Here is a 57103-nt window from a genome sequence, read left to right on the forward strand (position 1 = left end):
TCCCCCGAAAGGATCTTTGGCAGAAAATAAGCACGCTGTTGGTCAGATCCGAATTTCTGCAAAACAGGCGCCAACATGGTCAGCCCAAAGGGGACGATACGTGGCGCATGAGCGCGGCAGCATTCTTCATCAAAGATATGACGCTGGACTGCATTCCAACCGCAGCCTCCGTATTCCTCTGGCCAGGTTGGCGCCAGCCAGCCCTGCTCATTCAGAATACTGTGCCAGCGATCATGCCCTTCCTTGCCCAGCCCGCGCCCCAGACGCACGGCATCCGATAGATCCTGGGGCAGTTTGGCCTCCAGAAACGCGCGGACCTCTGCGCGGAAAGCAAGGTCCTCGGTCGAATAGTTCAAATCCATATGCCACGCACCTCCCCGTGCTGATTGGCCGTTGTGCTTGATTTACCCGTCCTGCTCTCCTGATCATGGCAAACAGCGCGGCCAGAAAACCGCGCGTAGTTGCGATCAGTAAATCTCAAACAGGCCCGCCGCGCCCATGCCGCCGCCTATACACATGGTCACCACCCCGAGTTTGGCGCCGCGTCGGTGACCTTCGCGCAGGAGGTGCCCCACCATCCGCGCACCAGTCATGCCGAACGGGTGGCCGATCGCAATTGAGCCGCCGTTCACGTTGCAGATCTCATCCGGAATGCCGAGTTTGTCCCGGCAGTAAAGCGCCTGACTTGCGAAGGCTTCGTTCAATTCCCAAAGGTCAATATCCGCCGCCGTCAACCCGTGTCGCTCCAGCAGGCGCGGCACGGCATGCACGGGGCCGATGCCCATTTCATCGGGCGCGCAGCCTGCCACACAAAACCCTCGAAACGCACCCATAGGATCAAGGCCGCGGCGGCTGGCTTCGTCGGCCTCCATCATCACGACCGCAGCTGCACCATCCGAGAGCTGGCTCGCATTCCCTGCGGTGATGTACTTGCCCGCGTCACGCACCGGCTCCAATCCCGCCAGCCCGTCCAACGTCGTCTGGGGACGGTTGCATTCATCCCGATTTACTGTGACCTCGCGATGGCTGATCTCTCCTGTGTCCCTGTCCTTTACGGCCATAACCGTTTGCATGGGCACGATTTCATCGTCGAAGATACCCGCATTCTGCGCTGCTGCGATTTTCTGTTGACTGCGCAGGCCATAGGCATCCTGCGCCTCCCGGCTGATGCCATAACGCTCAGCCACGACATCTGCCGTGTCAATCATCGCCATGTATACGTCCGGGTTACGCTCCTGCAGCCAGGGATCCTGCACCTGTGTCACATTGGGTTGCACCATGGAGATACTCTCCACCCCACCCGCAACCATCGGTCCGGCCCCTTCGGCGGTGATCTGCTGCGCCGCCAGCGCGATGGTCTGAAGGCCCGACGCGCAAAACCGGTTCACCGTCATACCAGCGGCAGTCTGCGGCATGCCAGAACGTAAAGCGATCTGGCGCCCGATATTGTGCCCTGTCGCCCCTTCGGGAAAGCCACAGCCAATAATGCAATCCTCAATTACGCCCCCTTCCAGACTGGCCCGCTCAACAGCGGCAGCGACAGCATGCCCCCCCAAGGTGGCACCATGCGTCTGATTGAAAGACCCACGGAAGGATTTTGCCAGCCCGGTGCGGGCAGCAGAAACGATAACAGCCTGTTTCATATCAGCGGGCCTCCTTGTTGAGGTCATCAAAGCTGCGCCCTTCGGCGACCATCTGCTCCAACAGCGGAGCCGGTTGCCAGAAGAAGGCATCTTCCTTGGCGTAGCGACGAATATCCTTGAGAATGCTGTCCGGCCCCTGCAGATCCGCCCATTTCAGCGGGCCACCCCAGAACCGGGGAAAACCGTAGCCAAACAGCAGCACCATATCGACATCCAGGGGGCGGCGGGCGATACCCTCGCCGACGACCTTTGCCGCTTCGTTGACCATCGCGCACATGTAGCGGCGCAGAACCTCGTCATTGGCAAAAATCTGCGGTGTCACGCCCTGATCACGCTGATCGCGCTCAATGTACTCGGCTACCTGTGGATTCGGCGTCCCGCCACGCTTGCCCTCTTCATAAACGTAGAAGCCCCGACCGGTTTTCTGCCCGAAATCGCCGCCTTCACAAAGCATATCAGAGAAATGCACCACCCGTTCGCGTGGATCGAGTGTCGGCGCACGACGCTTGCGCGCGGCCCAGCCAATGTCCAGCCCCGCCAGGTCAGCGACCGCAAACGGTCCCATGGCGAAACCAAACCCCGTCATCACCTTGTCGATCTGATACGGGGATGCACCGTCCAGAACCATATAGTCAGCCGCCTTGCGATAGCTGTTCATGATCCGATTGCCTATAAAGCCATCGCAGACGCCGGAACGTACGGAGGTCTTCTTCAGCCTTTTGCCCAAGGCGAATCCGGTGGCCACAACATCAGGGGCTGTCTGATCAGCGACCACCACTTCCAGCAGTTTCATCACATGCGCGGGAGAGAAAAAATGCAGTCCGATCACGTCAGATGGCCGACTGGTGGCGGCAGCAATGTCGTTGATATCCAGATATGACGTATTGCTGGCGAGAATGGCGCCCGGTTTGCAATGCTCATCCAGCGCTGCAAATACGTCGCGTTTTACATCCATGTCCTCAAAAACCGCTTCAACCACCAGATCGACCTGCGACAAAGCCGCATAATCCGTCGCCAGTTTGAGCGTCTCATTAAGGATAGCATCGAATTGCGACTGGCTGATCTTGCCCCGCTTCAGCGCCCCCCTGAGATTTCCTTCAATGCGCTCCCGGGCCGCAACTGAGGCCGCCTCGTCCCGTTCAATCAGCACCACTGACAGTCCTGCCAGCAGCGCGGCTGTTGCAATACCAGCACCCATGGTGCCGCCGCCGATGACGCCCATCGCAGCGACATCGCGGGGGGAGACATCAACAAGCTCAGGCAGTTTACTGACCGCCCGTTCCGAGAAGAAGGCGTGGATCAATCCCTGCCGCTGATCGCTTTCCATCAGCTTCATAAACAATTCGCGTTCTTGCCGCACACCATCAAGAAAACTTGGTGCTTCGCAGGCGGCCTGCACTGCCCGCACCGCAATCGCCGGGGAGAGCTGGCCGCGCCCACGGGCCAGAACACGTTCGTATGTAGCATCAAAATCGATGGGCTCCGGTGCAGGCATGTCACAGACCGGACGACGCGGTGCATTCTGTTCGAGGAGTTCACGGGTATAGGCCAGTCCGACCTCGCGCGGGTTGCCCTCAGCAATGCGATCGATGACGCCCTTGTCGAAAACCTCGGCAGCGGCCACGTGACGGCCAGTTGTGATCATCTCCAACGCAGCCTCTGTACCTGCGACGCGGGGTAGTCGCTGGGTCCCACCGGCGCCTGGGATGATCCCCAGATGGACCTCCGGCAACCCCATCTTAGCGCCTGGTACGGCAATCCTGTAGTGCGAGGAGAGTGCGACCTCCAACCCACCGCCCAGCGCTGTGCCGTGCAGGGCCGATACAACGATCAGCTTTGCGGCCTCGATATGGTTGCAGAGATCCGGCAGGCCCGGTTCTTCCATGGGTTTGCCAAACTCACGTATATCAGCGCCTGCAAAATACGTCCGCCCCTCGCCATAGATCAGTACGGCACGCGCGCCTTCCTTCTCGGCGCGCTCAATACCAGCCAGCAAGCCACGGCGCACATTTATTCCAAGTGCATTCACCGGCGGGTTCTGTGCAGCGAGAACTGCGATATCGCCAATCCGTTCATAAACAATGGCTTCGGTCATGGATCTTTCCTCTTCTTGCGGGCGATATCGATCAGGATTGCGACGAGGCTCAGGGCACGGAAGCCGATCTGCCACGTGACTATCCTTGATCGAAACACAGGCATCAGCCCTATCAATTTCGCAATGCGGAATATTATTCCGCAGATTTGCATTTGACCCTAGATCCGGATCCACAAGCTGACAAGATCCATCATGCCGCGCGTCAACGCAGCTTGCCAAGCGTCGCCCAGCATCTGCTGCATATGACGGTACGTCTCTTCGAACGCGAGAACTGCGATCAGCTCGTGGGTTACGGGATCGGTCGACGGTAGGCCTCAGTCAAGGTATCATCCACCTCGGATGGCTCATAGACGCCCAAGAGGATACCCTTCCGGGCCGACTTTCCCCGCCGCGTGGCGATCTGTGTGTCCGATAACGTGATGCGCTGCGACATCCGCAACCCCCACTCCAGTAAGCGATCATACATCAGATCGATCACCTCCTGGTGCGCGCCGCTCTTAGCAAGATCTACCAACTCATCAGGATCTTCCTGAAGATCAAACAGCATTGGGCGCAGACCGCCTTCCGCGTGCATGAATTTCCACCGTTTATCGACCACCATAAACAGGCGGGCATCTTTGGGAGACAGCCCAAGCTTTTCGCACAATGGCAGCGTCGCATAGTCAAACTCTGCTACGGCATAGTCGCGCCATTCGGGCACTTCCCCGCGTAGCCATGGCATCAGAGAGCGCCCCTCAAGGATATGTGGGGCAGGCTCCCCTCCAGCAGCCTCCAGAAAAGTCGGCAACAGATCAATCGCCTCAACCACCTTATCACAAGTGGTTCCGCGCGTGGCATCTGCCTCACCTCGCGGGTCATAGATAATCAATGGCACCTTGATCGACGGCTCGTGGAACAGGTTCTTCTCGCCCATCCAGTGATCGCCAAGATAATCCCCATGGTCTGACGTCAGCACGATTATCGTATCCTGCATGCGTCCCGTCGCCTCCAACCAAGCAAACAGATGACCCATCTGATCGTCGGCCTGCTTAATCAATCCCATATAGGCCGGGATCACCTTCTGGCGCACCTCATCGCGGGAAAAGGCCTGGCCAATCTGGTTGTTCATCATCCCCTCGAACACGGGATGAGCATCCTGCCGCTCGGCCGCACTACGCACAGCCGGAAGCACATGCTCAGCATCATACATATCATGATAGGGGGCCGGCACGATGTAGGGCCAGTGCGGTTTGATATAGCTCAGATGCGCGCACCAAGGCTGATCACCGTTTTGTTCTGCTATCTCAATAAACCGCATTGCCTCACGGGTAAGCCAGGGTGTCTCGCTGTCTTCCTCTGCAATATTGGCTGGCTTGTCCGCATTGACCATAAACCAGCCGGACGCGACATCCTGCCCCTCCGTCCCGGCATTGGCGAAATCACTCCACGGATTTTCGCCCGGATAGCCCTTCGATTTGAGATACTCATTATATGGGCTACGCTTATCGTCATAAAAACCATCCGGCCCTTCGGCCCAAAGCCCATCGTCACGAACAAAGGGATCGAAACCACATTCCGTCTGGCGCACGCCGATAAGGCTGTCCGGAGCAAGACCAAGGCGCTGCAGCCCTTCGGCATCAGCAACCATATGGGTCTTACCAATCAGATGGCAGCTCATCCCGGCTTTGCGCAGATGGTCGCCCATCGTCCACTCGCCGACGCGCAGAGGGTAGCCGTTGAATTGCACGCCGTGGCTTGATGGGTAGCGTCCTGTATAGCTGGACATACGCGAGGACCCACAGGTCGGCGATTGCACATAGGCACGAGTGAATCGCACCCCACGCTTTGCCAAACCGTCAATATGCGGCGTCTGCAAGTGCGGGTGTCCAGCACAGCTGAGATAATCGAACCTCAGTTGGTCAAACATGATGTAGAGAATATTCATCAAGCCCTCCTCTGTCTGTGACCGTCTCTGCCTGTGACTGACACGCTGATCAAAAATGCAGGCCAAGGCCAAGGCCAATCAGAGTGCAGGCGCAAAATTAGTCAACATGTAAACTATTCCACTTCTCATCGCGCAACGAAACAGGCTTCTCGATGGGAACATCCACACAGTTTTGCGCGATCACCCGACCAGTGGCAGATTATTGATATGTTACAGATATTGCAAAAATAGATATATATAGTTACATATCTCTTGCCGAGAATCACTTCTAAGCTTATTACCGACTATATGGTCGGCTTATAACTTGCCGCGATTTGGAGACCCGTAGACCCATGGATGCTTTCATCTGCGATGCCACCCGCACCCCGATCGGCCGCTACGGCGGCGCGCTGAGCCAGGTGCGGACCGATGACCTTGCCGCCCTGCCGATTGCTGCCCTGGCGGCGCGGAACCCGGATGCGGACTGGGGCGCCTTGGATGACGTGATCCTGGGCGATGCCAATCAGGCCGGCGAAAGCAACCGCAATGTCGCCCGCATGGCCGCCCTGCTGGCAGGCCTGCCTGCCACCGTGCCCGGCACCACCATCAACCGCCTCTGCGCCTCCGGCATGGACGCGGTCGGCATGGCATCGCGCGGTATCAAGGCGGGTGATTATGACATGGCCATCGCCGGCGGTGTTGAGAGCATGTCGCGCGCACCCTTTGTGATGCCCAAGGCAACCTCCGCCTTCACCCGCGCCAATGCGGTCTATGACACCACCATCGGCTGGCGTTTCGTGAACAAGAAAATGCACGAGATGTACGGCACCGATTCCATGCCGCAGACTGCCGACAACGTCGCGGCGGATTACGGCATCTCCCGCGCGGATCAGGACGCCTTTGCTGCCCGCAGCCAGGCCCGCTGGGCCGCAGCGCATGAGGCGGGCCTCTTCAACGACGAAATCACCCCGGTCACCATCCCGCAGCGCAAGGGTGAAGCCCTGGTGGTGGACACCGACGAACACCCGCGCCCCGGCACCTCGGCTGAAAAGCTGTCAGGCCTGAGAGGTGTGAATGGCCCGGACAAGACCGTCACCGCAGGCAATGCCTCCGGCGTCAATGACGGTGCTGCGGCGATCCTGATGGCAAATGAAGCCGCGGCCGCGAAAAACGGGTTGAAACCGATGGCCCGCATCGTCGGCATGGCCGCCGCCGGGGTTGAGCCGCGCATCATGGGCATTGGCCCGGTGCCTGCGACCCGCAAGGTGTTGGCCCGCACCGGTCTGACCATCGACCAGATGGACGTGATCGAACTGAACGAGGCCTTCGCTGCGCAGGGCCTCGCCACCCTGCGCGAACTTGGCATTGCCGACGATGCGCCCCATGTTAATCCCAACGGCGGTGCAATTGCACTGGGCCACCCGCTTGGCATGTCCGGCGCCCGGCTGGTGCTGACTGCCGCCTATCAATTGCAACGCACCGGCGGGCGTTATGCGCTCTGCACCATGTGCGTCGGCGTCGGACAGGGCACCGCCCTGATCCTCGAACGCGTGTAACAAACCCAAGGGAGGTCCCAGACATGTATGCTCAGATGGTAAAATCCGAAGCGACCCAGGACGATCCGGAACAGCTGGCGGCCTTTCAGGCGCGCATCGACGCGGGCGAGAAGATCGAGCCCAAAGACTGGATGCCCGAAGGCTACCGCAAGACGCTGATCCGCCAGATCGGCCAACACGCCCATTCCGAAATCGTCGGCCAGCTGCCAGAGGGCAACTGGATCACCCGCGCACCGACGCTGGAGCGCAAGGCGATCCTGCTTGCCAAGGTTCAGGATGAGGCAGGCCACGGTCTGTACCTTTACTGCGCGGCGGAAACGCTGGGCGTGTCCCGCGACGAGATGACTGAAATGCTTCTGGACGGGCGCATGAAGTATTCGTCGATCTTCAACTATCCGACGCTGAACTGGGCCGACATCGGCGCGGTCGGCTGGCTGGTTGACGGTGCGGCGATCATGAACCAGGTACCGCTGCAGCGGACCTCCTTCGGCCCCTATTCGCGAGCGATGATCCGGGTGTGCAAGGAAGAAAGCTTTCACCAGCGACAGGGCTATGACGCCATCCGCAAGATGGCCGAGGGCACGCCCGAGCAGAAGAAGATGGCCCAGGATGCGCTGAACCGCCTGTGGTATCCGTCGCTGATGATGTTCGGCCCGTCCGACAAGGACTCGGTCCATTCCGCCCAGTCGATGGCCTGGAAGATCAAGATGAACACCAACGACGAGCTGCGCCAGAAGTTTGTCGACCAGACCGTGCCGCAGGCCGAATACCTGGGCCTCACCGTTCCCGACCCGGACCTGAAATGGAACGAGGAGCGCGGCCATTATGACTACACCGACCCGGACTGGAACGAATTCTTTGACGTGATCAAGGGCAACGGCCCCTGCAACGTGGACCGCCTCGCGGCACGCAACAAGGCCTGGGACGACGGCGAATGGGTCCGCGACGGGCTGTTGGCGCATGCCAAAAAGAAGGCCGCGCAAAAGCACGCTGCCGAGTAACCCCAAGCATTCCGGCGCTCTGCCCGTTTTCAGACACTGCGGCGGCGCCCCCTCAGCCAGGAGGATTTAAGACATGAAAAACGAATGGCCCCTCTGGGAAGTCTTCATCCGCGGCCAGCACGGGATGAGCCACCGCCACGTCGGCTCCCTGCACGCGCCGGACGCCGAGATGGCGATCAAGAACGCCCGCGACGTCTATACCCGCCGCAACGAAGGCGTTTCGATCTGGGTGGTCGAGGCGAACCACATCGCCGCGTCCTCGCCCAGCGACAAGGGCCCGCTTTATGAGCCGTCCGAGTCCAAGGTCTACCGCCACCCGACCTTCTTCGACATCCCCGAAGAAGTGGGGGCAATGTAATGACCCGCCCGCTTAACAAAGATGAGGCATTCACCCAGTTCCTGCTGCGGATGGGGGACAACACCCTGATCCTCGGCCACCGGGTCAGCGAATGGTGCGGCCATGCGCCGGTGCTGGAAGAGGACATCGCACTGGCCAACACCGCGCTGGACATGATCGGCCAGACCCAGATGTGGCTCGGCCTCGCGGCTGAGGTGCAGGGAGACGGCAAATCCGCCGACGATCTGGCTTTCCTGCGCGATGCTTGGGATTTCCGCAACGTGCTGCTGGTGGAGGTGCCGAACGGCGACTTTGGCCGCACCCTGATGCGCCAGTTCCTGTTCGACGCCTGGCATTCCATCCAGCTGGGCCGGCTGATGAAATCCTCGGACGAACGCGTCGCCGCGATTGCCGAAAAGGCCTCGAAAGAAGTGGCCTATCACTTGGAACGTTCCGCCGATACCGTAGTGGGCCTGGGCGACGGTACCGAAGAAAGCCATCGCCGGATGCAGGAGGCACTGGACTATCTCTGGCCCTACGCGGGTGAGATGTTCCAGTCCGACGGCGTGGACGCGGAAATGGTCAAAGCGGGCATCGCACCCGACCCGGCCTCCCTGCGTGAGGAATACGACGCACTGGTCTCCCGCATCCTGGGCGACGCAACGCTGACCATCCCGGAGAGCCGTTTCGCCCATAAGGGCGGCCGCACCGGCGCGATGCATACCGAGCACCTGGGCCATCTGCTGACCCAGATGCAATGGCTGCAGCGCGCCTATCCCGGCGCCAAGTGGTAAGGCCACGGCCAAAGAACTGAGGGCGGCCCCCGGCCTCGGGTGGGGGTGAAGCCCCCTCCCGTGGGGGAGGTAGGGGGCTGCCCGGCCTATCGTCCGGGCGGTGCATAGCAAGGATAAACCGCATGAGCCAAGTGACAACTCACCCAAGCATCAACCAGATCTGGGAGTGGCTCGACGCTGTGCCGGATCCGGAAATCCCGGTGATCTCGCTGGTGGATCTGGGCATCATCCGCGATGTGGCCTGGGAAGGGGAAACCCTCGTGATCAGCGTCACCCCGACCTACTCCGGCTGCCCGGCAACTGCAGTGATTGCCCTGGATATCGAAACCGCTCTGCGCGGCCACGGCGTTACGGATCTGAGACTGAAGACCCAGATCTCCCCTGCCTGGACCACCGACTGGCTGTCCGACAAGGGCCGCGCCAAGCTGGAGGACTACGGCATCGCCCCGCCCCAAGCCGCAGGCGGCCCGGAAAAATGCCCCAACTGCGGCAGTACAGAAGTCACCAAGGTCAGCCAGTTCGGCTCGACCCCCTGCAAGGCCCACTGGCGCTGCCAGGACTGCCTCGAACCCTTTGATTATTTCAAGTGCATCTGAGGAGACCCTGATGGCGCGCTTTCACGACCTAGTAGTCACCGACGTCCGCAAGACCATCCGCGATGCGGTGGTTGTCACCCTGAAACCCGTGGGCGGCGCGGCAGAAGAATTCGATTTCACCCAAGGCCAGTACCTGACCTTCCGCCGTGACTTCGACGGCGAGGAACTGCGCCGCAGCTATTCTATCTGCGCAGGCAAGGATGAAGGCATCCTGCAGGTCGGCATCAAGCGCGTCGACGGCGGGGCGTTCTCGACCTGGGCAAATACTGAACTGAAGGCGGGCGACACCCTGCAGGCGATGGCGCCGATGGGCAGTTTCTTCACCCCGCTTAATGAGGCTGCCGAGAAGCACTACCTGGGCTTTGCCGGCGGCTCCGGCATCACCCCGGTACTGTCGATCCTAAAGACCACGCTGGCGGCAGAGCCGAACGCCTCCTTCACACTGGTCTACGCCAACAAGGGCGTGAACACGATCATGTTCCGCGAGGAGCTGGAGGATCTGAAGAACCTCTACATGGGCCGCTTCAACGTGATCCATGTGCTGGAATCGGACGCGCAGGAAATCGACCTGTTCACCGGTCTGGTGACCGAGGAGAAATGCGCCCAGCTGTTTGAGCGTTGGATAGATATCAAATCGGTCGGCACCGCCTTCATCTGCGGCCCGGAGCCGATGATGCTGGGCATCGCCAGTGCCCTACGCACGGCGGGCCTCAATAATAGCCAGATCAAGTTTGAGCTGTTCGCCTCTGCCCAGCCGGGCCGCGCCAAACGCAAGGCCGCCGCAAGTGATGCTGCCAGAAGCGCCAATCAGACCAAGGCTGCGATCACCTTGGACGGCGCCACCCAGACCATCGAGATGGGCAAGGATATGACATTGCTGGATGCAGCGTTGGAAAACGCAATGGATGCGCCCTATGCCTGCAAGGCCGGCGTCTGCTCCACCTGCCGCTGCAAAGTACTGGAGGGCGAGGTCGAGATGATCGCCAACCATGCGTTGGAGGATTACGAGGTCGAAAAGGGCTATGTCTTGTCCTGTCAGGCCTATCCGCTCAGTGACAAAGTGGTGGTGGACTACGATCAATAGCCCATTAGGTTAGGACGCAGGCGGCGACAGCTGCGCATCAGCAGATCCGAGGAGAGCATGGCATGAATGATGAGATGAGCATCGAGAGCTATCTGGCGGCCGGTGGCGTCCTCAGCAACCCTTCCAATGTTCCGCCACGCTACCGCGCAGAGTTGATGACAATCATGGCCAGCTTTGTCGACAGCGCGCTTGCAGGCGCCGCGGGGTTTGTCGATATCATCAACGAAGGTCCGGGTATCAAATCCCGCATGGCTGCGGCCAGGATCGTTTTGGAAAAAACCGCCAACGCTGATCGTGTTCTGCAGGTAATGGGTGATTTTGGCGCCGATACTGAACGCTATGTGGATCATCACCCCTGGACTGCGCGCCTAGATCGCGATGCAGGACTTGATCAGAGCCGATCAAAACACGACCGGCGCCTTGCGGTGTTCAACTACCCGCTGGAAGGTTGGGCCGATGCGGTGGTTATGAACCTTTTGATGGGCCGCGCGGTCGCTGTGCAGCTGGCAGAGCTGTCGATGATTTCCTACCAACCGTTGGCTGAGGCCTTCCGCTCAATTCAGCCTGTCGAGGCACATCATGCGCGCCTTGCCCACGAAGGGCTGGCGCGATTGGTGCAGGAAGGCGACATCAGCATGTTGACGGAATCCATTCACTATTGGTGGCCCCGGGTTGCCATCAGCTTTGGAACTGATGCCTCTGACAAGTTCGAGACCCTTTCTGCACTTGGCCTGCGCCACCGCAGCAATTCAGACCTGCGCACCAGGTGGCAAAGCGAGATGCGCGGCGTTCTGCGGGAGCTGGGGTTAGATGCGCCAGAACCTGCCTGATCAAGACGTATTCGCCGCCCAGATCTGGCAATACGCCCAAGCGCAGACAGCAGGAAAGGTCTGGACGACTGACCCATTGCGCCCTAGGGTCACCCCACTCCAGCACCTACAGGACGAGGCCCGGCATGGCGATCAGCAAGACCATTCGCACCTATTTCAACGGCAGCTGGCACGACGGTGATGTCGCGATCATGAAGGCTGCAGACCATGCCGCGTGGCTCGGGTCCTCCGTATTTGATGGGGCCCGTCTGTTTGATGGGGTCACCCCTGATCTTGATCTGCACTGCGCGCGCGCCAACGCTTCAGCTGAAGCGCTTATGATGGCACCGACTGTCAGTGTCGCAGACATGGTCGCCATTGCCAAAGAAGGGCTGTCTCTCTTTGCCCCCGGCGCAGCCGTCTATATCCGGCCCATGTACTGGGCGACAGACGGCGATTCCACACTGATCGCACCAGGGCCAGAAAGCACCCAATTCGCGCTCTGTCTGGAAGAGATCCCGATGGCGCCCGCGACCGCCTCCGCCACACTGACCCGCACCTCTTTTCGGCGGCCCATCCTTGAAAGCGCCGTGGTGAATGCAAAGGCGGGCTGCCTCTATCCCAACAACGCCCGCATGCTGCGCGAAGCCCGCGCCAAAGGCTTCAGCAACGCCTTGGCACTAGATGCGATGGGCAATGTTGCCGAAACCGCGACGGCAAATATCTTCATGGTGCGTGATGGCGAGGTCTTCACCCCGATTGCCAACGGCACCTTTCTTGCCGGGATCACCCGCGCCCGCCACATTGCAAACCTACGCGCCGATGGCATCATGGTTCACGAGAGCGTGCTGGGCTACACGGATTTTGAACAGGCCGATGAGATCTTCATGTCGGGCAACATGAGCAAAGTCACCCCGGTCACCGCTTTCGACGACCATCAGTACCAGATCGGCCCCCTCGCCAAACGAACCCGCGAACTCTACTGGGACTGGGCAACAAGCAACCCCAGTTGATCCCGTCGATGTGACGCCGCGTGCTCGTCTATTGCACCATGGGATCGCTTACGCCATGATCCAATCGGAACAACCAGAGGATCAATATGCGCAAATTTCTTGTCGTATTGGATGACAGTCGCGAATGTCTGAACGCGATGCGGTTCGCCGCCATGCGCGCTGCCAAAACCGGCGGCGGGGTTGAGATCCTTTCAGTGATTCCCCCGGATGAATTCAACCACTGGATCGGCGTTGGCGAAGTGATGAGGGAAGAAGCCCGTGAACGCATACACGCGCATTTTGAAGTTTTTGCAAAATGGATGCGGGACCGTCAGGGGATTGAACCTAAACTTGTGATCCGTGAAGGCGAAGCTGTGCCTGAGATCATCGCCCAGATCGAGTCCGACACCGAAATTGGTGTTCTGGTACTGGGCGCAGGGGACGATCGCAAAGGTCCCGGCCCGCTTGTCACCCAACTTAGCCGCTCATCCGGCAGCCTGCCGGTGCCGATCACAATCGTGCCCGGCGATCTGTCCAAGGAAAAACTGGAAGCGATCACCTGACCGCTTCTGACCTGCCAGCACAGTTGTCGCTCTCCTCCTGAGGGGATTCGACCAGGACACGCCAGCACGGCCCGATAGGGCTTTCGAATTTAGAATTGTTCCAAATCTTGACTTAAGCGGGTCGGAGGCGCATATCTCTGCCACGCTTTAAGGAGGCCCGACATGTTCATTCAGACCGAATCCACGCCCAACCCGGCGACGCTGAAATTCCTGCCGGGCCAGACTGTTCTGGAGATGGGCACCGCCGATTTTCCAACCGCCGATGCCGCGGGCAGCTCGCCTCTAGCGCAGCGAATCTTTGCCGTTTCCGGGGTCACAGGCGTATTCTTTGGCAATGACTTTGTCACAGTAACCAAAGCTGATACCGTTGAATGGGACCACATCAAGCCCGCAATCCTGGGCGCCGTGATGGAGCATTTCCAGTCCGGTCAGCCGGTCATCTCTGAGGGCGGAGAACAGACCTCGGGGCATGCTGAACACACTGGTGAAGACGGCGAAATCGTCAACCAGATCAAGGAATTGCTTGACAGCCGCGTGCGCCCAGCGGTGGCCCAGGATGGCGGCGACATCACGTTCCATGGATTTGATCGCGGCGTTGTTTATCTGCACATGCAAGGGGCTTGTGCCGGTTGCCCGTCCTCAACCCTGACCCTGAAGATGGGCATCGAAAACCTGCTGCGTCACTACATTCCGGAAGTAACCGAGGTGCGCCCCGTTGCCGTCTGACGTTCTCGTCCTCGGATTTGATACATCGGCCGCGCATTGCGCGGCCGCTTTGTTGCAGGGGGACGTCATCCTCGCACAAACTTGTGAAGAGATGACACGCGGACAGGCCGAACGGCTGATGCCGCTGCTGGAGGAAGTACTCGCTAAAGGTGGAGCAACCTGGGCCGATCTTGATGCGCTGGGAGTTGGCATAGGTCCGGGCAACTTCACCGGAATTCGCATTGCCGTCTCAGCTGCGAGAGGCCTGGCATTGGGGTTGGAAATACCCGCCGTCGGCGTCAACGGGTTTGAGGCGCGCGAGCATACCGGTACATTCGCTGCGGTGCCAGCGCCACGTGATCAGGTATACGCGCATCCGCCAGGAGAAGACCCCCGACTGATGCCGCTCGCCGAAGCGCACGCCATCGCAACAGCGCTGAGGCTGGAGCTGATTGCTGAGGCGACGCCACCGCACATTGCCGAAACGATCGCACGACGGGCTGCAGAGCGCTACAAAGATGCCACATCCGCACCGGCTCCCCTGTACCTGCGGGCTGCTGATGCCGCCCCTGCCAAAAACGCACCGCCAACACTGATTGACGGTTAAGATCTGCCTGCTGACCATGACGACACCCGCGCACAACCAGCCAACGCCCCCAACGCCGGAGGACATGGCCCGTACCCATCAGGCCGCTTTTCTGCAGGGTCGTCCTTGGTCCGCACGCGAATTTGCCGCCCTCTTGGACAGCCCGTTCAGCTATGCGGTCGGAGATGCGCGCAGTTTTGCCCTTGGCCGCGTCGTCGCCGGGGAAGCGGAACTCCTGACCATTGCCACCCACCCCAGTCATCAGCGGCAAGGGCTGGCACGAGCCATCCTGGAGAGATGGCGGGAGGTTGCCCTGACGCGCGATGCAACCGATGGGTTTCTGGAGGTTGCAGCAGACAACCAGTCGGCCCGTACCCTGTACAAGGCCTATGGATTCGCAGAAAGCGGTCGACGGGTCGGTTACTACCCCCGCAAAGGCGCGGCAGCAGTGGACGCAGTGCTCATGAGTGTCAGCTTACGCAAGGCCGAAAGCCCAGAATAACACCAAAAGGTCAAAAAACGGTTGACCCTCTCCGCAGCCTACGGCCTAAATTGTCGCACCTTTTTAAAAACACATGGGTTGGGGCGGTCAGACTGGCCGCATCAAGAACAACAAATTGGGAGTACCCCTATGACCCTGATGAAATCCCTGATGAGCGCAGCGGCAGCCGTGGCGCTGACAGCCGGTGCTGCGATGGCAGAACCCGCGCTGATCTTCGATCTGGGCGGCAAGTTCGACAAGTCCTTCAACGAAGCAGCCTTCGCCGGCGCGCAGCGTTGGGCTGAAGAGACCGGCGAAAGCTTCCGTGAAATCGAACTGCAGTCAGAAGCTCAGCGAGAGCAGGCGCTGCGCCGCTTTGCCGAAGCTGGCGCAAACCCGATCGTGATGGCAGGCTTTGCCTTCGCCGACGCTCTGGGTCAGGTCGCTGCAGACTACCCGGACACCAAATTCGTGATCATCGACATGGTTGTGGACGCGCCCAATGTCCGCTCCGTTGTCTTCAATGAGCATGAAGGCTCCTACCTCGTGGGTATGCTGGCGGCCAAAGCCTCCAAATCGGGCACTGTTGGTTTCATCGGCGGCATGGATATCCCTTTGATCCGCAAATTCGCCTGTGGCTATGCCGAGGGCGTGAAAGCGGCCAATCCGGACGCAACCGTGATCGCCAATATGACCGGCACCACCCCGGCGGCGTGGAATGACCCGGTCAAGGGCTCCGAGCTGACCAAAGCGCAGATCAGCCAGGGCGCTGACGTTGTTTATGCTGCAGCAGGCGGCACTGGCGTTGGCGTACTGCAGACCGCAGCCGACGAAGGCATCCTGTCGATCGGCGTGGACAGCAATCAGAACCACCTGCACCCGGGTAAGGTCCTGACCTCCATGATGAAGCGCGTCGACAACGCTGTGTTTGAGGCCTTCTCCGACGGTACTGAGCTGGAAACAGGTTTCTCCGTCATGGGCCTGTCCAATGGTGGTGTGGGCTTCGCGGTTGACGACAACAACGCGTCGCTGATTACCGAGGAGATGACGGCCGCGACTGATGACGCCGCTGCCAAGATCGCCACCGGTGAGATCACTGTGCATGACTATATGTCGGATGACAGCTGCCCGGCTCTGTCTTTTTAAGCACTGAACTGCCCCCCGGCCCACCGTGACCCTGTTACGATCATGGTGGTGACCGGGGGTTTCATATTGCCCGGAGGCTGCGCCTTTGCCGCCTCCGGGTTTGGTTTTTCCTAGGTTAGCTAAAATGCACATGTTAACCGCCCGTCGCTGTGACGCGGATCTGTGCCAACTGATCCAGGATGAATAAGGGGAGCCCGAATGACGGCACCAGCAATTGAACTAAAAGGCATCTCCAAAGCCTTTGGCCCGGTCCAGGCCAATAAGGATATCTCAATCCGTGTTGCCCCGGGCACGATCCACGGGATCATCGGCGAAAACGGAGCGGGCAAATCAACGCTGATGAGCATCCTCTACGGGTTCTACAAGGCCGATAAAGGCGAGGTTTGGATTCACGGGAAACGGACCGAAATCCCCGACAGCCAAGCCGCCATCTCAGCCGGTATCGGCATGGTGTTCCAACACTTTAAACTGGTGGAGAATTTCACCGTATTGGAGAATATCATCCTAGGCGCCGAAGATGGTGGGCTGCTGAAGCCATCGCTGAGTAAGGCACGAAAGTCGCTGAAGGATCTGGCAGCAGAATATGAGCTGAACGTTGACCCCGATGCGCGCATCGACGAGATCGGTGTGGGTATGCAACAGCGCGTCGAGATCCTGAAGGCACTCTATCGTCAGGCCGACATCTTGATTCTGGATGAACCCACCGGTGTGTTGACCCCGGCAGAAGCGGATCAACTGTTCCGTATTCTGGACCGGCTGCGCGCAGAGGGAAAAACAATCATCCTGATTACCCACAAGCTGCGCGAAATCATGGAATACACCGACACGGTATCGGTGATGCGCCGTGGCGAGATGACCGCCACCGTGAAGACCGCCGAAACCAGCCCCGAGCATCTGGCCGAGCTGATGGTCGGTCGCAAGGTGCTGCTGCGCGTCGACAAGGTCCCCGCGACCCCTGGCAAACCGATCCTTGAGATTGAGAACCTCAGTGTTGTTGATGAGGCCGGTGTCGCGCGTGTTAAGAACATTGATCTGACCGTCCGAGCCGGAGAAATCCTGGGGATCGCCGGTGTTGCCGGCAATGGCCAGTCCGAACTGATGGAAGTGCTGGGTGGCATGCGTGAGGGTCAGGGCAGCATTCGCCTCAATGGCGCGCCCCTGCCTTTGTCAGGTGCCGGTTCCGACGCCCGCGCCCGTCGCGCAGCCCATGTGGCCCACGTTCCCGAAGACCGTCAGCGCGAAGGTCTGATCATGGACTTTCACGCTTGGGAAAACGTGGCGTTCGGCTATCATCACGCCCCCGAATACCAGCGCGGCCTGCTGATGAACAACGCTGCCCTGCGCGCAGATACAGAGGCCAAGATGGCCAAATTTGACGTCCGCCCACCGGATCCATGGCTCGCCGCCAAGAACTTCTCCGGAGGCAATCAGCAGAAAATCGTTGTCGCCCGCGAAATCGAACGCAATCCAGAGCTGCTGCTGATCGGCCAGCCGACACGGGGCGTCGATATCGGTGCCATCGAGTTTATTCACAAGCAGATCGTCGAGCTGCGCGATCAGGGGAAGGCTATCCTGCTGGTCTCTGTTGAGTTGGAAGAAATCCTGTCGCTTGCCGACCGTGTTGCTGTGATGTTTGACGGGATGATCATGGGCGAACGCCCTGCTGATCAGACCGATGAGAAAGAGCTGGGCCTGTTGATGGCCGGCGTCGCGGGGGAGGCCGCGTAAATGGATAAGATGCCTAAATGGGCCGATGTCGTGCTGATCCCACTGATCAGCCTCATATTGGCCGCTATTCTGTCTGCCTTGGTGATCCTCGGCATTGGCGAAGACCCAATTGCTGCCGTGAACCTGATGGTGTCCGGAGCGTTGGGGTCGACCTATGGCTGGGGCTACACGCTCTACTACGCCACCAACTTCCTGTTCACGGGTCTTGCCGTATCCGTGGCCTTCCACGCGCGACTGTTCAACATCGGCGGCGAGGGTCAGGCCATGCTCGGCGGTCTGGGCGTCGCCCTTGTCTGCCTGTACATCCCGTGGCCCCATTGGTCACTTGCGTTGATCTTTGCCAGCCTCGGTGCTGCGGTGTTTGGAGCGGCCTGGGCGGCCATCCCGGCCTATCTTCAGGCAAAACGCGGCAGCCACATCGTGATCACCACCATCATGTTCAACTTCATCGCTGCTGCGGTGCTGAACTATGTGTTGGTGAACCTGCTGCGCCCCGAAGGCTCGATGGATCCGGCCACAGCCCGCTTTCCTGAGGCCGTTCACCTGCCGTCGCTGCATGAAATTCTGGCGCCTATCGGCATTGAGTTTTCCAAGGCAGCTCCCGCGAATGTCAGCTTCCTTGTAGCGGTTGCGGCCTGCATCGCGGTCTGGCTGCTGATCTGGCGCACCAAGCTTGGCTATGAAATTCGGGCCTATGGCAATTCCGAATATGGTGCGCTCTATGCCGGGATTTCGCCGGTGAAGATCACCATGGTTGCCATGCTGATCTCTGGCGGCCTGGCAGGCATGATGGCCACCAACAATGTGATGGGTGAGGCAGAGCGTCTGGTTCTGAATTCTACCGAAGGCGCTGGTTTCATCGGCATTGCCGTGGCTCTTATGGGGCGCAGCCATCCCTTTGGTGTGTTCCTGGCCGCTATCCTGTTCGGCTTCCTCTATCAGGGCGGCGCTGAACTGGCGCTCTGGACCAGCATTCCTCGCGAATTGATCGTGGTCATTCAGGCGCTGGTGATCCTATTCACAGGCGCATTGGACAATATGGTGAGAGGCCCGCTAGAGCGGATCTTCCTTGCTCTGCGCCGGGGGAAAGTATGATGGATTTTCTGACTCTGATCCAAGTGCTCGACAGCACCGTTCGTCTTGCTACGCCGCTGCTGCTGGCCTGTCTGGCAGGCCTGTTCTCTGAACGCGCCGGCATTTTTGATATTGGGCTTGAAGGCAAAATGCTGATGGCTGCCTTCTTCTCCGCTGCGGTTGCCGCAACCACGGGGAATGTCTGGCTGGGCCTTTTGGCTGGTATCGCGTCTTCGCTGGTCCTTAGCGGGCTGCACGGGCTCGCCTCGATCACCTTCCGCGGCAACCAGCTGATCTCAGGTGTGGCGATCAACTTCCTCGCTGCCGGGATGACGGTGCTGATTGCGCAGGACTGGTTTCAGCAAGGCGGCCGCACCCCGTCCCTCTTCTCAGGCGGTCGTTTTGAGCCAATCAATCTGCCGTTTGCGGATGCACTGGCGGATGTGCCGGTACTGGGCCCGATCTATAGTGAGCTGCTGTCTGGCCACTCCGTGCTGGTTTATCTGGCCTTCCTCGCGGTGCCCGCGACCGCATGGATCCTGTTTGGCACCCGCTTCGGCCTGCGCCTCCGCGCCGTTGGGGAGAACCCGGCAGCTGTTGATACCGCCGGTGTATCTGTTGTCGGGCTGCGCTACGCAGCCGTGATGATCTGTGGCCTGCTTTGCGGGATCGCGGGTGCGTATCTTGCGACCGCCCTTCAGGCTGGGTTCGTGAAGGATATGACTGCGGGTCGTGGCTTTATCGCCTTGGCAGCCCTGATCTTTGCCAAGTGGCGGCCCTGGCATGCGCTTGGAGCCTGCCTTCTGTTCGGCCTCCTACAGGCGGTTGCCCTGCGGTTCCAGAATATTGAAATCGGGACCTTTGTGATCCCGGTTCAGATGATGGACGCGTTGCCCTACATTCTGACAGTCGTGATCTTGGCTGGGTTTGTTGGCAAAGCCGTACCGCCCAAGGCCGGTGGTGAGCCCTACGTCAAGGAACGCTAATATCCAGCTCCATTCCGCATAGCCACTTGGATCTGTGCGGAAACATCTTCAAGCGCCCGGCTATGGCCGGGCGTTTTGCGTCTCACGGTACCTACGCCACCGAACAGCAATCACCAATAAACGGACTGCCCTGCCGAAAATCGTAGGTCCAGTTTTCCCACAACTTCAGTCCTGTTTTCTGCACAGCGGCATCGACAGTTGATTTTACGCAAGTGCTGCGGTCTAACACTGATATGCAGATTTATCTTCCCATCGCCGAGGTGTCGGTCAACGCATTCCTGCTTCTGGGGCTCGGCGGTATGGTCGGCATCCTGTCCGGCATGTTCGGTGTTGGCGGCGGCTTTTTGATGACGCCGCTTTTGTTTTTCATCGGCATCCCTCCTGCGGTTGCCGTGGCGACCGAAGCCAATCAGATCGTCGCCTCCTCTTTCTCCGGCGTTCTTGCCCATTTCAGGCGGCGAACCGTAGACATCAAGATGGGCCTTGTCCTGCAAGCCGGAGGTCTGCTTGGCGCCGCCCTCGGGGTTGTGGTCTTCAACTACCTCAAGGCCCTTGGCCAGGTCGATCTGCTGGTCAAACTCTGCTATGTCGTCTTCCTTGGCGTGGTTGGCGGACTAATGTTTGTCGAAAGCCTGAACGCGATCCGAAAATCCAAGGCCTCAGCTGGCGCCGCGCCAGCGCCCCGCAGGCAGCGTGGCTGGGTCCATGCACTCCCGTTCAAGATGCGGTTCCGCACCTCAGGTCTTTATATCTCTGTCATTCCACCACTGCTGGTCGGCGTCGTCGTCGGTATCCTTGCCGCAATCATGGGGGTTGGTGGCGGTTTCATCATGGTGCCTGCGATGATCTACATTCTGGGCATGCCAACCAAGGTGGTTGTGGGCACATCGCTGTTCCAGATCATACTGGTGACAGCCTTCACCACCATGTTGCACGCCACGACAAACTACACAGTGGACATCGTCTTGGCGGTTCTGCTGCTGGTCGGCGGCGTCATCGGCGCGCAGATTGGCACCCGCATTGGGGTCTATCTGAAAGCAGAGCAGTTGCGTATCCTGCTCGCCCTCATGGTGATCGTGGTCTGTGTCAAGCTCGGTCTGGATCTCTTGCTCATGCCCTCCGAGCTCTATTCGCTCGGCAGCGACGGGGGCCATTGAGATGCTCGGTTGCGCTATCCATCGTAAGGGCCGTGTCGAGTCGCGCTCGGGCTTGCACCACGCCAGTCAGCGCCTTTGTGCGGCACTCTTGCTGATCCTGCCGCTCGCGTCACTCGCACCGGCACCAACAGCAGCCCAAACCGCAGCCACCCTGATTGACAGTGAACCCGCAACCGGGCCGCGCGAAGAGGTCGTGCTGGGCCTCAGTCAGGACCGTGTTGCCATCACAGCCAACTTTGATGGTTCGGAGATCCTGATCTTCGGCGCCGTGAAACGCGAAGCACCGATCCCGCAGGATGACCCGCTTGAGGTGATTGTCGCCGTGTCCGGCCCGTCGTCGCCGGTGATGGTCCGGCGCAAGGAAAAAAAGCTTGGTATTTGGGTGAATACAGACAGCGTTCTGGTGGACTCTGCGCCCAGCTTCTATGCCGTCGCAACCAGCGCGCCCCTCTCGCAGGTGCTGAGCGATACCGAAGATCTGCGGTATCGGGTATCCGTGGGTCGTGCGATCCGCTCGGTTGGGGCCGGGATGCACATACGCGGCGCCCAGCGATTTGCCGAAGCCGTGATCCGCATTCGCTCCGACAATGATCTCTACTCGCTACGGGAAAATACCGTCGCTGTAGATCAGCAAACCTTGTTTCGCACAGCGATTGACATGCCCGCCGACCTTACGGAAGGAGCCTATCGCACGCGCATCCTGCTGACCCGAGGGGGAACGGTGGTAGCGCAGTACGAAACCAACATCGACGTGCGCAAGGTGGGGCTGGAACGTTTTCTCTACGCGATGTCGCGGGAGCAGCCGTTTCTCTACGGTTTGATGTCACTGGCCATTGCGATTGCCGCAGGCTGGGGAGCCTCGGCCGCCTTCCGCCTCTTGCGCAGAAGCTGAAAGCAGCCCCGCCGTGCAAAGCGCGGCGCCACGCCCAACGAATGCGCTGCCAGCTTGGTGGTATCGTACCCGGGCGGGAGCCTCCCCCGTCCCGCCTAACCACGCCCGATGTAGGGCATGGTCGTCGCCATGATCGTCATGAACTGAACATTCGCCTCAAGTGGCAGATCTGCCATATGCAGCACCGATTGCGCGGCGTCTTCCACCGCAAAGGTCTGCATCGGTACGGCAGACGGATCAGCTGAGACCTGCCGCGCACTCAGGTCTTCCACCATGGGCGTGCGCGCGTTGCCGATATCGATTTGCCCGCAGGCGATCTGAAAGGGGCGCCCATCCAAGGACAGGCTACGGGTCAGCCCGGTGATCGCCGATTTTGTCGCAGCATAGGGGGCTGATCCGGGGCGCGGAACATGAGCCGCGATGGATCCGTTGTTGATGATCCGGCCACCCTGCGGCGATTGCTGGCGCATCTGGCGAAAGGCCGCGCGCGCTGCCAAAAACATACCGTTTAAGTTCACATTGACCGCAGCAAACCAATCTTCCAGCTCAATCTCGTCGATGGTGCCCGAAGGGGTGAAAATACCAGCATTGTTGAACAGCACATCCAACCGCCCTACCCGTTTTGCAAAGCAATCAAAGGCGTGGTCGACAGCGCCGGGGTCCGTCACATCGGCGGGCAGAACATGAGCTGTGTCACGATCCTGCGCGACCTCTTCCAACTGTTCTGCACGACGCGCCAACAGGCCAACCTGCCAGCCCTCCTCCAGAAACAACTCAGCCACGGCACGACCGATACCCGAGCTTGCCCCGGTGATCAGGATCGTACGTTTGGAGACTTGATCCTCTGCGCTCATACCGGGCTGTCCTCCTGCATTTCCAAGGTCAGGGCACTAGCTGGTGCTGCGCGCAGGTCATCCACCTGCAGGGGCCCGGTTGGCTTTGCGAGACGATTACGCACCACCCAGATCAGCCGTTCCTGAGCCCGCGTGATTGCGACATAGGCCAGCCGCTTCCATAGGGGCTGGCCAGCCTCAATCCGGCCCATCCGCGCAGCTGCGTAAATGTCAGGCGCAAAAACCTGTGCCGTTGGCCACTGTGATCCTTGGGCCTTGTGAATAGTGACCGCTGCCCCATGCAGAAAAGCCGCCCCCATCCGCGCAGCAAACGGAATGAAAGGCTCTTCTTCCTCAGGCTTTTCAATCTTCACGATTGATGCGGCGGACACCTGCGGGTCTTCTGCCCCCATCACATGAAGACGCGAAAACCCCGGTTTCCGGCCAGGCCCGAGATAGATCACCTGCGCGCCCTTAATCAGACCGCGGGCCTCAAGATCCAGCCGTTTCTTGCGGTGTTTCATCGGCAATTCAATGCCATCACAGATTAGCGGTTCGCCCGCCAGCAGGCTGTCCTCCGGCGCGCCATGCACATTTCGGAAGGCATTGATCAGCCGGATGCGGGTGTTGTTGCGCCAGACCAGAACCGGGGAGCGCGCCATCAGATCCACCTCCACCCGCTGGCCCCAGACCACGCGCTCGTCCTGGCGGGAGAGATCTTCAACCATACGCTCAAAATCCTCAAAGCCGACGTCTGGATCGGCCAGCGCATGGGCGAGATCCAGAATAGGGTTGCCGGCCTCCTGACGGTGAATGCGATTGAGGATCAGCTTTCGCTCTTCCGGCAGCGTTTCAAAGACCATCGCACCAGATTGGTTCACTGGCGCAAGCTGTGCGGGGTCTCCGAACAGCAACAGCGTCGGAAAAATCTCCTTGAGATCCTGAAACTGGCGATCATCCAGCATCGAGGCCTCATCGATAAATCCGATGTCCAGCGGTTCCTCTCGGCGTTTCCAGCCGGTAATGAAATCGGACCCTCGCAGCCCCGCAGCCGCCAAGGCGCCGGGGATCGATTTATTACGCTCGTAAAAGGCTTTGGCACGGGCCAACGCCTCCTCGGTCACCCCCTCAATTTCGGGCTCGTCGCCACTACCGGCCAGCCATTCGGCAATCCGCTCGTATTCAGGGTCATAGACCGGTGTATAGAGAATTCGGTGGATCGTGGTTGCCGGCACTCCGCGCAGGCGCAATACACTGGCCGCTTTGTTTGTCGGCGCCAGTATCGCAAGCGTGCGGCGATCCTCATTTTTCTTCCGGCTTTCATAGTCGCCCGACACGACCTCGACCCCGGCTTTCTCCAGTGCTTTGTATAGCTCCGCCAGCAACAGCGTTTTGCCGGATCCTGCCTTGCCGATAACAGCCATTGCGCCGCCGTCACCGCGCGGCGGGTGGAGCAGATCGTCTTCCAGATCGACCCCCGCGTCGTGGAGAAGACTGCTAACGCGATCAAAGGCAACCGCCTGATCATCGGAGAATTTTATGGGTGCTGCGCTCATGCCGCGACCCTACAGGCGCCGGGCCGGCTGCACCAGAGCAGACGGCCCGGCGTGGCCCGGTTTTGGCAGAGGGCAGGTCTGACTGTCACATCCTCTTCAGCGTTGCCATCAGCCTGTCAGGGCAACGGATCCCGGCTCTACGGCCCCACCGAACGAACGATCAAACCACAATGTCGAGAGCTCCGGCTGGATACCCGCCTTCTGTGCGACGCGGTGATAGGCCTCCACCGAATAATCCCAGAGACCAAGGCAAATCCGGTCCCGCCCTTCGCCCATGGTGCCAATGACGTCCGGACTAAAACCGAGCGATCGGTAGATTCTTACCATCCGGCGATCAAACACGCCTGCAAAGTGAGCAATGTTGAAATTCCGCATGATCTCCAGCCCAGCCAAGGTAAGCGCCCCGGCGACATTACCACTCACATCACGTGAGAGGCAGAACCGCGTGCATTCCCAGATCAGCGGGCTGCTGATGGCGTCACCTCCGGTCAGCTCAGGAAAGACATCATTAACCATGATCGGGCCTGTGGAGGGCAGGAACCGCATTGAGCCGCCGTGACGGCCATCGGCCTGCTCCCAAATCACATAGAGCGGATCAAGCGCGTCATACTCGTCGCGCTCTTCTCCTTGGGCATCTACCGTGACATCCCACCCAAGCCGCGTCTTGAACTGATCCGCGCGGTCCACGAACATCGAATGAGCCAATTCACGGTGCTGGTGCAAGTCGTGTGCATATACATAGCGAAGCATAACTTAGTCCCCTTTAGATAGAAAAGTAGGACCAGATTACGACCAGAAGAGATTCTCAACTATAAGGTTAATGAATGCCTGTAGCTTCAACGTGTTAAATGATGATCAGCCCGAGACTCAGGGCACGCGCGATGGCATGGGTGGTGTTGATGGCCCCCAATTTGAATCGCGCGCTCTCGATATAAACACGCAAAGTATGTTCCGAGATCGTTAGCGTCTTCGCCACCTGAGCACGGCTATATCCCATCGCAAGCAGGGTCAGCGCGTCAATCTCGCGGGGGGACAGCGGTTGCACATGCTCCGGGCTGCGATCCGGTTCGAACTCCAGTGCCTTGCGATTAAAGTAGTGCCCGATCAAGATCAGATCACGGCTGTGCTTGTCGGTGAACCGGGTCCAAGTGTCATCATCGCAGTTGTGACTGACTGTAAATAGTGCAAATTGCCCGTTCGGACCCCGGATCGGGATTGAGTACCCCTGGTTGCCGACATCATGCGCCAACGCATCTTGCAAAAACTCACGTGCGGGTTTGGAGGACCAGTCAAGCCGCCGCCAGTCGACCGGGTGGAACCGCTGATAGCACCCAATAATAACCGGGTCGACGCGCACATAGGCTTTTTCCTGATAGCGCTCTACCCAGCCCTGCGAATAGGTGCCAAAGTGATAGTGATCACCGGCACTATCCACCCAATGATACATGGCATGATCAACGTCAAAGGTATCGCAGACCCGCTGGATGATCTCCTGCAGACCATCGACTGAGGTTGTCGCATCCAATACCTCAAGGATCAGATCAAGATTAACTTTGGTTGCCATAAATTGCCTGAATCTCACTTAGTCTTGGCACAGGTCTCCTGCACCGTTGCGGCTGCCTGCATGAATTACAAACCGCGCTCTTGGTCTTTGTGCCGCGATCGTCGCAGCAGCGTCAACGGCATGCCTGCATATTGATCGAGTTTTTATTTCATAAGGGATTATCTAGCGCGCTGCCACAGAATGTCTGCACCATCAGCACCAAGCCGCCTGCTCATCTAGCGTCACAACCCACTGCACGACAGCATGCAGAACACACGAAAAACCCCGCCAGTCCTATCTGTGACTGGCGGGGCAAACTCATAGAAATCAGCCGGAGGTTCTACCCGGCCAGCACATCTTCCAAGGTACGCAGTCCGGTACGCGGCGCCTGAACAAGAACGGACATATTGCCGGGCTTATGTTCATTGCGCAGCATTTTCATATGGGCCTCCGGCAAGTCAGACCACGAGAAAACTTCAGACATGCAGGGGTCAAGGCGACGCTCTACCATCAGTTTATTCGCTGCAGCTGCCTGTTTCAGATGTGCGAAATGCGAACCTTGCAGGCGCTTCTGGTGCATCCACATATAGCGCACATCGAAGGTCAGATTGTAGCCGGTGGTGCCGGCGCAGATCACGACCATGCCGCCCTTTTTGCAAACAAAGGTCGAGACCGGGAACGTGCTTTCGCCAGGGTGCTCGAACACCATGTCAACATTGTTGCCCTTACCGGTAATGTCCCAGATCGCCTTGCCGAATTTGCGCGCTTCCTTGAACCAATTGGCATATTCAGGGGTGTTCACTGTCGGCAGCTGGCCCCAGCAGTTGAAATCTTTGCGATTGATAACGCCCTTGGCGCCCAACCCCATGACAAAGTCGCGTTTGCTCTCGTCGGAGATCACGCCGATCGCGTTGGCCCCGGCGGTGTTGATCAGCTGGATCGCATAAGAGCCGAGGCCACCCGATGCGCCCCAGACCAGTACGTTCTGGCCCGGCTTCAGATCATGTGGTTCATGGCCGAACAGCATCCGGTAAGCGGTGGCCAGTGTCAGCGTATAGCAAGCGCTCTCTTCCCACGTCAGATGTTTGGGGCGCGGCATCAGCTGCTGCGACTGAACATTGGTGAACTGAGCAAAGGATCCGTCAGGGGTCTCATAACCCCAAATCCGCTGGCTGGGGGAGTACATTGGATCGCCGCCGTTGCATTCCTCATCATCGCCGTCGTCCTGATTGCAGTGGATCACCACCTCGTCGCCGACCTTCCAGCGCTTCACCTTGTCGCCTACCGCCCACACGATGCCAGAGGCATCGGAACCTGCGATGTGAAACGGGGCACCATGCCCGTCAAACGGGCTAATGGGTGTGCCAAGTGCGGCCCACACACCGTTGTAGTTCACCCCGGCTGCCATCACGAGAACGAGCACATCGTGGCTGTCCAGCTTAGGGACATCAACAACCTCCTGCACCATGGCAGTGTCGGGGTTGCCGTGGCGCTCCTTGCGGATTGTCCAAGCATACATTTTTTGCGGCACATACCCCATCGGAGGCAGTTCACCGATCTCGTAAAGCTCTTTTTCAGGGGCCTCGTAGGAGAGGGCGCCGTTCTGCGTATCCAAAGCCATGCTGGCCTCCTTTTTTCCGCTGTTCGCCGCAATGCAGAATCGCAGCTGCTACCTAGGGAATAAGATTCGCCAAGCAACAATGCAACACTATTTATTCAATTTGGGTAATTTTATGACCCTGCGGATGCAGAATAATATTTCGCATCCGCAGAAAATACGCCTAGGCAGACGTCGCCACTGTCGGCTCAGGGATGAGATGGCGGATGGAGTTTGCATAGTAGACAAGTAGATCCCCGCGCTCTGCGTCCAGCTGATAGCGGTTCTGGTGCTCTTGCAAGATGCCTCGGGCTGTCAGTTGACGCAGCCCGACCTCAGCCGCGTCACCAAGGCTGTCACGCGGCGTGTGAATATGGGCAAAGGGAATCTGTGCAAGTAGTCCATCCATCGCCTGTTCGATATCTGACCGGCTCCACGGATTGGAACCCGACTGCGAGCGCACCAGCGTTGCTGCTACCAGAGCCACCGGCAGGACTGGAACACATTCACCAATCCGGCCCATCAGCTCCTGTGCCAGAACCGTCGGCGCATCCTCCTCCCCCTCTCGTAACATAAACGCGCGCAGGCTGAGCGGACGCCCGAAGCTGACCGCCGCATATCCAAATCGTTGATAGCGCCCTGTGAGCCAGAGCATCAGTTGACGCAACATCCGGATAGCAACCACATGAATCCGCGGGCGAAACCGCCGCTCTCCGGATTGAGCCGCAGATGTAAGAATCTTGTCTTCAAGGACCCGGTCATAATTCAGAGCAACCGGCACAAAAACCACATCCCGCCCCCCGTCACCCTGGGCCAACTGTCCGTCGACGATATATTTGAGCAGCCCCACCTTGGGCTCGGCCAAGGCACCGTCCAGACTTAACCCGCCTTCCGGAAACATGGCCTGTGTCACACCGCCTTGCGTCGCCAAGCGTACATAGGTCGCAAGAACACGCCGATAGAGATCGTTTCGTGATTTCCGACGGATAAAATAAGCGCCCATTGCCCGGATCAATCGCGACAAGGGCCAAACCCGTGCCCACTCCCCCACCGCATAGGAGAGCGCCGACCGATTTGCTGCGAGGTAAGTGATCAGCACGTAGTCCATATTTGATCGGTGGTTCATCACAAACACCACTGTCGCTTCCGGATCAATGGCCTTGAGCGCGGCTTCGTCGACGTGGCCGAGGCGCACTCGGTAGACTGCGTTGGACAGAAACCGAGCCAATCGGATCGCAACGCTGAAATAAGCAACGGCAGAAAAGGAGGGTACAATTTCGCGCGCATAGCGGCGGGCCTCCTCAAAGGCGACGTTTTCTGGAATACCCTTGCCGCGCGCATGATCCGCGATCGCCTGAGCGACCTGCGGGTCGTAAATCAGCCGCTGAATCATGTCGTAGCGCCGCGCCAGTTTGAACGGCTGAATAGGACGCTCAAGCCGCCGATTGAGCCGCGCCACCGCTCGCTCAAGCCGCCGGCGAAAGAACCACCGCACTGAAGGGAATAGAAAATGCGACGCAAAGGTGATCGCAGCAAACAGCAGGATCAGCACAAAGAGCCAAAGCGGGAGTTCCACGGTCTGCGTCATCCCGCCAAGCCTTGCCCAAACCTGTCCGGTTTACAAGCCTTTGCCGCCTCACCCCCCAGCCACCGATCGACCATTGTGGCCCCGCGCACTACTACGGGCCATCAGCGTGCGAACCACAGTTTGAGAAGGCACCTCAACCAGTCGAAAAATGGCCATCGACAGGATTATAATGCCCCCCAAGACAACGGCTGCGGCCAGCACGTAGATCTCGGCCGACAGCCCGGCAGGCAGCAGTGTAAGCAGGGTCACGCCGATGTAATTGTGCAGCAGATAAACCGGATAGCTGATCAACCCCAGCCCAGCCAGCGGTCGCCAAGCCAGAACCTGAGCCACCCTCAATCGCAAGGCACAGGCCGCAACTGCGAGAAAGATCAGGACTAGAAATGCTACTTCCCAGTTATCTTCAGCGCGGTAAAATGCCACTGAAAAGGCCCAGAAGACCAGTGCACCCTGTCGCTTGCCGCGCGCTCCGGAATAGATTGCAGCAAAGGTGATGCCTGCGGCGAAGAGATGCGCATAGGCTAAAAAGAGCGTCTCAATCAACACCTGCGGCACCAGCCCAGCAACCGCAAACTCAACCAACTGCGAATATCGACTGCATGATCAGCAAGACCAATGGCGCCACCCTTCCAAAACGTCCCTTGGGTACCAACCAGCAAATCACAGCCGCTAACAGGTAGAACCGAACCTCTATGGCGAGTGTCCAATATACAACGTCAACGTAGCCATCGAACCCAAAGACGCTGTGCCAGAAGCGCTGCGATGTGAACGTCCAGGAGGCCGCAACGCCACTCAGATCTCCACGTATGTCTTGGGTGAAATCGCTGCCAACGCTGTGCACAAAAACAAACGTGATGAGGGAACAAACCACCAGTGCCGGCCAAAGCCGCGCCAGGCGTTTTAGCGCAAACCGCAGGGGCCCGGGCCGTTCGGTAAGCGACAGCGTAATGACGAATCCAGAGATGACGAAGAACAGCTCGACACCCAAGTCTCCGTATTTTGCCAGGGGCAACAGTGCCGCACCGTAGGGGGAGTACTGGGGATAGGCCTGAAAATAGTGGTACAGCACGACTGCCAGCACAGCAACAGCGCGCAAGCCATCAACCTCGGCGAGGCGCCGCCCAGTGATAGTGTTCTTCAAATCAGTGCTCTTCTATACTCAGATCAACCTATAAGGTCTTAGAGCAAACGCAAAACCACCTCAATAGCCTGCAAGCGACCTGAAAGCGCGAGAGCCGCTGTCTGCCCTGAAAATGCCGCAACGCAGCGAATTGACAAGGGTCTATAATTACTATTTAGATCCACAAGAAGAAATAAAGTTACCTCATTCCTGATGGGAGGCTGATGATGCCGCAGATGCAAAAAGACCGTCCTTGGCTGATCCGCACCTATGCGGGCCATTCTACTGCCAGCGCATCCAACGCGCTTTACCGCGCCAACCTAGCCAAGGGGCAAACCGGCCTTTCCGTCGCCTTCGATCTGCCAACTCAGACCGGCTATGACAGCGACCACGTGTTGGCCCGCGGCGAAGTCGGCAAGGTTGGCGTGCCGGTCTGCCACCTTGGCGATATGCGGTCTCTGTTCGACCAGATCCCGCTGGAACAGATGAATACCTCCATGACCATCAACGCCACTGCCCCGTGGCTGCTGTCTCTCTATATCGCGGTGGCAGAGGAGCAGGGCGCGGATGTGTCGAAACTGCAAGGCACCGTACAAAACGACCTGATCAAGGAATATCTGAGCCGGGGCACCTATGTCTGCCCTCCCAAACCCAGCCTCAAGATGATCGCGGATGTGGCCGAGTATTGCTACACTAACGCGCCTAAATGGAACCCGATGAACGTCTGTTCCTATCACTTACAGGAGGCAGGCGCGACGCCGGAGCAGGAACTGGCCTTTGCGCTCGCGACCGCGCAGGCCGTGCTGGACGAGCTGAAGCCACGCATCACACCAGAGGACTTTCCGGCTATGGTCGGGCGCATTTCTTTCTTCGTAAACGCGGGCATCCGGTTCGTGACCGAGATGTGCAAGATGCGCGCCTTTGTCGATCTTTGGGATGAAATCTGTCGCGACCGCTACGGCGTCGAAGATCCCAAGTTCCGCCGCTTCCGCTATGGTGTGCAGGTAAATTCTCTTGGCCTGACCGAACAGCAACCAGAGAATAACGTTTATCGTATTCTGATAGAGATGCTGGCTGTGACCTTGTCGAAAAAGGCGCGTGCTCGCGCCGTGCAGCTGCCCGCCTGGAACGAAGCGCTTGGCCTGCCCCGCCCCTGGGATCAGCAGTGGTCCATGCGGATGCAACAGATTCTCGCCTATGAGACCGATCTTCTGGAATATGGCGATCTGTTTGATGGCAACCCCGCAGTGGATGCAAAGGTCGAAGACCTGAAGACAGGCGCACGTGCTGAGTTGGCAAATCTGGAATCCATGGGCGGCGCGGTGGCCTCCATTGAATACATGAAGGGCCGGTTGGTCGATTCCAACGCCGAACGCCTGAACCGGATCGAAAAGCACGAGACCATCGTGGTGGGTGTCAACAAATGGACCGAGGGTGAACCGTCTCCACTACAGACCGAGGACGGCGGCATCATGGTAGTCGACCCAGCGGTCGAGCAGGAGCAAATCAGCCGCCTGGATGACTGGCGCAGTCGGCGTGACGATGACGCAGTGCAATCGGCGCTCGCGGCCCTGCGCGCCGCAGCGCAAAACGGGGACAACATCATGCCCCCCTCCATCGCCGCAGCCAAAGCGGGGGTCACCACCGGTGAATGGGCGGAGGAAATGCGCAAGGTCTATGGCACCTACCGCGGCCCGACAGGCGTTTCAGGGTCGGTGTCCAACAAGACTGAAGGTCTGGATGAGTTGCGCGATAAGGTAAATGCAGTAAGCGACCAACTTGGTCGCCGCCTGAAATTTCTGGTCGGGAAACCTGGACTCGACGGCCATTCCAATGGTGCTGAGCAGATCGCCTTTCGTGCCCGCGACTGCGGCATGGATATTACTTACGACGGTATTCGCATGACCCCGGAGGAGCTGGTGGCATCAGCAATCGCGGATGACGCCCATGTTGTTGGCATGTCGATCCTCTCCGGCAGTCACCTGCCCCTGATCGAAGAGCTGATGGGCAGGATGACAGAAGCCGGTCTTTCGCATGTTCCGGTTATTGTCGGAGGAATCATTCCGGACGATGACGCTGACCGCTTGAAAAAGATGGGGGTGGCCCGCGTCTACACTCCCAAGGATTTTGAGCTGAACGCAATCATGGGAGACATTGTCGAACTCGCAAAACAACCAGAAACGGCTACGCATTAGCGGATTTTCGCAAATAAAAATAATCGAAACAATTTTCTTGGTGAAATCGCCACGAATATGAGGCCATAAATGAATGCACCTCGACCTATCACGTCGTGCATTCATTCATGGAGAGAAAAAATGGCCGTTGACCTCACATCGATGTCGCGAAAAGAACTTTTGGAATTGCAGGCGAACGTCGAAAAGGCATTGAAAGACGCTGAGCAGCGTGAGCGCATCGAAGCATTGAAAGCCGCGGAAGAAGCTGCCGCAAAATTCGGTTTCTCGCTGGATGAGATTGCAGGCAATGGCCGTAGCACTGCCAAGAAAACCAAGGCGGCCCCGAAATATCGCAACCCTCAAAACCCGGAAGAAACCTGGACCGGCCGTGGCCGCAAACCACATTGGGTTCATGCAGCGCTGACATCCGGCGTTGATATTTCCGATCTGGAAATCTGATTTTCCAAAACTGAGGATAAAAAATGACTGTTCATATTGGGGCCGCCAAGGGCGAAATTGCCGAAACCGTTTTGTTGCCAGGTGACCCCTACCGCGCGAAATGGGCAGCCGAGACATTTCTGAAAGATGTGCGCCTTGTAAATGAAGTGCGCGGAATGTTGGGGTTCACTGGCACATGGAATGGTCACCCGGTTACGATTCAGGGTAGCGGGATGGGCATGCCATCCCTGTCCATCTACGTGAATGAACTGATCCGTGACTATGATGCCAAGACCCTAATCCGCATCGGTTCCTGTGGTGGCATGCAGGACAAGGTGAAGATCCGCGACGTAATCCTCGCCATGACAGCGACAACCACCGGCTCCCCCTCACGCGGGATTTTCAAGGAGGTCAATTTCGCCCCCTGCGCCGATTGGTCCCTCCTTCAGGCGGCGGTAAAGGCCGCTGAGACCCATGAGCTGACCCCGCATATTGGCGGCATCTATTCGTCGGATGTGTTCTATGATGAACGCCCGGATCTGAACGAGCAAATGGTGCGCCACGGCATTCTGGGAGTAGAGATGGAGGCAGCTGAGCTTTATACGCTTGCAGCGCGCTACGGATGCCGCGCCTTGGCAGTGCTGACCGTGTCCGATCACCTTGGCACGGGCGAGGCGCTGCCCTCCGATCAGCGCGAACGCAGCTTTGGAGATATGGTGGAAATCGCACTCGAGGCGGCTTTCGCCTGAGCTGGTGGGCCTCTTTAATCCGAACAAAAAGGCAGCGCCTCAGGCGCTGCCTTTTTTCCTATTGGCAAAATCTCAGATCAACTGCGCCCGTGACTGCCATCGTAGCCATTGCGCGCAGGCGACTGCCAGCCATCCAACACAGTGTCGTCGGGCGTAAAGACCTCCACCAGCAGCGGGTGGCAGGCGGCGCTGTCACTGGTATGTTCCGCCCCACAGTCGCCCCCGGGACACGCGCTTAACGCTCCCAACAGGTCGATTTCGGCGAAAAACTCCAGATAATCACCAGGGCGTACCGGACTTGCCTTCATGAAATACTGCCCGGTATCGCGGGTAAACCCGGTACACATGAAAACGTTCAGAACGTCGTGTACATGCCGTTCCGCTTCTGCCAGCGAAGTGCCCAGTTCATCAGCCAGTGCGCGAGTCAGGTTGGAGTGACAGCAATGGTGATAGTGGCCACCGGCGATCAAATTTCCGGTATAGGGATCGCAGCGCGTTCCGATCACATCATGCACCGAGCCACCGTAGCTGTCGATCCCGTACCAGCCCAGACTATCGGCAACAATGGTTGCCATGGGGCGCAAATGCGGCAGGTTACTCCATAGCCTCTCCCCAGCAGTCACATGGGTTCCGTGCAATGCCCGCGTTTTGCCGGAGAAAAATCGCTCACTCAGATCAGCGCTGTTCCAGAGGTTCAGGTCACCCACTTGCGGCCCCTCGACCGACGTAATCCGGAAAAAGCTGCCTGCAGCCACGCGGAAGCAAGCCGCATGGCGCGGCGCGACCAGCACCTCATCAGTTTTTTGCGCTGTCTCACGGGCCGAAAGGTATTGCGGTAAATCCGGCTTTGGCAGCGTTTCATTCGGATAGCAGATCACTGGCGGGATCGCCCGCCGCTCCGCAGCATCAGACGGCGGCCCTATCTCGGTGTTTGGAAATTCAACGTTGGACATGGCGCAAACCTCTTTACTGTTTGCGCCATGAAAGCCAAACGGACCGCCCGAGACAAGCGGTGATTGCGACCGCATTCACCAGCCCCTGAGGTCAGATCACCACTACATCCAGCGGCGGGAAGCCATTGAACCCGACCGATGCATAGGTGGTCGTATAGGCGCCACAGGCATGGATCACGACGCGGTCTCCGGCTTTCAGCTCCAGCGGCATTTGATAAAGCTGCTTTTCATAGAGCACATCGGCGCTATCACACGATGGGCCCGCCAGAATGCAGGGACCGGTCTGCCCATCACCATGATCCGTGGTGATGCGATAGCGGATCGCTTCGTCCATGGTTTCGGCCAGACCGGAGAATTTCCCGATATCCAGATAGACCCAGCGGTGCATATCACCCGCATCCTTGCGCGACACCAGTAGAACTTCTGCCGCGATTGCGCCTGCCTCTGCCACCAGCCCGCGGCCCGGTTCCGCCATGATTTCGCAGGCGTCCGGAAAACGCGCGTTCACCAGCGCCATTACTTCCTGCGCGTAGCGGTTCGGCGCCATCACCTCAGTGCCATAGCTGGCGGGAAAACCGCCGCCAATGTTCAGAAGGGTCAGCTCATGTCCGGCGCTCTTGGCTGCGCGCCAGACCTGCGCCACCTGATCAAGCGTGTCGGCCCACATCTGCGGATCACGGGTCTGCGATCCGACATGGAAGGAGAGACCAGATACGCATAGACCAAGGTCGCGGGCACGGTCCATCAGGGTCAGCGCCATCGCAGGGGTACAGCCGAACTTACGGCTCAACGGCCAATCAGCGCCGGTCGCCTCAACCAGCAGACGGATACAAACCCGCGCACCCGGCGCGTGCTCAGCCAGTTTCTCCATCTCTGCCAAGGCATCAACGGCGAAATGCGTGATACCGATCTCATGCGCGAAAGCGATATCAGCCGGGCGCTTGATGGTGTTGCCAAAGGTAATTTGGCTCGGCTTTGCGCCAGCGGCCAGACACATCTCAATCTCAGCACGGCTGGCAGCATCGAAATTCGCCCCCATGCGGGTCAGGCGACGCAGGATCTGCGGCTCCGGATTGGCTTTAACAGCGTAGTGAATACGGGCGCGGCCCAGACCCTGCGCGAGGGCGGCGTATTGCCGGGCAACAGCCTGACTGTCGATCACCAGTGTCGGTCGGTCAAACGCGTTCTGTGCAATGTAAGACAGGTGGCGAGAAACGGGGACAATAGCATCTTGACGGGCAAGTTGCCCGGTTACGTTTGCGTTCATGGTCATCTCCAAAAGACCCGGCCATCTATGACCGCTCACTTCAATCAGAGACGTTACCGTCGCTACGTAACCATGGGGGATAACCCTTGGGACAGAGGCGCGTGCGTTGGCGTCTGTGCGCCATATCCACCAAAGCAATGAGTCGATCAAGCATTTTTTTCGCCTTATCCCTCAACTTATACGGGATATTTACGTATGCTATGTGTCAAGGGTCTCACCAGCCGTGCCACATGGTGGTTTTGGGCGTATCCCCTGCCTACCCCGCCTGACGCAGGCACAGTTTCGGCGCTGCAGAGCCGGGTTGTACGGCCCCGCAAGCGGCACATCTCCATTGGTCAGCGGCACGCTCCTGCCGCCAACGACAATGTCGGCTAAGACTGGACGTCTTGTGTCGCCATAGGAAATATCCAAAAACGCCGAGCAACAGAAAGATGATCAACACGGGCATGCGGCCTGTCTATCTACCGTTTTATTCAGCCGCAACTGTCGCCAACGCCTATGCGCTCCTACCGATCAGGCCGCAGCGTAGTAGTCGACGACACCCTCAGTGATCGCGGGATCTGCGGCAGGCACGTATGGTTCCGGCACATAGTAAGCCCAGGCCTGTTCCAGATGTGCCAGTGCGTCGGCAGCTCGCTCTGCCTTCGGTGACGTCGAAGAGTTTGCAGCGGTCTGGTGAAATTGCTTCGCGGCTTGATCGGTCATGTGATCGCTCCTGCTCAAGAAAATACCTCTTCCCTGCTCAGGAATTTATGCCTGTGAGCGTGGCAACACACCCTCCGTTTCAACAAGATCGCCATGCGTGCAGCGCAACCCCTTCTGAGAGTGATTACTGACAAGACAGAGTCTGGCGATACAAAGAAAAACGCCGCCCGGAGTTCCTGAGCGGCGTTTGGTCATGCGTACGCTGTGTCAGATCAGACCGCGCGTTCCACCATCATCTGTTTGATGTGCGAAATCGCCTTGGCCGGGTTCAGCCCCTTCGGGCAGGTTTTGGCACAGTTCATGATCGTGTGGCAGCGGTAGAGCTTAAACGGATCTTCCAGTTCGTCCAGACGCTCCGGTGTCGCCTCATCCCGGCTGTCGATGATCCAGCGATATGCGTGCAGCAACGCAGCTGGCCCAAGATAGCGATCGCCGTTCCACCAGTAGCTGGGGCAGGACGTCGAACAGGAGGCGCACATCACACATTCATAAAGACCGTCGAGTTTCTTGCGGTCCTCGATAGACTGCTTCCACTCTTTTGCAGGGCGGTTGGTCTTGGTTTCCAGCCATGGCATGATTGAGGCATGCTGCGCATAGAAATGCGTCAAATCGGGGATCAGATCCTTCACCACCGGCATATGCGGCAGCGGATAGACCTTCACGTCGCCCTTAATTTCATCCAGCCCGTAAATACAAGCCAGCGTATTGATGCCGTCGATGTTCATCGCGCAGGAGCCGCAGATCCCTTCGCGACAAGACCGGCGGAATGTCAGGGTTGGATCAATCTCATTCTTGATCTTGATGAGCGCGTCCAGAACCATCGGACCGCATTTATCCATATCGACAAAATAGGTATCCACCTGCGGGTTCTTGCCGTCATCCGGGTTCCAGCGATAGATGCTGAACTTGCGCACATTGGTTGCGCCTTCGGGCTTGGGCCAGGTTTTACCCGTGGTGATCTTGGAATTTTTCGGAAGTGCGAATTCGACCATAGATCGTTCTCCTTGCTTAGCTGCCCACCAACCGCAGGCGCGAGGCACTGCGGAGGCAGGAGATCGGTGTCAGCGGCCCGGACAGACCGGATCGCTGATCTTTGGGTGTCGCGGCCATGCCTGCCGCAATTTCGTAGACGCAGGACGGCATCAGAACAGCCCTCCCGCCGTAAAAGGGGGGTGCTCTGCCAGTTGTGAAAGCCGGGCCGCATCATCGGGATAGTGCCGCGTCAAAGCCGCCAACAGCGCCTCATCACGGGCCGCAAGGTGCAGGATCGCCTGATATTCGGCATCCCCCACCATCTGTCGGCAGCGCTGATCCGTCTTCAGATCAAAATCGGCGTCACCTTGATCCTTGTCGAAGGAGGACCCACCGCCGTAGGTTTGCATCTTACCGAGCGTGTTGTCCGCAACTGGCAAGTCCAGACGGTCCAGCAGATCCTTCCGATAGTTGGCACTGCGCATCCAATGGTCGTAATCAACCACCACCAGCGCCAGCTCATTCGCCTGAGAGGCCAGCTCCAGCATTCTCCGATAGCTGTCGATCGCCCGCAGAATGACGGCATTGCGCTGAACCAGAGAAAAAGCAGGGTTGCCCTGAAGCTTCTTCAACAACGACGCGGACCAGTTCAGAAACCCACGCAATAGCAGGACATCGCCACTCAGCAGCCCCTCATCCAGATCACCGGAAACAGGCCGATCAAACCCGTAGTCGGAGGGAACCGTATCCTCATAGGAGATCAGCAACAGGCCACCCGGAGCCATAGACGCACCTAGGCTGGTCAAATCTCCAATTTCATGGCGGGACAGCCGCAGAGCATTGCGCTCCCCCCCCTGATGGTGCGTCAACGGCGCCCGTCCGGGCTTGCAATTATTGAAGAACAGAGCCTGCTGACCCGGCGCATTGCGCTGTAGCCAATTGGCAACCGCATGATTGCCTGAACGGCGCATCCCGAACAGGCGCAGTGCCACATCCGGCTGCCAACCAAGATCCGGCCAACCGCAGTGTCGCTCTGCACCAGAGGCCAGGGATGGTGTCGAGACGTCTTGTTCGACCGTCATCATAGCTGCCCCCAACCATGTACACTCAGCTCCCGCAAACGGGCGCTGAGTGTCATGTGATATGCAGGGGCTGGGTACATCAAGGTCTTAGAACGTCCGTGCCTTGGGTGCGATCTTCGCCTCGCTGATACCGCCTTCGGCCTCGGTCGTGAGGGGATCCACGATCACCGGACGATAGGACAGATCCACCTTGTTGCCGTCGACACGGCTGACAGTATGGACCCGCCACTTCTCATCGTTACGGCTGGTGAAATCCTCATGAGCATGGGCACCACGGCTTTCCTGACGTGCCTCTGCCCCGACAATTGTCGCAAGGGCGTTTGGCATCAGGTTGGTCAGCTCAAGCGTTTCCATCAGGTCCGAGTTCCAGACCAGCGACCGGTCCGTCACAGCCAGATCATCGATCTTCGCCGCGATGGCGGTCATCTTCGTCACACCTTCCGCCATGGTCTCCGACGTGCGGAACACCGCAGCGTCGCTCTGCATGGTGCGCTGCATCTCCAGACGCAGGTCCGCAGTTGGGATGCTGCCCTTGGCATGGCGCAGACCGTCAAACCGGTCGAAGGCTTTGTCCACCTGCGCCTGATTAAGCACAGGGTTGGGCGCCTCTGCATCAACGACCTTGCCTGCGCGAATTGCTGCAGCTCGGCCAAAGACCACGAGATCGATCAGCGAGTTCGAACCCAGACGGTTGGCACCATGCACCGAAGCACAGCCCGCCTCACCCACGGCCATGAGGCCTGGCACCACAGCGGTTGGATCATCCGCGGTTGGGTTCAGCACCTCCCCCCAGTAGTTGGTGGGGATACCGCCCATGTTGTAGTGGACGGTCGGCAGAACCGGGATCGGCTCTTTGGTCACGTCCACGCCGGCGAAGATCTTCGCGCTTTCCGAAATCCCCGGCAGGCGCTCAGCCAACGCTTCGGCTGGCAGGTGCGAGAGGTTCAGGTGAATGTGATCACCATGTTCCCCAACGCCGCGACCTTCGCGGATTTCCATGGTCATCGAACGCGAAACATAGTCACGCGGCGCCAGATCCTTATACTGGGGGGCATAACGCTCCATGAACCGCTCGCCTTCGGAGTTGGTCAGATAACCGCCTTCACCGCGCGCACCTTCAGTGATCAGACAGCCGGAGCCATAGATGCCCGTGGGGTGGAATTGCACGAATTCCATATCCTGCAATGCCAGGCCAGCACGGGCCACCATACCACCGCCATCGCCGGTGCAGGTATGCGCAGATGTCGCGGAGAAATACGCCCGGCCGTAGCCGCCAGTCGCCAGCACAACCATCTTGGCGTTGAAGACATGCATGGTGCCGTCGTCCAGCTTCCAGCAGACAACGCCCTGACACTGCCCATCCTCGGACATGATCAGATCGATCGCGAAATACTCGACATAGAACTCAGCATTGTTCTTCAGCGATTGACCATAGAGTGTGTGCAGGATCGCGTGACCAGTCCGGTCCGCAGCGGCACAGGTCCGCTGCACTGCGGGGCCTTCGCCAAACTCTGTGGTGTGACCACCAAAGGGGCGTTGGTAGATCTTGCCTTCCTCGGTACGTGAGAACGGCACGCCATAGTGCTCCAGCTCATAAACCGCCTTAGGCGCCTCGCGCGCCAGATACTCCATCGCATCGGTGTCGCCGAGCCAGTCAGACCCCTTGACCGTGTCATACATATGCCACTGCCAATGATCAGGCCCCATATTGGACAGCGACGCCGCGATGCCGCCCTGAGCCGCCACTGTATGCGAGCGTGTCGGGAAGACCTTCGTCACGCAAGCCGTGCGCAGCCCCTGCTCCGCCATGCCGAGGGTGGCGCGCAATCCGGCACCACCGGCGCCAACCACGACCACGTCATAATCATGTGTTTCGTATTCGTAAGCAGCCATTGAAAACCTCGGAATTTACAGCGCCAGGCGGATCAGCGCATAGGCGCTGACCGCGGCCACGGCATAAGACAGACAGGTGACCAGAATGATCGTCAGACGACCGGCAAAGCCATGGACATAGTCTTCGATCATGATCTGCGCACCGGATTTGAAGTGCATCATGCCGACCCAGATGGTCAGCAGTGCAACAAGTGCAGGAAACGGGCGCGCGTAATAGGCGGTGATCTCTTCGTAGGATCCGCCCAGCGCCGAGCCAAAGGTAAAGACGAACAGGGGCACCAGGATCAGCAACCCGATGGAGCTGACCTGCATCGACCAGTGATGTGCTGTACCGGATTTCGCAGCACCCATGCCAACGGCACGCTTGCGATCTGTCAAATAACGCATTGCGATTGCTCCTTCAGATCAGACGATAACAAGGGTGAGGACGGTCAGCACAACCGATCCGATAATGACGAACCAACCCAATTTCTGCGCGGGTTCCAGATCCAACATCTTGCCGTTGTCCCAGATCAGGTGACGCACACCGGCCAGCGTGTGATACCAGAGGCCAAGCACCGACAGGCTCATCACGATGTCGCCGAACCAGCTGGTCATTACAGCATTGGCAGTGCGGAAGTAGTCTTCAGAGGTTGCCGCCGCCAGGAACCACCAGGCGATCAGCAACGCGCTCACGATAAGGGCATTGCCCGTAATCCGCGTCAGGATCGAGGTGATCGAAGTGATCTGCGGGCGATAGACCTGCAAATGTGGCGAAAGCGGGCGGTTGCCCCGATTTACATCGGCCATGTTGGCTCCTTTCCGGTTAGCTGACGACGTTTTAGCGGTTTTTTACGTCCTGTCACGCAAACGAGCGGTAAAAATGCGCAGTTATTTTTAGGAATGCCGCGAAAACAACAATATGTGATCACACGCTTCCGGTAAGTGATCACAAAACAGGATACACGGGAATCCTTACAGAATCACATGGTGTTCGCGAATTTATGGGATCGCCGGGTGAAAGCTGCTCAATCCGGCATTCTGCTGCGCCACTTCGCGTAACAGCTTTTTACGGATTGCTTGCGGATAGTCCTCAAACCCTGCCGCCGTCTGCACAAAGGCACCCGCTCCATGAATGACCTGCTCGAAGAAATAGGCCGTTAGATCAGGCTCGCTCTCCTCAATGGCCAACGCATTCACCGTGATGCCAGCCGCGCTGAGCGCGCCTCGGATGGCGGTTGGCTCCACCCCTTCGTTGGACGGCCCGTCTCCAGAGACATCAATCACGCGTCGGCGGCATCCGGGTACGGTTTGAAACTGCTCAATGGCCAGCTGCAGCGCCTCTCCTATACCGGTTGCATAGTTGCGCCAGGGCCGCGGCGCCGCCGCGATATCAGCCGCCAGTTGGTCCAAGGCTTGGAAGTCCGAAGCGTGCCGCCAGCTGAGCGTCAGCTCCTGACGACCACTGCCCGACCACTGAATCAATGCCACACGCGCCTGCGCACGCACCAAGGCCTCCGCCACGACCCCATCCTGCAATGCTGCGGCCAGACCTTCCATCTGTGTTCGGTATTCTTCGACATCGACGCTACCCGAGACGTCCACTGCAAGCACCAATGCCAGATCACAGGCGCGCGCCGGTATTGGCACCTGGACAACAAGCATGAAAACCAACAGTCGAAAAATCCGCATAAGGCCAGCTTAACTAAAACCGAACCGCTGCCCTATTGTTTTTCTCGTGATTGGTTTTGATCCACAAACAATGTCTCTATCGGTGCCCAGTGGGACAGCGGACGACGGCTAAGACGATCGTAGGCAAACCAATTTCCGCCTCCGGGCGGTTGGTCCCACCGTCGGTCAATTTCCAGCCCCGCCAGCGCACAATAGAGCAGCGTACCAACAGCGCCATGACCACAGATGATTAACGCACGCCTTTCGTGATCTGCCTCTGCGGCGAGCACCTCGCGTAGAATGCGGACCTGTGCCGCTTGCGCTGTCTCCCAACCCCGGACTGATCGCGTAGGGCTGGCAAAAAACGCGTCCGCTTGCCGCTCAAACGCGTCCGGCGGCATAAACCCGGTGCTGCTGCGATCATTCTCATGGGTGTGGGGGCGCTGCTCAAGATCCACACCCAGCGCATCGGCCAGCGGTGTGGCCGTCTCGATCGCTTTGCGCTCTGCACTACAAACCATTGCAACAGGACAAGTCGACAACAGACCCGCAACACGTTTCGCCAACCAATCAACGCGTTCCGCCCCCAATGGGGACAACTGCCACTCAGTCACCTGAACCTGCGAGTCCACGATAACCTGAGGATGGGTGATATAGATCGCCGTCTGTGGCGTCAGTTGCATGGCGCGACCTCTCTGCCCCTGCGTTAGAGCGGCATGAGCGCCCAATAATCGAGATCCAGCAAGACCTCTGAGCGATATTTTCCATCCTCGCCCTTCAGCTGGAAGGGCGCCCCACCGCTGGTCGCCACCAGCCGCAACCGGATAGCGCCAACACCGGGCGCACTGGTCTCAGCCTTGTCCAACACTTCGGACCAGGCACGGATCGTCATGCCGGCCGTACATGGGTTAGCATGCGCGCCGCCATTCAGCCCGACAATCATCTGTGCATTGGCAAGACCATTAAACGACAAAGCCCGCGCCATAGAGATCACATGACCACCATAGATCAGCCGCGATCCATCTGGGCGCGCAGTGGTATCAAAATGGACCTTCGCCGTGTTCTGCCACAGCCGGGTTGCGAGCATATGCTCGGCCTCTTCGACCGTGACCCCGTCGATGTGGTCGATCTGCTCCCCCACCTCGTAATCACCCCAGCGATGCGCCTCCCCCGCCAGAGCAAAATCATAACCGGAGAAATCCAGCCCTTTGGGAATGACCAGATCCTCAGCCGGCATCACCCTAGTGAGTTCGGGAATACAGGTTTCGGGCGCGGGCAACTCCAGATTGCCTTTGCGCACCATAACCCAGCGCACATAGTCCAACACGCAGTCATCACGCTGGTTCAGGCCGCGTGTGCGGACATAAACTACCCCGGATTTGCCGTTGGAATTCTGTTTGACCCCGATCACTTCACTCTCAGCGCGCAGGGTATCACCAGCGTAGACCGGCAGATGCCAGCGTCCTTCGGCATAGCCAAGGTTTGCCACCGCATTCAACGAGACATCCGGAACGGTCTTTCCAAAGACCATGTGGAACGCCGCCAGATCCTCAAGCGGCGCTCCCAATAGACCACATCCACGCGCAAATTCATCCGAGGAGTAGAGCGCATGCCGCGCCGGGTAGAGCGCGTGATACAATGCACGCTCCCCGCCCGAGACGGTGCGCGGTACCGCATGATGCAGCACATCGCCAACAGCATAATCCTCAAAGAAGCGGCCCGGAGTGGTCTTGGCCATTAGTGTTCTCCCAGTTTGGTGTCAGGGGTGTAGGTGCCGGGCACCTCTTTCACCACGGATTGGCCGCAGCGCATGATCCCCTTCACGGGGTCGAAAGTTTGGGTCGGACTGCCGTAGAGCTCCCACCCTTTGTTCAGCGCGTCAGTCACCTTGTGGCAGAAGGCTGACGTGTCGTCCTCAGACAGAAATCGATAAAGTTTCATCAGTGATCACCCCGGAAAAGGCGAGGGGCCGACAAGCCCGTGGACATAGCCGATCACACCGAGAAGCACGATCGACGCAACGAAGAACATGCCGTCCTTGGCAAGACGGCCCTTTGGGTTTGCTGTCCAGACTGGCTCAGCACGGTTGATCACAATCATTTCTGCCAGCGCCCAGATCAGCATGCTCCCAAAGAGCACAAAGGACGCAGGATCCCAGTTAACCAGCAGATGTGCGACCGCCCACATCGCAACACCCAGCAACATCGGGTGGCGGAGTTTGTAAAACAGTGCGCCTTTGCTGGGGCCAGGGCTGGTGAAATAAAGTGCCAGCAGCATCAATGTGTTATTGATATGCGTAAAGAACGGCGGCGGCAGGGCCAGATCGAAGGACTCGGCACTGCGGTACCCGATAACCATCAGAACCACACTCGCCAACAGAATAAGCGCAATCAGCCCCTTGCCACGATCACCAAGAGCAGCGCGTGCATCAGGCGCCAAACGTTTGAAAAAATGGGCGCCCCACCAAATCAGGATGCCTAGAAGCAACAATGCCATGTCAGTCTCCCAAAGAATTATGACTGACCCAACGCCTAGGCTGAAACCGCTGCGATTGCATCCGCTTTTGCAAGAATTTCACGGGCGGTCGCCACGTGCAAATTCTCGACAATCTTGCCATCGACCACGGCCACACCCTGCCCCTCGGCCTCCGCGGCATCAAAGGCAGCGATCTGACGTCGTGCGAGGTCAATCTCGTCCTCGGAGGGAGCGAAGGCGGAATTTGCCACATCCACCTGCGCCGGGTGGATCAATGTCTTGCCATCAAACCCCATGTCGCGGCCCTGATCGCACTCGGCTTCCAACCCTTCGGCATCCTTGAAGGCGTTGTAGACCCCGTCGACAATTATGATGCCTTTCGCCTTGGCCGCCAGCAGGCACTGGCCCAGCCCCGCCATCAGCGGCAACCGGTCCGGGCGGAAGCGGGTCTGCAACTCTTTCGCAAGATCATTCGTCCCCATGACCATGCCTTGCAATAGCGGATGCGCGGCGATGGCCGCGGCATTCAACATGCCGCGCGGTGTTTCCATCATCGCCCACAACGGCTTATCCCCCGTGATCACTGCCAGGGCATCCAGATCTTCTGGAGAGGATACTTTGGGCAGCAAAATCGCATCGCAGTCCATCCTGGCCGCCGCCGCAGCATCAGCGCGCCCCCACACGGTATCCAACCCATTGATCCGAACGATCTTCATCCGCGCGCCATAGCCACCTGCGCGCAGCGCCTCTTCCAACGTCTGGCGGGCGTTCACTTTCTCTTCAGCTGAGACCGCATCCTCCAAGTCAAAGATGATTGCATCAACCGGGAGGCTGCGCGCCTTTTCCAGAGCACGCAGCTTGGATCCAGGGATATAGAGGACGGACCTATAAGGACGTATGCGCGGATCCATGAGTGACCTCCCGAGTCATTTTGTTGCGCAAACGGCTACATAATTGAAAGTAAGCTTTCAAGTGAAATGATGCCGCACCGCAGAATACGCAACGTCGACGCAGTAGATGAAAAATGCCCAAACCAACACAGAATACTGATAAATAACGTAATTATTGAGGTTACCCTCCAAGAACGGGCCGTTAAGAGGATATCAGCATCTTTTTGCCACTCTGTTTGCACCGGATGAGGATCGAACCAAAACGGCATCACACATCCGGGAGCGGGCACAGCAGCCCGTGCAGACGATGACGCGATACCGGTACGGCGCACAACCTGTCCGGGTCTGATCTCATGACCCGAAGGGCTAGCCCGCCGCCGGATCTTCCGGAAAGGGTAAAACCCATGTTGAAGAAGACGTTTGAAATTGCAGTCCTCAATAGCGCCGCTTTGGCAATACTCACACTGATGGCACTGCCCGCTGTCGCACAGACCAGCAACAACTGCGCACCCCGCGATCAGGTTGTAAAGCGCCTTGCCGAACGCTACGGCGAAAGTCGTCAGAGCATCGGCATCGGCCAGCGCGGAGTGGTGATGGAAACATTCGCCTCGGCGGATACAGGCAGTTGGACCATCACGATTACCACCCCCGGCGGCGTTACCTGCCTTGTGGCCTCTGGACAATCATTTGAATTCCTGGCGGAGGCCTTACCAGTGGTCGACAGTGACGCCTGAGCAGGCGTCGTTGCAAAGTAAGCCACCGAGGTGAGGCGCCCCGCCTGATCAGCGGGCGGAGGGGAAGCGTGGAGACGGGCCCTCTGCCAGCGGCGCAAGCCGCGTCCTCGTGATCCGCTCAAGCGTCAATGGGGCTTATATGGGGCTTATTCAGTGCATATCCGAGGTTCAACAGTGGGCTGAAACATGCAGAAACTCAGCAACACCGCGCCCCTCGCGGGCCTCCCCCTCAGGTCAGCCCGTCCCAAATCAGCTTTGTCCCGGTGGTAACCAGCAGCACATAGGTCAGGCCAAAAAACACAGGCTCAGATACGCGGTGATGCAAACGGACCCCGATCCAGGCCCCCAGCAGGGCGAAGGGCGCCAGCATCAGATCCAGCGTCAACGACGCAGGCGTCACCATCCCAAGCATCGCATAGGGAACAAACTTTGCGGCATTCAGAATACCGAACACTAATACGGTTGAAGCCTGGTACTCAGTTTTGCTCATACTGCGGCCAAGCAAATAAACAGCTGCTGGCGGCCCACCAGCGTGGCTCACGAAACTTGTGAACCCGGCAACCACACCAGCCACAACTCCTGTGACATCCGCCTTTTCGCGTGGCTTGACCAGTCGCACCCGGAGCCGCCCGGACAGCTGCCAGGCAACAAACGCGACCGAGATCGCACCAATCAATACCCGCATCGCGTCGGCATCAACGGATTTGTAAAACGCTGCCCCCAGTGCCACGCCTGGTAAACCGCCGAGGATCAGTAACAGAGACTCCCGCAGCCGCCAGCGTCCCCAATAGGGCCGCAGCGAGACCGCATCGATCAACATCAGCAATGGCAACATAAAGGCAAGCGCCACTCCGGGTTCCACAATCAGAGCGAGAATCGAAGATGACGCAAAAGCTGCGCCCGATCCGAAACCGGCCTTGGAAACACCGGCAAATGTAATTGCCAAAACCGCTATCAGAAAAAACATCACTGTGATCTCAGGCATCTGAGAAATCCCTCTAAGTGCCTTATATGTCGGTTTTTTAAACGCATCTGTCTGATTTGAACAGTCTGCGGCACATCGGCCTTCCCGGCGCAGGGATCTTGCGCCACGCCACGGAACGGCTTAGTCCTCCCCGCAATCACAACCGGACCGGAGATAAATTCCAATGGCTCGACCCAAAATCGCCCTGATTGGCGCAGGTCAGATCGGTGGCACACTTGCCCACCTCGCAGCACTGAAAGAACTCGGCGACGTCGTCCTGTTCGACATTGCCGAAGGCACCCCCGAAGGCAAGGCGCTCGACATCGCCGAATCCGGTCCTTCCGAAGGCTTCGACGCCAAGCTGAAGGGCACCCAATCCTATGAGGACATCGCTGGCGCAGACGTCTGCATCGTGACGGCTGGTGTGCCGCGCAAGCCTGGTATGAGCCGCGATGACCTGCTGGGCATCAACCTCAAGGTCATGAAATCCGTAGGTGAAGGCATCCGTGATCACGCGCCAGATGCGTTTGTGATCTGCATCACCAACCCTCTGGATGCGATGGTCTGGGCTCTGCGCGAATTCTCCGGCCTGCCCCACGAGAAAGTCTGCGGCATGGCCGGTGTGCTGGACAGCGCCCGCTTCCGCCACTTCCTGGCAGAAGAATTCAACGTCTCCATGAAAGACGTCACCGCATTTGTTCTGGGTGGCCACGGTGACACCATGGTGCCGCTGACACGCTACTCGACCGTTGCTGGTATCCCGCTGCCTGATCTGGTCAAGATGGGCTGGACCAGCCAGGAGAAACTGGATGCAATTGTTCAGCGCACCCGCGATGGTGGCGCAGAGATCGTCGGTCTGCTGAAAACCGGCTCCGCCTTCTACGCACCAGCAACCTCCGCCATCGAGATGGCCGAAGCCTACCTCAAGGATCAGAAACGCGTCCTGCCCTGCGCGGCCTATGTTGACGGCGCTCTCGGCCTCAAAGGCATGTATGTCGGCGTGCCGACAGTGATCGGCGCTGGCGGCATCGAACGTGTCATCGACATCAAGATGACCTCGGACGAGCAAACCATGTTCGACAACTCTGTCAACGCGGTCAAAGGCCTGGTCGAAGCGTGCAAAGGTATCGATGGTTCGCTGGCCTAAGGTCCAACCAGAACATCGTGAATTCATTGGAAGGCCCGCCCAATTGGCGGGCCTTTTTCTTTGCCTTCCCGTAAGTGGGCGTCCTGAGCGCCGCTTCGTACCCGCTCACGCGCAGCCAAGGCCCGCCACAATGAAATCCGCACGAGCCGCAACGTCGGTCTTCGGCAATACGACGATATCATATCCCAGCATCAGATAACCCGCCCGCAGCCGTGTGTATTCGTCAATCGCCTGCGCGTAGCTGTGCCGTCGCTCCGTATTCTGCCGATAGATTTCCGGCCAGGGTGGCGTGAGAAAGACCACGTCATGATAGCGCTCGGAAGGATCAAGAGTGGTCGCAACCGAGGCCCCGCACGCGTGTTCCAGTGCAAGGGCCGCGTCCACCAACCCACGATCAAAGAACACCCACCCCTCTACGGTTGCAACCTGTTGCCGGTCGGTGCGCGCCAGTTCCATTGCGCGCCGGGCGAAGATCTCCATATTTACCCAAGGAAGGGCAGCCCCCACGCCGTCCATCTCTTGTGCGACGATCCGGCGCCCTGGCTCCGGCACCGTCGCAAACCCCCGCCGCGACAGCTCTGCCAGCAGCGTTGATTTCCCCCCGCCGGAACATCCGGACAGGATCACATGCCGTGTCTTGATGTCCGCAGTCATATTGGTACTCCAACCCTCCATGGCAATTGGCACCCCCCTATTTTCAACCCCATCATGCGGCCCCGGACCAAGCTGCAACACTGCAGCCCAATCAGTTACGTCTTAACGTGATGAATGCCGCATCAGTCTAACGTAGGGTCGGAGTTGATCAAAACCGCTCCTATCGAATCAACCACGTTCACCTCTTGTAAATTTGTGATCACACGTCGGAAAGCCGTGATCACAAAATCGATAAATCTTCGGGATTTTTTTACCAGCCGTAAGAAAACCCTTTAAACATTGGCGCTATGACGGCGTATTAGATCAAGATAATTGCAGCCAGACGGGACAGTTTCAGATGAACATCCACGAATATCAGGCCAAGGCCCTCCTCCGCAGCTACGGCGCGCCGGTTTCGGACGGGCGTGTGGTGCTCAAGGCAGAAGATGCCAAAACCGCAGCAGGTGAGCTGGACGGCCCGCTCTGGGTGGTCAAAGCTCAGATCCACGCTGGGGGTCGCGGCAAAGGCTCCTTCAAGGAAGCCGACGCAGGCGAAAAAGGCGGCGTGCGCCTGACCAAATCGGTCGAAGAAGCCGCTGACGAAGCCAAGAAAATGCTGGGCCGCACGCTTGTGACCCACCAGACCGGCCCGGCCGGCAAACAGGTGAACCGCATTTACATCGAGGCCGGCTCCGGCATTCAGACCGAACTCTACCTCGCGCTGCTGGTGGACCGCCAGACCTCGCGCATTTCTTTTGTCTGCTCCACCGAGGGCGGCATGGACATCGAGGAAGTGGCAGAAGCCACCCCCGAGAAAATCCTGTCCTTCTCCGTTGATCCGGCAACTGGCTACCAGCCGTTCCACGGCCGCCGCATCGCCTTCTCTCTGGGTCTTGAGGGCCAGCAGATCAAGCAATGCGTCAAACTGATGGGCCAGCTTTACAAGGCATTTGTCGAAAAAGACATGGAAATGCTGGAGATCAACCCGCTGATCGTCTCCGACAGCGGCGATCTGAAGGTGCTGGACGCCAAGGTCGGCTTTGACGGCAACGCGGTTTATCGCCACGCCGATATCTCCGAACTGCGCGACACCACCGAGGAAGACCCCAAGGAGCTGGAAGCGTCCAAATATGACCTGAACTACATCGCTCTGGACGGTGAGATCGGCTGCATGGTGAACGGTGCGGGTCTGGCGATGGCCACCATGGACATCATCAAGCTCTACGGTGCTGAGCCTGCGAACTTCCTCGATGTTGGCGGCGGCGCCACCAAGGAGAAAGTGACCGAGGCGTTCAAGATCATCACCTCTGACCCGAACGTCAAAGGCATCCTGGTCAACATCTTCGGCGGTATCATGCGCTGCGACGTCATCGCCGAGGGCGTGGTCGCCGCGGTGAAGGAAGTCGGCCTGAAGGTACCGCTGGTTGTTCGCCTCGAAGGCACCAACGTGGAAGCCGGCAAAGACATCATCAACACCTCCGGTCTTGATGTCATCGCAGCCGACAACCTGTCCGACGGCGCCGAGAAAATCGTGAAGGCGGTTAAGGGTTAATCCGTATGCGATCCTCCCTCGCTTGCCTTGTAATGCTGATGTTGGCCGCTTGCCAGACGACAACGTCTGGATCATCAACGGCTTCGGCTCCAAGCAACGTTGTTGCAACAAAGCCGGGTGCACGTCCCCTGGACGCGATGGCATCAACGTCTTTGTTTCGTTCGATTTGCGTGGCTACCTACCCCAACCTGCCAAAAGCCAAGCAAGTTCTGGCAGAGCTGGGGTTTGCGCAAAATCCTACGACGGGAACGTATTATGACGGAAAGCGTGACGTTTCTTTCAAACTTGGAAGTGGTCAGAGCGGGAAAAGTTGTTCGATGGTCTTCTCATCGAAGGAAGAGCCATCAGAGCTGGCAATTGCCTTCTCGGTAGCAAGTACTGTTGGCGACAAGAACGGCAGTGCGAATGTACTTGTTCACCCACAAGGCAAGTTCGCTGAGACCAAATCAGTGGGCGGCAGCTCCATGCGTTTCCAGCATCGAGGGCGGATCAACAACAAATCGTATTTTAACGCGTCTCTCGTAGGCGTGAAATAGACAAGGAGACTCCACCAATGGCAGTCCTTATCGACGAAAACACCAAGGTCATCTGTCAGGGCTTCACCGGCTCGCAGGGCACCTTTCACTCTGAACAGGCCATCGCTTATGGCACCAAGATGGTCGGCGGCGTGACACCGGGCAAAGGTGGCCAGACCCACCTGAACCTACCGGTGTTCAACTCCGTACACGAAGCCAAGCACGTGACCGAGGCGAATGCCTCTGTGATCTATGTGCCGCCCCCCTTTGCGGCGGACTCCATCCTTGAGGCCATTGATGCCGAGATGGAGCTGATTGTCTGCATCACCGAGGGCATCCCGGTTCTGGACATGATGAAGGTGAAGCGCGCGCTGGAAGACAGCAAATCGCGCCTGATCGGCCCGAACTGCCCCGGCGTGATCACGCCTGATGCCTGCAAAATCGGCATCATGCCCGGCCACATCCACAAGCGTGGCTCGGTCGGCGTTGTATCTCGTTCAGGTACCCTGACCTATGAGGCGGTGAAGCAGACCGCTGATATCGGTCTGGGCCAGTCCACCGCTGTGGGCATTGGCGGCGACCCGATCAAGGGCACCGAGCACATCGACGTTCTGGACATGTTCCTGAATGATGATGAGACCCAGTCGATCATCATGATCGGTGAAATCGGTGGCTCCGCTGAAGAAGAAGCGGCAGAATTCATCGCCGAGCAGAAGAAAAAAGGCCGCTGGAAGCCCATCGCAGGCTTTATCGCAGGCCGCACAGCCCCTCCGGGCCGCCGCATGGGTCACGCTGGTGCAATCGTTGCCGGTGGCAAAGGTGGTGCCGAGGACAAAATCGAGGCGATGAAATCCGCTGGTATTGTTGTCGCCGATAGCCCTGCCACACTGGGCGAGGCCGTGCTAAAGGCCATCGGCAAATAATGCCGCATGTCGCCGCATATGGCGCAGATTATTTGAACCGGGGCAGATCATCCGCATCTGCCCCGGTTTCGGGCACTCCGCAAGGATGCCCGCCCTCCCAACTGTTGGATCCTTTTGCCGATAGGATTGTTACCTCCAGAGGCCGATCTTATCTGCTGCAGGATTCCAGAGACGTTTTACTCTTCCGAAACGCCTTCTGATCAGGCTGCCCCTCATGACCCCAGGTCGCACTAGAACCGGTCCCAACCCGCAAGAGGTACTTACATGACCGACCAGAGCCCTAACGAACTCTTCCATGCCTCCTCCTTCATGCAGGGGCACAATGCTGAGTATCTTGAGCAGCTCTATGCCCAATACGCCAACGACCCCAACGCGGTGGATGCCGCCTGGGCTGAGTTCTTTCGGCAGATGGGTGACGCAGAACTTGATGTGAAGGCGGAGGCCGCTGGCCCCTCCTGGGCGCGCGCTGACTGGCCGCCTGCCCCCAATGATGATCTGACAGGCGCGCTGACCGGCGAGTGGCCTGCCCCGGCAGAGGCCAAGGGTGCCGGCAAGAAGATCAAGGAACAGGCTGCCGCCAAGGGCGTCGAAGTAACCGATGACCAAGTGCAGCGCGCTGTTCTGGATTCGATCCGGGCCCTGATGCTGATCCGGGCCTACCGGATCCGCGGCCATCTGGCAGCTAATCTCGATCCGCTCGGTATGCGCGAGGAGGCCCAGCATCCCGAACTGGATCCGCGCACCTATGGTTTCACCGAAGCTGACATGGACCGCCCGATCTTCATCGACAACGTGCTGGGGCTTCAGGTCGCCTCGATGCGCCAGATCGTCAGCATTGTGAAGCGGACCTACTGCGGCACCTTCGCGCTGCAATACATGCACATCTCCGATCCCGAACAGGCCAGCTGGCTGAAGGAGCGGATCGAGGGTTATGACAAGGAAATCACCTTCACCCGCGAAGGTCGCAAGGCGATCCTCAACAAAATGGTTGAAGCAGAGGGCTTCGAAAAATTCCTGCACGTCAAATACATGGGCACCAAACGCTTTGGTCTTGATGGTGGCGAAAGCCTGATTCCAGCGATGGAGCAGATCATCAAACGCGGCGGCGCGCTGGGGATCCGCGATATCGTCATCGGCATGCCGCACCGGGGCCGTCTCTCGGTGCTCGCCAATGTGATGCAGAAACCCTACAAGGCGATCTTCAATGAATTTCAGGGCGGCAGCTTTAAGCCCGAGGATGTTGATGGCTCGGGCGATGTGAAATATCACCTCGGCGCCTCTTCTGACCGCGAATTTGACGGCAACTCCGTTCACCTGTCATTGACCGCGAACCCCTCGCACCTTGAGGCCGTAAACCCGGTTGTTCTGGGCAAGGTTCGCGCAAAGCAGGACCAGCTCAAGGACAGCGAACGCACCAAGGTGCTGCCGATTCTGCTGCACGGTGATGCGGCCTTTGCGGGTCAGGGTGTTGTAGCCGAGTGCTTTGCTCTCTCGGGCCTGCGCGGTCACAAGGCCGGCGGCACGATGCATATCGTGGTCAACAACCAGATCGGTTTCACCACGGCACCGCATTTCTCACGCTCTTCGCCCTACCCCACCGACAACGCGCTGGTGGTCGAGGCGCCGATATTCCACGTCAACGGTGACGATCCGGAAGCTGTGGTTCACGCCGCCAGGGTCGCCACGGAATTCCGCCAGAAATTCCACAAGGATGTCGTTCTCGATATCTTCTGCTACCGCCGGTTTGGCCATAACGAGGGCGACGAGCCCATGTTCACCAACCCGCTGATGTACAAGAAGATCAAGGGTCACAAGACAACGCTGTCGCTTTATACTGAGCGTCTGGTCAAGGATGGCCTGATTCCCGAGGGGGAGATTGAGGATATGAAAGCCTCATTCCAGGCCCGCCTGAATGAGGAATTCGAAGCCGGCAAGAACTTCAAGCCGAACAAGGCAGACTGGCTGGATGGCCGCTGGTCGCACCTCGACAAGAAGGATACCGATTACCAGCGCGGCCAGACCTCTGTATCGCCAGAAACCTTCAAGGAGGTCGGCACCGCTCTCAGCCGAGTGCCCGAGGGTTTCCCCGTCCACAAGACCATTGGTCGTTTCCTGGACGCGCGCGCCAAGATGGTCGATAGCGGCGAAGGAATCGACTGGGCAACTGGTGAGGCGCTGGCCTTTGGCTCTCTTCTGACCGAAGGCTATCCGGTGCGCCTGTCCGGGCAGGATGCCACGCGCGGCACCTTCTCTCAGCGCCATTCAGGTATCGTCAACCAGAACACCGAGGAGCGTTACTATCCGCTGAACAATATCCGCAGCGGCCAGTCTCATTATGAGGTGATCGACTCGGCACTGTCCGAATACGCAGTTCTCGGCTTTGAATACGGCTACTCGCTGGCGGAACCGAACGCGCTGACCCTGTGGGAAGCCCAGTTCGGCGACTTCGCCAACGGCGCCCAGATCATGTTCGACCAGTTCATCTCCTCGGGTGAATCGAAATGGCTGCGGATGTCGGGCCTCGTCTGCCTGCTGCCGCACGGTTTTGAGGGCCAGGGGCCGGAGCACTCCTCCGCCCGTCTGGAGCGCTTCCTGCAAATGTGCGGTCAGGACAATTGGATTGTCGCCAACTGCACCACACCGGCGAACTACTTCCACATCCTGCGCCGCCAGCTGCACCGCACCTTCCGCAAGCCGCTCATCATGATGACGCCAAAGTCGCTGCTGCGACACAAATTGGCAGTCAGCAAGGCCGAAGAATTCACCACCGGTTCCAGCTTCCACCGCGTTCTCTGGGATGATGCCCAGCACGGCAATTCCGACACCAAACTGGTCGCCGATGACAAGATCAAACGCGTCGTCCTCTGCTCGGGCAAGGTCTACTACGACCTCCTGGAAGAACGCGACGCCCGTGGTCTCGACGATGTGTACCTGATGCGGATCGAACAATATTACCCGTTCCCTGCCATCTCGCTCGTGAAGGAGCTTGAGCGCTTCAAAGGTGCTGAGGTGGTGTGGTGTCAGGAGGAGCCCAAAAATCAGGGCGCCTGGAGCTTCATCGAACCGAATATCGAATGGGTGCTGACGCGCATCGGCGCCAAGCACAGTCGGCCGACCTATGTCGGTCGCGCCACCTCGGCTTCGCCCGCAACGGGCCTGGCCAGCGAACACAAAGCCCAACAAGCTGCGCTCGTGAACGAAGCGCTGAGCATCGAAGGATAACACCCCATGACCACCGAAGTTCGCGTGCCCACCCTGGGCGAATCCGTGACCGAAGCCACCGTCGCCACCTGGTTCAAAAAGCCGGGTGACGCGGTCGCCGCAGATGAAATGCTCTGCGAGCTGGAAACCGACAAAGTCACCGTTGAAGTCCCGGCCCCTGCCGCCGGCACCCTGGGTGAGATCGTCGCCGCCGAGGGCGAAACCGTCGGCGTCGATGCGCTGCTTGCCACGATCGCAGAAGGCGGTTCTGACACAGCGGCAGCCCCTGCAACATCCGCACCAGCCGCCACGAAGGACGCAGCAGAAGGTGATGCAGGCGCCGCAACCGACGTGATGGTGCCAACGCTTGGCGAGTCCGTGAGCGAGGCCACTGTTTCCACCTGGTTCAAGAAGGTCGGCGACAGTGTCGCGCAGGACGAAATGCTCTGCGAGCTGGAAACTGATAAGGTCTCGGTTGAAGTCCCAGCCCCGACTGCCGGTATCCTGACCGAAATCACAGCTGAAGAAGGCAGCACCGTCGATGCGACGGCCAAACTCGGCGTGATCTCAAGTGGCGAGGCAGGCGCCGTAACGCCCACGCCCACCAAAGGCGAAACCGCAGATGGTGCGCAATATACCACGCCCCCCGCAGGCCAGGGCGGTCCGGCCAAGGATATCGCCAATGCGCCTTCCGCCGAAAAGGCGATGGCTGAGGCTGGCCTCTCCGCAGATCAGGTGGAAGGCAGTGGTCGCGATGGCCGCATCATGAAAGATGACGTCGCCCGCGCTGTGGCGGCTGCCGCAGCTGCTCCGGCGACCAGCACATCGACCCCAGCAGCGGCCACACCTGTGCGCGCGCCCGTTGCTGCAGACGACGCCGCCCGCGAAGAGCGCGTGAAAATGACCCGCCTGCGGCAGACCATCGCCAAGCGTCTGAAAGACAGTCAGAACACCGCAGCCATGCTCACCACCTACAACGAGGTCGATATGAGCGAGGTGATGGCCCTGCGCAACGAGTACAAGGATCTGTTCCTGAAAAAGCACGGCGTGAAACTGGGCTTCATGTCCTTCTTCACCAAGGCCTGCTGCCACGCCTTGAACGAGGTGCCCGAGGTCAACGCGGAGATCGACGGCACCGACATCGTGTACAAGAACTTCGTCCACATGGGTATCGCGGCAGGCACGCCCACGGGCCTGGTTGTTCCGGTGATCCGAGACGCAGATGCGATGTCTTTTGCCGACATTGAAAAGGCGATCGCCGAGAAAGGCGCCCGCGCCCGCGACGGCAAACTGTCGATGGCAGAGATGCAGGGCGGCACTTTCACCATCTCCAACGGTGGCGTCTACGGCTCGCTGATGTCTTCGCCGATCCTGAACCCGCCGCAGTCCGGCATCCTCGGCATGCACAAGATCCAGGACCGCCCGATGGCCATCAATGGCAAGGTGGAGATCCGCCCGATGATGTATCTGGCGCTGTCCTACGACCACCGCATCGTCGACGGCAAAGGTGCCGTGACCTTCCTCGTGCGCGTCAAAGAAGCACTGGAAGATCCCCGCCGGTTGTTGATGGATCTGTAAGACCAAGCGGTTCGCCTGACGCCTCAGGCGAACCGCCATCTTTTGCGACGTGTTTCGCAAGGGCACCTAATTGGCAAAATTTGTTTTGATCAAAATGACCCCAGAACTCACCGCCCTCACCCTCGCCGCCCTGCTGCAAGCGCTTCAGTTCTGCGCATATGCCATCACGGCAAACCGCCAGCTGGACCCGAAAATAGCACTCGGCCCACGCGACACACCGGTCACTCTGACAGGCACGGCCGG

The 57103-nt window shown here is 58.8% G+C and carries 57 protein-coding genes (2 of these 57 only partly in view); 29 read left to right on the forward strand and 28 right to left on the reverse strand.

Annotated features, from left to right (window positions below):
• The 4 genes from INHI_RS0114115 to INHI_RS0114140 form a co-directional block, all read right to left on the reverse strand.
• Positions 1-362 carry the 5' portion of an acyl-CoA dehydrogenase family protein gene (locus tag INHI_RS0114115; protein WP_027248062.1) on the reverse strand. Its footprint begins 838 nt before the window's first position, so the window shows 362 of its 1200 coding nt (coding positions 1-362); it begins with the start codon at positions 360-362; its stop codon lies off the left edge, out of view.
• A gap of 105 nt (positions 363-467) precedes the next feature.
• Positions 468-1643: an acetyl-CoA C-acyltransferase gene (locus tag INHI_RS0114120; protein WP_027248063.1), complete on the reverse strand. Its 1176-nt coding sequence runs from the start codon at positions 1641-1643 to the stop codon at positions 468-470.
• A gap of 1 nt (position 1644) precedes the next feature.
• A complete protein-coding gene (locus tag INHI_RS0114125; protein WP_027248064.1) occupies positions 1645-3738 on the reverse strand; it encodes a 3-hydroxyacyl-CoA dehydrogenase NAD-binding domain-containing protein in 2094 nt (697 codons plus the stop codon).
• 289 nt (positions 3739-4027) lie between these two features.
• Positions 4028-5662 (reverse strand): sulfatase-like hydrolase/transferase, encoded by a 1635-nt coding sequence (locus tag INHI_RS0114140; RefSeq protein ID WP_027248065.1) that lies wholly within the window; start codon positions 5660-5662, stop codon positions 4028-4030.
• A gap of 332 nt (positions 5663-5994) precedes the next feature.
• On the opposite strand from INHI_RS0114140, the gene pcaF reads away from it, so the two are divergent.
• The 18 genes from pcaF (at position 5995) to INHI_RS0114230 (ending at position 22128) form a co-directional block, all read left to right on the forward strand.
• A complete protein-coding gene (gene pcaF, locus INHI_RS0114145; protein ID WP_027248066.1) occupies positions 5995-7197 on the forward strand; it encodes a 3-oxoadipyl-CoA thiolase in 1203 nt (400 codons plus the stop codon).
• Between the two features lie 23 nt (positions 7198-7220).
• Positions 7221-8198 (forward strand): 1,2-phenylacetyl-CoA epoxidase subunit PaaA, encoded by a 978-nt coding sequence (gene paaA / locus INHI_RS0114150; RefSeq protein WP_027248067.1) that lies wholly within the window; start codon positions 7221-7223, stop codon positions 8196-8198.
• Between the two features lie 73 nt (positions 8199-8271).
• Positions 8272-8556, forward strand: coding sequence for a 1,2-phenylacetyl-CoA epoxidase subunit PaaB (gene paaB / locus INHI_RS0114155; protein WP_014879084.1), 285 nt, complete (start codon positions 8272-8274; stop codon positions 8554-8556).
• A complete protein-coding gene (gene paaC, locus INHI_RS0114160; protein WP_014879083.1) occupies positions 8556-9329 on the forward strand; it encodes a 1,2-phenylacetyl-CoA epoxidase subunit PaaC in 774 nt (257 codons plus the stop codon). The genes paaB and paaC overlap by 1 nt, the downstream gene beginning before the upstream one ends.
• Positions 9330-9451: 122 nt before the next feature.
• Positions 9452-9925 carry a 1,2-phenylacetyl-CoA epoxidase subunit PaaD gene (gene paaD / locus INHI_RS0114165; RefSeq protein ID WP_027248068.1) on the forward strand — a complete coding sequence of 158 codons (474 nt, stop codon included), beginning with the start codon at positions 9452-9454 and terminating at the stop codon, positions 9923-9925.
• Positions 9926-9935: 10 nt separating this feature from the next.
• Positions 9936-11009, forward strand: a complete 1074-nt coding sequence (locus INHI_RS0114170) for a 2Fe-2S iron-sulfur cluster-binding protein (protein ID WP_027248069.1) — start codon at positions 9936-9938, stop codon at positions 11007-11009.
• Between the two features lie 62 nt (positions 11010-11071).
• Positions 11072-11839, forward strand: coding sequence for a Phenylacetic acid catabolic protein (locus tag INHI_RS0114175; protein ID WP_014873504.1), 768 nt, complete (start codon positions 11072-11074; stop codon positions 11837-11839).
• A gap of 125 nt (positions 11840-11964) precedes the next feature.
• Positions 11965-12831: a branched-chain amino acid aminotransferase gene (locus INHI_RS0114180; RefSeq protein ID WP_027248070.1), complete on the forward strand. Its 867-nt coding sequence runs from the start codon at positions 11965-11967 to the stop codon at positions 12829-12831.
• Positions 12832-12917: 86 nt separating this feature from the next.
• Positions 12918-13373: a universal stress protein gene (locus INHI_RS0114185; protein ID WP_014873502.1), complete on the forward strand. Its 456-nt coding sequence runs from the start codon at positions 12918-12920 to the stop codon at positions 13371-13373.
• Between the two features lie 162 nt (positions 13374-13535).
• A complete protein-coding gene (locus INHI_RS0114190) occupies positions 13536-14099 on the forward strand; it encodes a NifU family protein (protein ID WP_014873501.1) in 564 nt (187 codons plus the stop codon).
• Positions 14089-14685: a tRNA (adenosine(37)-N6)-threonylcarbamoyltransferase complex dimerization subunit type 1 TsaB gene (gene tsaB / locus INHI_RS0114195; protein ID WP_027248071.1), complete on the forward strand. Its 597-nt coding sequence runs from the start codon at positions 14089-14091 to the stop codon at positions 14683-14685. The genes INHI_RS0114190 and tsaB overlap by 11 nt, the downstream gene beginning before the upstream one ends.
• A 16-nt stretch (positions 14686-14701) precedes the next feature.
• Positions 14702-15166 (forward strand): GNAT family N-acetyltransferase, encoded by a 465-nt coding sequence (locus tag INHI_RS0114200; protein ID WP_027248072.1) that lies wholly within the window; start codon positions 14702-14704, stop codon positions 15164-15166.
• Between the two features lie 129 nt (positions 15167-15295).
• Complete coding sequence (locus tag INHI_RS0114205; protein WP_014873498.1) at positions 15296-16291, forward strand: BMP family lipoprotein; 996 nt, start codon at positions 15296-15298, stop codon at positions 16289-16291.
• Positions 16292-16489: 198 nt separating this feature from the next.
• Positions 16490-18019, forward strand: coding sequence for an ABC transporter ATP-binding protein (locus tag INHI_RS0114210; RefSeq protein ID WP_014873497.1), 1530 nt, complete (start codon positions 16490-16492; stop codon positions 18017-18019).
• Positions 18020-19114, forward strand: a complete 1095-nt coding sequence (locus tag INHI_RS0114215) for an ABC transporter permease (RefSeq protein WP_027248073.1) — start codon at positions 18020-18022, stop codon at positions 19112-19114.
• The gene (locus INHI_RS0114220) at positions 19114-20079 is read left to right on the forward strand and encodes an ABC transporter permease (RefSeq protein WP_027248074.1); all 966 of its coding nucleotides are present in this window, start codon (positions 19114-19116) and stop codon (positions 20077-20079) included. The genes INHI_RS0114215 and INHI_RS0114220 overlap by 1 nt, the downstream gene beginning before the upstream one ends.
• Positions 20080-20312: 233 nt before the next feature.
• Entirely contained in the window at positions 20313-21236 is a 924-nt protein-coding gene (locus tag INHI_RS0114225; protein WP_014879074.1) for a sulfite exporter TauE/SafE family protein, read from the forward strand.
• 1 nt (position 21237) lies between these two features.
• Complete coding sequence (locus tag INHI_RS0114230) at positions 21238-22128, forward strand: TIGR02186 family protein (protein WP_027248075.1); 891 nt, start codon at positions 21238-21240, stop codon at positions 22126-22128.
• 95 nt (positions 22129-22223) lie between these two features.
• On the opposite strand, the gene INHI_RS0114235 is transcribed toward INHI_RS0114230, so the two are convergent.
• The 8 genes from INHI_RS0114235 to INHI_RS21325 form a co-directional block, all read right to left on the reverse strand.
• Positions 22224-22982, reverse strand: coding sequence for an SDR family oxidoreductase (locus tag INHI_RS0114235; RefSeq protein WP_027248076.1), 759 nt, complete (start codon positions 22980-22982; stop codon positions 22224-22226).
• Positions 22979-24517 carry an AAA family ATPase gene (locus INHI_RS0114240; protein WP_027248077.1) on the reverse strand — a complete coding sequence of 513 codons (1539 nt, stop codon included), beginning with the start codon at positions 24515-24517 and terminating at the stop codon, positions 22979-22981. The genes INHI_RS0114235 and INHI_RS0114240 overlap by 4 nt, the downstream gene beginning before the upstream one ends.
• Before the next feature lie 108 nt (positions 24518-24625).
• Positions 24626-25267: an acyl-homoserine-lactone synthase gene (locus tag INHI_RS0114245; RefSeq protein ID WP_014879070.1), complete on the reverse strand. Its 642-nt coding sequence runs from the start codon at positions 25265-25267 to the stop codon at positions 24626-24628.
• A gap of 94 nt (positions 25268-25361) precedes the next feature.
• Entirely contained in the window at positions 25362-26081 is a 720-nt protein-coding gene (locus tag INHI_RS0114250; protein WP_014873489.1) for a helix-turn-helix transcriptional regulator, read from the reverse strand.
• 319 nt (positions 26082-26400) lie between these two features.
• Positions 26401-27681, reverse strand: coding sequence for a crotonyl-CoA carboxylase/reductase (gene ccrA, locus INHI_RS0114255; protein ID WP_014873488.1), 1281 nt, complete (start codon positions 27679-27681; stop codon positions 26401-26403).
• 160 nt (positions 27682-27841) lie between these two features.
• On the reverse strand, positions 27842-29245 hold the full coding sequence (locus INHI_RS0114260; RefSeq protein ID WP_036767105.1) for a 1-acyl-sn-glycerol-3-phosphate acyltransferase: 1404 nt from the start codon (positions 29243-29245) through the stop codon (positions 27842-27844).
• A gap of 48 nt (positions 29246-29293) precedes the next feature.
• Positions 29294-29827, reverse strand: coding sequence for an acyltransferase family protein (locus INHI_RS21320; RefSeq protein WP_254656884.1), 534 nt, complete (start codon positions 29825-29827; stop codon positions 29294-29296).
• Positions 29820-30386: an acyltransferase family protein gene (locus INHI_RS21325; RefSeq protein ID WP_254656885.1), complete on the reverse strand. Its 567-nt coding sequence runs from the start codon at positions 30384-30386 to the stop codon at positions 29820-29822. Before INHI_RS21325 ends, INHI_RS21320 begins: the two co-directional genes overlap by 8 nt.
• Before the next feature lie 206 nt (positions 30387-30592).
• On the opposite strand from INHI_RS21325, the gene INHI_RS0114270 reads away from it, so the two are divergent.
• The 3 genes from INHI_RS0114270 (at position 30593) to deoD (ending at position 33726) form a co-directional block, all read left to right on the forward strand.
• Positions 30593-32560 carry a protein meaA gene (locus tag INHI_RS0114270; protein ID WP_027248079.1) on the forward strand — a complete coding sequence of 656 codons (1968 nt, stop codon included), beginning with the start codon at positions 30593-30595 and terminating at the stop codon, positions 32558-32560.
• A gap of 120 nt (positions 32561-32680) precedes the next feature.
• Positions 32681-32998, forward strand: a complete 318-nt coding sequence (locus INHI_RS0114275) for an H-NS histone family protein (RefSeq protein WP_014873484.1) — start codon at positions 32681-32683, stop codon at positions 32996-32998.
• A 23-nt stretch (positions 32999-33021) separates the two neighbouring features.
• The gene (gene deoD / locus INHI_RS0114280; protein WP_014873483.1) at positions 33022-33726 is read left to right on the forward strand and encodes a purine-nucleoside phosphorylase; all 705 of its coding nucleotides are present in this window, start codon (positions 33022-33024) and stop codon (positions 33724-33726) included.
• A gap of 77 nt (positions 33727-33803) precedes the next feature.
• Here the strand turns inward: deoD and INHI_RS0114285 are convergent, their stop codons facing one another.
• The 14 genes from INHI_RS0114285 to INHI_RS0114355 all read right to left on the reverse strand — a co-directional run bounded on the left by INHI_RS0114285 (position 33804) and on the right by INHI_RS0114355 (position 45634).
• Positions 33804-34679 carry an urea carboxylase-associated family protein gene (locus INHI_RS0114285; protein WP_027248080.1) on the reverse strand — a complete coding sequence of 292 codons (876 nt, stop codon included), beginning with the start codon at positions 34677-34679 and terminating at the stop codon, positions 33804-33806.
• Between the two features lie 91 nt (positions 34680-34770).
• Positions 34771-35952, reverse strand: coding sequence for a type III PLP-dependent enzyme (locus tag INHI_RS0114290; protein ID WP_036767107.1), 1182 nt, complete (start codon positions 35950-35952; stop codon positions 34771-34773).
• Positions 35953-36459: 507 nt separating this feature from the next.
• Positions 36460-36651: a hypothetical protein gene (locus INHI_RS0114295; RefSeq protein WP_027248082.1), complete on the reverse strand. Its 192-nt coding sequence runs from the start codon at positions 36649-36651 to the stop codon at positions 36460-36462.
• 212 nt (positions 36652-36863) lie between these two features.
• The gene (locus INHI_RS0114300; protein WP_014873480.1) at positions 36864-37643 is read right to left on the reverse strand and encodes a succinate dehydrogenase iron-sulfur subunit; all 780 of its coding nucleotides are present in this window, start codon (positions 37641-37643) and stop codon (positions 36864-36866) included.
• A gap of 150 nt (positions 37644-37793) precedes the next feature.
• Complete coding sequence (locus INHI_RS0114310; protein WP_027248083.1) at positions 37794-38708, reverse strand: hypothetical protein; 915 nt, start codon at positions 38706-38708, stop codon at positions 37794-37796.
• An 84-nt stretch (positions 38709-38792) separates the two neighbouring features.
• Complete coding sequence (sdhA, locus tag INHI_RS0114315; protein ID WP_014879061.1) at positions 38793-40598, reverse strand: succinate dehydrogenase flavoprotein subunit; 1806 nt, start codon at positions 40596-40598, stop codon at positions 38793-38795.
• A gap of 15 nt (positions 40599-40613) precedes the next feature.
• Positions 40614-40985: a succinate dehydrogenase, hydrophobic membrane anchor protein gene (sdhD, locus tag INHI_RS0114320; RefSeq protein ID WP_014873477.1), complete on the reverse strand. Its 372-nt coding sequence runs from the start codon at positions 40983-40985 to the stop codon at positions 40614-40616.
• 18 nt (positions 40986-41003) lie between these two features.
• On the reverse strand, positions 41004-41387 hold the full coding sequence (sdhC, locus tag INHI_RS0114325) for a succinate dehydrogenase, cytochrome b556 subunit (protein WP_014873476.1): 384 nt from the start codon (positions 41385-41387) through the stop codon (positions 41004-41006).
• A 192-nt stretch (positions 41388-41579) separates the two neighbouring features.
• Complete coding sequence (locus tag INHI_RS0114330) at positions 41580-42269, reverse strand: DUF1194 domain-containing protein (RefSeq protein WP_027248084.1); 690 nt, start codon at positions 42267-42269, stop codon at positions 41580-41582.
• Positions 42270-42301: 32 nt separating this feature from the next.
• The gene (locus INHI_RS0114335; RefSeq protein WP_014879059.1) at positions 42302-42931 is read right to left on the reverse strand and encodes a histidine phosphatase family protein; all 630 of its coding nucleotides are present in this window, start codon (positions 42929-42931) and stop codon (positions 42302-42304) included.
• Between the two features lie 23 nt (positions 42932-42954).
• A complete protein-coding gene (locus INHI_RS0114340) occupies positions 42955-43986 on the reverse strand; it encodes a MaoC family dehydratase (protein WP_014879058.1) in 1032 nt (343 codons plus the stop codon).
• Entirely contained in the window at positions 43986-44189 is a 204-nt protein-coding gene (locus INHI_RS0114345; protein WP_014873472.1) for a DUF1737 domain-containing protein, read from the reverse strand. Before INHI_RS0114345 ends, INHI_RS0114340 begins: the two co-directional genes overlap by 1 nt.
• 6 nt (positions 44190-44195) lie before the next feature.
• Positions 44196-44744 carry an NnrU family protein gene (locus INHI_RS0114350; protein WP_027248085.1) on the reverse strand — a complete coding sequence of 183 codons (549 nt, stop codon included), beginning with the start codon at positions 44742-44744 and terminating at the stop codon, positions 44196-44198.
• A gap of 35 nt (positions 44745-44779) precedes the next feature.
• Positions 44780-45634, reverse strand: coding sequence for an HpcH/HpaI aldolase/citrate lyase family protein (locus INHI_RS0114355; RefSeq protein WP_014879056.1), 855 nt, complete (start codon positions 45632-45634; stop codon positions 44780-44782).
• 383 nt (positions 45635-46017) lie between these two features.
• Here INHI_RS0114355 and INHI_RS0114360 point away from each other — a divergent pair, with 383 nt between their 5' ends.
• Positions 46018-46347 (forward strand): hypothetical protein, encoded by a 330-nt coding sequence (locus INHI_RS0114360; protein WP_027248086.1) that lies wholly within the window; start codon positions 46018-46020, stop codon positions 46345-46347.
• Between the two features lie 229 nt (positions 46348-46576).
• Here INHI_RS0114360 and INHI_RS0114365 read toward each other — a convergent pair whose 3' ends face one another.
• Positions 46577-47332, reverse strand: coding sequence for a sulfite exporter TauE/SafE family protein (locus tag INHI_RS0114365; protein WP_027248087.1), 756 nt, complete (start codon positions 47330-47332; stop codon positions 46577-46579).
• 163 nt (positions 47333-47495) lie between these two features.
• Between INHI_RS0114365 and mdh the strand changes: the two genes are divergently transcribed.
• Positions 47496-48458, forward strand: coding sequence for a malate dehydrogenase (mdh, locus tag INHI_RS0114370; RefSeq protein WP_014873467.1), 963 nt, complete (start codon positions 47496-47498; stop codon positions 48456-48458).
• Between the two features lie 105 nt (positions 48459-48563).
• On the opposite strand, the gene INHI_RS0114375 is transcribed toward mdh, so the two are convergent.
• A complete protein-coding gene (locus tag INHI_RS0114375; protein ID WP_027248088.1) occupies positions 48564-49112 on the reverse strand; it encodes an AAA family ATPase in 549 nt (182 codons plus the stop codon).
• A gap of 337 nt (positions 49113-49449) precedes the next feature.
• On the opposite strand from INHI_RS0114375, the gene sucC reads away from it, so the two are divergent.
• From sucC to INHI_RS0114405, 6 genes are all read left to right on the forward strand, one after another.
• Positions 49450-50643 (forward strand): ADP-forming succinate--CoA ligase subunit beta, encoded by a 1194-nt coding sequence (sucC, locus tag INHI_RS0114380; RefSeq protein WP_027248089.1) that lies wholly within the window; start codon positions 49450-49452, stop codon positions 50641-50643.
• A gap of 5 nt (positions 50644-50648) precedes the next feature.
• A complete protein-coding gene (locus tag INHI_RS21125; protein ID WP_123585444.1) occupies positions 50649-51179 on the forward strand; it encodes a hypothetical protein in 531 nt (176 codons plus the stop codon).
• A gap of 17 nt (positions 51180-51196) precedes the next feature.
• A complete protein-coding gene (gene sucD, locus INHI_RS0114390; RefSeq protein ID WP_014873464.1) occupies positions 51197-52081 on the forward strand; it encodes a succinate--CoA ligase subunit alpha in 885 nt (294 codons plus the stop codon).
• Between the two features lie 264 nt (positions 52082-52345).
• Positions 52346-55303, forward strand: coding sequence for a 2-oxoglutarate dehydrogenase E1 component (locus tag INHI_RS0114395; RefSeq protein WP_014879050.1), 2958 nt, complete (start codon positions 52346-52348; stop codon positions 55301-55303).
• 6 nt (positions 55304-55309) lie between these two features.
• Complete coding sequence (gene odhB / locus INHI_RS0114400; RefSeq protein WP_027248091.1) at positions 55310-56860, forward strand: 2-oxoglutarate dehydrogenase complex dihydrolipoyllysine-residue succinyltransferase; 1551 nt, start codon at positions 55310-55312, stop codon at positions 56858-56860.
• 94 nt (positions 56861-56954) lie between these two features.
• Positions 56955-57103 carry the 5' end (the start) of an MAPEG family protein gene (locus INHI_RS0114405; RefSeq protein ID WP_027248092.1) on the forward strand. Its footprint extends 241 nt past the window's final position, so only the first 149 of its 390 coding nucleotides appear in the window; it begins with the start codon at positions 56955-56957; its stop codon lies beyond the right edge, outside the window.

The sequence above is a fragment of the Phaeobacter inhibens DSM 16374 genome (assembly GCF_000473105.1).
GTDB lineage: Bacteria > Pseudomonadota > Alphaproteobacteria > Rhodobacterales > Rhodobacteraceae > Phaeobacter > Phaeobacter inhibens.

Coding starts and splice junctions, on each gene's coding strand:
- INHI_RS0114365 (WP_027248087.1), bottom strand. CDS start 47,332: ATGCCTGAGATCACAGTGATGTTTTTTCTGATAGCGGTTTTGGCAATT.
- sdhD (WP_014873477.1), bottom strand. CDS start 40,985: ATGCGTTATTTGACAGATCGCAAGCGTGCCGTTGGCATGGGTGCTGCG.
- INHI_RS0114210 (WP_014873497.1), top strand. CDS start 16,490: ATGACGGCACCAGCAATTGAACTAAAAGGCATCTCCAAAGCCTTTGGC.
- INHI_RS0114140 (WP_027248065.1), bottom strand. CDS start 5,662: ATGAATATTCTCTACATCATGTTTGACCAACTGAGGTTCGATTATCTC.
- paaC (WP_014879083.1), top strand. CDS start 8,556: ATGACCCGCCCGCTTAACAAAGATGAGGCATTCACCCAGTTCCTGCTG.
- INHI_RS21125 (WP_123585444.1), top strand. CDS start 50,649: ATGCGATCCTCCCTCGCTTGCCTTGTAATGCTGATGTTGGCCGCTTGC.
- INHI_RS0114170 (WP_027248069.1), top strand. CDS start 9,936: ATGGCGCGCTTTCACGACCTAGTAGTCACCGACGTCCGCAAGACCATC.
- sdhA (WP_014879061.1), bottom strand. CDS start 40,598: ATGGCTGCTTACGAATACGAAACACATGATTATGACGTGGTCGTGGTT.
- INHI_RS0114205 (WP_014873498.1), top strand. CDS start 15,296: ATGACCCTGATGAAATCCCTGATGAGCGCAGCGGCAGCCGTGGCGCTG.
- INHI_RS0114175 (WP_014873504.1), top strand. CDS start 11,072: ATGAATGATGAGATGAGCATCGAGAGCTATCTGGCGGCCGGTGGCGTC.
- INHI_RS0114375 (WP_027248088.1), bottom strand. CDS start 49,112: ATGACTGCGGACATCAAGACACGGCATGTGATCCTGTCCGGATGTTCC.
- paaA (WP_027248067.1), top strand. CDS start 7,221: ATGTATGCTCAGATGGTAAAATCCGAAGCGACCCAGGACGATCCGGAA.
- INHI_RS0114250 (WP_014873489.1), bottom strand. CDS start 26,081: ATGGCAACCAAAGTTAATCTTGATCTGATCCTTGAGGTATTGGATGCG.
- INHI_RS0114395 (WP_014879050.1), top strand. CDS start 52,346: ATGACCGACCAGAGCCCTAACGAACTCTTCCATGCCTCCTCCTTCATG.
- INHI_RS0114190 (WP_014873501.1), top strand. CDS start 13,536: ATGTTCATTCAGACCGAATCCACGCCCAACCCGGCGACGCTGAAATTC.
- INHI_RS0114225 (WP_014879074.1), top strand. CDS start 20,313: ATGCAGATTTATCTTCCCATCGCCGAGGTGTCGGTCAACGCATTCCTG.
- INHI_RS0114290 (WP_036767107.1), bottom strand. CDS start 35,952: ATGACCATGAACGCAAACGTAACCGGGCAACTTGCCCGTCAAGATGCT.
- paaD (WP_027248068.1), top strand. CDS start 9,452: ATGAGCCAAGTGACAACTCACCCAAGCATCAACCAGATCTGGGAGTGG.
- INHI_RS0114295 (WP_027248082.1), bottom strand. CDS start 36,651: ATGACCGATCAAGCCGCGAAGCAATTTCACCAGACCGCTGCAAACTCT.
- deoD (WP_014873483.1), top strand. CDS start 33,022: ATGACTGTTCATATTGGGGCCGCCAAGGGCGAAATTGCCGAAACCGTT.
- INHI_RS0114335 (WP_014879059.1), bottom strand. CDS start 42,931: ATGCAACTGACGCCACAGACGGCGATCTATATCACCCATCCTCAGGTT.
- INHI_RS0114310 (WP_027248083.1), bottom strand. CDS start 38,708: ATGATGACGGTCGAACAAGACGTCTCGACACCATCCCTGGCCTCTGGT.
- sdhC (WP_014873476.1), bottom strand. CDS start 41,387: ATGGCCGATGTAAATCGGGGCAACCGCCCGCTTTCGCCACATTTGCAG.
- sucC (WP_027248089.1), top strand. CDS start 49,450: ATGAACATCCACGAATATCAGGCCAAGGCCCTCCTCCGCAGCTACGGC.
- INHI_RS0114360 (WP_027248086.1), top strand. CDS start 46,018: ATGTTGAAGAAGACGTTTGAAATTGCAGTCCTCAATAGCGCCGCTTTG.
- INHI_RS0114245 (WP_014879070.1), bottom strand. CDS start 25,267: ATGCTTCGCTATGTATATGCACACGACTTGCACCAGCACCGTGAATTG.
- INHI_RS0114180 (WP_027248070.1), top strand. CDS start 11,965: ATGGCGATCAGCAAGACCATTCGCACCTATTTCAACGGCAGCTGGCAC.
- paaB (WP_014879084.1), top strand. CDS start 8,272: ATGAAAAACGAATGGCCCCTCTGGGAAGTCTTCATCCGCGGCCAGCAC.
- INHI_RS0114125 (WP_027248064.1), bottom strand. CDS start 3,738: ATGACCGAAGCCATTGTTTATGAACGGATTGGCGATATCGCAGTTCTC.
- ccrA (WP_014873488.1), bottom strand. CDS start 27,681: ATGGCTTTGGATACGCAGAACGGCGCCCTCTCCTACGAGGCCCCTGAA.
- INHI_RS0114260 (WP_036767105.1), bottom strand. CDS start 29,245: ATGACGCAGACCGTGGAACTCCCGCTTTGGCTCTTTGTGCTGATCCTG.
- INHI_RS0114355 (WP_014879056.1), bottom strand. CDS start 45,634: ATGGATCCGCGCATACGTCCTTATAGGTCCGTCCTCTATATCCCTGGA.
- INHI_RS0114350 (WP_027248085.1), bottom strand. CDS start 44,744: ATGGCATTGTTGCTTCTAGGCATCCTGATTTGGTGGGGCGCCCATTTT.
- INHI_RS0114330 (WP_027248084.1), bottom strand. CDS start 42,269: ATGCGGATTTTTCGACTGTTGGTTTTCATGCTTGTTGTCCAGGTGCCA.
- INHI_RS0114215 (WP_027248073.1), top strand. CDS start 18,020: ATGGATAAGATGCCTAAATGGGCCGATGTCGTGCTGATCCCACTGATC.
- INHI_RS0114235 (WP_027248076.1), bottom strand. CDS start 22,982: ATGAGCGCAGAGGATCAAGTCTCCAAACGTACGATCCTGATCACCGGG.
- INHI_RS0114185 (WP_014873502.1), top strand. CDS start 12,918: ATGCGCAAATTTCTTGTCGTATTGGATGACAGTCGCGAATGTCTGAAC.
- INHI_RS0114275 (WP_014873484.1), top strand. CDS start 32,681: ATGGCCGTTGACCTCACATCGATGTCGCGAAAAGAACTTTTGGAATTG.
- INHI_RS0114200 (WP_027248072.1), top strand. CDS start 14,702: ATGACGACACCCGCGCACAACCAGCCAACGCCCCCAACGCCGGAGGAC.
- INHI_RS0114230 (WP_027248075.1), top strand. CDS start 21,238: ATGCTCGGTTGCGCTATCCATCGTAAGGGCCGTGTCGAGTCGCGCTCG.
- INHI_RS0114220 (WP_027248074.1), top strand. CDS start 19,114: ATGGATTTTCTGACTCTGATCCAAGTGCTCGACAGCACCGTTCGTCTT.
- pcaF (WP_027248066.1), top strand. CDS start 5,995: ATGGATGCTTTCATCTGCGATGCCACCCGCACCCCGATCGGCCGCTAC.
- INHI_RS0114285 (WP_027248080.1), bottom strand. CDS start 34,679: ATGTCCAACGTTGAATTTCCAAACACCGAGATAGGGCCGCCGTCTGAT.
- INHI_RS0114240 (WP_027248077.1), bottom strand. CDS start 24,517: ATGAGCGCAGCACCCATAAAATTCTCCGATGATCAGGCGGTTGCCTTT.
- odhB (WP_027248091.1), top strand. CDS start 55,310: ATGACCACCGAAGTTCGCGTGCCCACCCTGGGCGAATCCGTGACCGAA.
- sucD (WP_014873464.1), top strand. CDS start 51,197: ATGGCAGTCCTTATCGACGAAAACACCAAGGTCATCTGTCAGGGCTTC.
- mdh (WP_014873467.1), top strand. CDS start 47,496: ATGGCTCGACCCAAAATCGCCCTGATTGGCGCAGGTCAGATCGGTGGC.
- INHI_RS0114270 (WP_027248079.1), top strand. CDS start 30,593: ATGCCGCAGATGCAAAAAGACCGTCCTTGGCTGATCCGCACCTATGCG.
- INHI_RS0114345 (WP_014873472.1), bottom strand. CDS start 44,189: ATGAAACTTTATCGATTTCTGTCTGAGGACGACACGTCAGCCTTCTGC.
- INHI_RS0114120 (WP_027248063.1), bottom strand. CDS start 1,643: ATGAAACAGGCTGTTATCGTTTCTGCTGCCCGCACCGGGCTGGCAAAA.
- INHI_RS0114300 (WP_014873480.1), bottom strand. CDS start 37,643: ATGGTCGAATTCGCACTTCCGAAAAATTCCAAGATCACCACGGGTAAA.
- INHI_RS0114340 (WP_014879058.1), bottom strand. CDS start 43,986: ATGGCCAAGACCACTCCGGGCCGCTTCTTTGAGGATTATGCTGTTGGC.